The sequence below is a fragment of the Coprococcus eutactus genome, assembly GCF_001404675.1.
In the GTDB taxonomy this organism is placed as follows: domain Bacteria; phylum Bacillota; class Clostridia; order Lachnospirales; family Lachnospiraceae; genus Coprococcus; species Coprococcus aceti.
The window spans coordinates 1-52,387 of record NZ_CYXU01000006.1; the positions used below are offsets into that span (position 1 = coordinate 1).

Annotated in this window: 50 protein-coding genes, 2 tRNA genes and 1 riboswitch; of the genes, 6 read left to right on the top strand and 46 right to left on the bottom strand. The window is 44.1% G+C overall.

Features of this window, described 5'->3' with window-relative positions; all coding sequences use genetic code 11:
- Positions 1-197: 197 nt before the first annotated feature.
- From ARA78_RS10995 to ARA78_RS11080, 18 genes are all read right to left on the bottom strand, one after another.
- Positions 198-286: transfer RNA gene (locus tag ARA78_RS10995), tRNA-Ser, on the bottom strand.
- A 40-nt stretch (positions 287-326) separates the two neighbouring features.
- Positions 327-412, bottom strand: a tRNA-Ser gene (locus ARA78_RS11000).
- A gap of 46 nt (positions 413-458) precedes the next feature.
- Entirely contained in the window at positions 459-1,232 is a 774-nt protein-coding gene (gene ispD, locus ARA78_RS11005; protein WP_172674925.1) for a 2-C-methyl-D-erythritol 4-phosphate cytidylyltransferase, read from the bottom strand.
- Between the two features lie 54 nt (positions 1,233-1,286).
- Positions 1,287-2,309 carry a tRNA (adenosine(37)-N6)-threonylcarbamoyltransferase complex transferase subunit TsaD gene (gene tsaD, locus ARA78_RS11010; protein ID WP_022215803.1) on the bottom strand — a complete coding sequence of 341 codons (1,023 nt, stop codon included), beginning with the start codon at positions 2,307-2,309 and terminating at the stop codon, positions 1,287-1,289.
- A gap of 27 nt (positions 2,310-2,336) precedes the next feature.
- Positions 2,337-3,251: a ribonuclease Z gene (locus ARA78_RS11015; RefSeq protein WP_055146418.1), complete on the bottom strand. Its 915-nt coding sequence runs from the start codon at positions 3,249-3,251 to the stop codon at positions 2,337-2,339.
- A gap of 40 nt (positions 3,252-3,291) precedes the next feature.
- Positions 3,292-3,507, bottom strand: a complete 216-nt coding sequence (locus ARA78_RS11020) for a hypothetical protein (RefSeq protein ID WP_055273680.1) — start codon at positions 3,505-3,507, stop codon at positions 3,292-3,294.
- A 138-nt stretch (positions 3,508-3,645) separates the two neighbouring features.
- Positions 3,646-4,104, bottom strand: a complete 459-nt coding sequence (rimI, locus tag ARA78_RS11025) for a ribosomal protein S18-alanine N-acetyltransferase (protein ID WP_055273682.1) — start codon at positions 4,102-4,104, stop codon at positions 3,646-3,648.
- Complete coding sequence (gene tsaB / locus ARA78_RS11030; protein ID WP_022215805.1) at positions 4,097-4,822, bottom strand: tRNA (adenosine(37)-N6)-threonylcarbamoyltransferase complex dimerization subunit type 1 TsaB; 726 nt, start codon at positions 4,820-4,822, stop codon at positions 4,097-4,099. Before tsaB ends, rimI begins: the two co-directional genes overlap by 8 nt.
- Positions 4,819-5,256, bottom strand: coding sequence for a tRNA (adenosine(37)-N6)-threonylcarbamoyltransferase complex ATPase subunit type 1 TsaE (gene tsaE, locus ARA78_RS11035; protein WP_022215806.1), 438 nt, complete (start codon positions 5,254-5,256; stop codon positions 4,819-4,821). The genes tsaB and tsaE overlap by 4 nt, the downstream gene beginning before the upstream one ends.
- 62 nt (positions 5,257-5,318) lie before the next feature.
- The gene (locus ARA78_RS11040; RefSeq protein ID WP_015533858.1) at positions 5,319-5,798 is read right to left on the bottom strand and encodes a deoxycytidylate deaminase; all 480 of its coding nucleotides are present in this window, start codon (positions 5,796-5,798) and stop codon (positions 5,319-5,321) included.
- Positions 5,799-6,167: 369 nt separating this feature from the next.
- Positions 6,168-7,373, bottom strand: coding sequence for an aspartate kinase (locus ARA78_RS11045; protein ID WP_022215807.1), 1,206 nt, complete (start codon positions 7,371-7,373; stop codon positions 6,168-6,170).
- A gap of 133 nt (positions 7,374-7,506) precedes the next feature.
- Positions 7,507-8,706, bottom strand: coding sequence for a homoserine dehydrogenase (locus ARA78_RS11050; RefSeq protein WP_055273684.1), 1,200 nt, complete (start codon positions 8,704-8,706; stop codon positions 7,507-7,509).
- A gap of 126 nt (positions 8,707-8,832) precedes the next feature.
- Positions 8,833-9,945, bottom strand: coding sequence for a peptide chain release factor 2 (prfB, locus tag ARA78_RS11055; protein WP_022215809.1), 1,113 nt, complete (start codon positions 9,943-9,945; stop codon positions 8,833-8,835).
- A 23-nt stretch (positions 9,946-9,968) separates the two neighbouring features.
- The gene (gene secA / locus ARA78_RS11060) at positions 9,969-12,542 is read right to left on the bottom strand and encodes a preprotein translocase subunit SecA (RefSeq protein ID WP_015533855.1); all 2,574 of its coding nucleotides are present in this window, start codon (positions 12,540-12,542) and stop codon (positions 9,969-9,971) included.
- A gap of 166 nt (positions 12,543-12,708) precedes the next feature.
- Positions 12,709-13,236 (bottom strand): ribosome hibernation-promoting factor, HPF/YfiA family, encoded by a 528-nt coding sequence (gene hpf, locus ARA78_RS11065; RefSeq protein ID WP_022215810.1) that lies wholly within the window; start codon positions 13,234-13,236, stop codon positions 12,709-12,711.
- Between the two features lie 215 nt (positions 13,237-13,451).
- Entirely contained in the window at positions 13,452-14,813 is a 1,362-nt protein-coding gene (locus tag ARA78_RS11070) for a C40 family peptidase (RefSeq protein ID WP_055280545.1), read from the bottom strand.
- A 154-nt stretch (positions 14,814-14,967) separates the two neighbouring features.
- On the bottom strand, positions 14,968-16,713 hold the full coding sequence (gene pyk / locus ARA78_RS11075; RefSeq protein WP_022215812.1) for a pyruvate kinase: 1,746 nt from the start codon (positions 16,711-16,713) through the stop codon (positions 14,968-14,970).
- 57 nt (positions 16,714-16,770) lie between these two features.
- A complete protein-coding gene (locus ARA78_RS11080; protein ID WP_055280546.1) occupies positions 16,771-17,682 on the bottom strand; it encodes a DUF1189 family protein in 912 nt (303 codons plus the stop codon).
- 247 nt (positions 17,683-17,929) lie between these two features.
- On the opposite strand from ARA78_RS11080, the gene ARA78_RS11085 reads away from it, so the two are divergent.
- Positions 17,930-20,512, top strand: coding sequence for a fibronectin type III domain-containing protein (locus ARA78_RS11085; protein WP_055280547.1), 2,583 nt, complete (start codon positions 17,930-17,932; stop codon positions 20,510-20,512).
- A 172-nt stretch (positions 20,513-20,684) separates the two neighbouring features.
- Positions 20,685-22,757: a GH25 family lysozyme gene (locus ARA78_RS11090; protein ID WP_055280548.1), complete on the top strand. Its 2,073-nt coding sequence runs from the start codon at positions 20,685-20,687 to the stop codon at positions 22,755-22,757.
- An 89-nt stretch (positions 22,758-22,846) separates the two neighbouring features.
- On the opposite strand, the gene ARA78_RS11095 is transcribed toward ARA78_RS11090, so the two are convergent.
- The 12 genes from ARA78_RS11095 to ARA78_RS11150 all read right to left on the bottom strand — a co-directional run bounded on the left by ARA78_RS11095 (position 22,847) and on the right by ARA78_RS11150 (position 34,606).
- Positions 22,847-23,425: a hypothetical protein gene (locus ARA78_RS11095; protein ID WP_055280549.1), complete on the bottom strand. Its 579-nt coding sequence runs from the start codon at positions 23,423-23,425 to the stop codon at positions 22,847-22,849.
- Between the two features lie 103 nt (positions 23,426-23,528).
- The gene (gene bioB / locus ARA78_RS11100; RefSeq protein ID WP_055280550.1) at positions 23,529-24,509 is read right to left on the bottom strand and encodes a biotin synthase BioB; all 981 of its coding nucleotides are present in this window, start codon (positions 24,507-24,509) and stop codon (positions 23,529-23,531) included.
- Between the two features lie 251 nt (positions 24,510-24,760).
- Positions 24,761-25,699: a transketolase family protein gene (locus ARA78_RS11105; protein ID WP_055273692.1), complete on the bottom strand. Its 939-nt coding sequence runs from the start codon at positions 25,697-25,699 to the stop codon at positions 24,761-24,763.
- Positions 25,696-26,523 carry a transketolase gene (locus ARA78_RS11110; protein ID WP_004850272.1) on the bottom strand — a complete coding sequence of 276 codons (828 nt, stop codon included), beginning with the start codon at positions 26,521-26,523 and terminating at the stop codon, positions 25,696-25,698. Before ARA78_RS11110 ends, ARA78_RS11105 begins: the two co-directional genes overlap by 4 nt.
- Positions 26,524-26,739: 216 nt before the next feature.
- Positions 26,740-27,588, bottom strand: a complete 849-nt coding sequence (locus ARA78_RS11115) for a YdcF family protein (RefSeq protein WP_015533847.1) — start codon at positions 27,586-27,588, stop codon at positions 26,740-26,742.
- The gene (locus ARA78_RS11120) at positions 27,589-28,941 is read right to left on the bottom strand and encodes an MATE family efflux transporter (RefSeq protein ID WP_022215819.1); all 1,353 of its coding nucleotides are present in this window, start codon (positions 28,939-28,941) and stop codon (positions 27,589-27,591) included.
- Between the two features lie 222 nt (positions 28,942-29,163).
- A complete protein-coding gene (thiC, locus tag ARA78_RS11125) occupies positions 29,164-30,474 on the bottom strand; it encodes a phosphomethylpyrimidine synthase ThiC (RefSeq protein WP_055273694.1) in 1,311 nt (436 codons plus the stop codon).
- A 417-nt stretch (positions 30,475-30,891) separates the two neighbouring features.
- A riboswitch (TPP riboswitch) is annotated at positions 30,892-31,000 on the bottom strand.
- 83 nt (positions 31,001-31,083) lie between these two features.
- The gene (locus ARA78_RS11130) at positions 31,084-31,593 is read right to left on the bottom strand and encodes a GNAT family N-acetyltransferase (protein ID WP_055273696.1); all 510 of its coding nucleotides are present in this window, start codon (positions 31,591-31,593) and stop codon (positions 31,084-31,086) included.
- Positions 31,594-31,814: 221 nt separating this feature from the next.
- Entirely contained in the window at positions 31,815-32,504 is a 690-nt protein-coding gene (gene pnuC / locus ARA78_RS11135) for a nicotinamide riboside transporter PnuC (protein ID WP_055273698.1), read from the bottom strand.
- Positions 32,505-32,659: 155 nt separating this feature from the next.
- The gene (locus ARA78_RS11140) at positions 32,660-33,460 is read right to left on the bottom strand and encodes an MBL fold metallo-hydrolase (protein WP_055273701.1); all 801 of its coding nucleotides are present in this window, start codon (positions 33,458-33,460) and stop codon (positions 32,660-32,662) included.
- A gap of 79 nt (positions 33,461-33,539) precedes the next feature.
- The gene (locus tag ARA78_RS11145; protein ID WP_022216114.1) at positions 33,540-34,013 is read right to left on the bottom strand and encodes a YbaK/EbsC family protein; all 474 of its coding nucleotides are present in this window, start codon (positions 34,011-34,013) and stop codon (positions 33,540-33,542) included.
- Between the two features lie 134 nt (positions 34,014-34,147).
- Positions 34,148-34,606 carry a GNAT family N-acetyltransferase gene (locus ARA78_RS11150; RefSeq protein ID WP_055273703.1) on the bottom strand — a complete coding sequence of 153 codons (459 nt, stop codon included), beginning with the start codon at positions 34,604-34,606 and terminating at the stop codon, positions 34,148-34,150.
- 294 nt (positions 34,607-34,900) lie between these two features.
- Between ARA78_RS11150 and ARA78_RS11155 the strand changes: the two genes are divergently transcribed.
- The 4 genes from ARA78_RS11155 (at position 34,901) to ARA78_RS11170 (ending at position 37,651) form a co-directional block, all read left to right on the top strand.
- Entirely contained in the window at positions 34,901-36,223 is a 1,323-nt protein-coding gene (locus tag ARA78_RS11155; protein ID WP_055273705.1) for an MATE family efflux transporter, read from the top strand.
- Between the two features lie 138 nt (positions 36,224-36,361).
- A complete protein-coding gene (locus tag ARA78_RS11160) occupies positions 36,362-36,637 on the top strand; it encodes an ArsR/SmtB family transcription factor (protein ID WP_055273707.1) in 276 nt (91 codons plus the stop codon).
- Between the two features lie 50 nt (positions 36,638-36,687).
- Positions 36,688-37,242: a DUF5714 domain-containing protein gene (locus ARA78_RS11165; RefSeq protein WP_055273709.1), complete on the top strand. Its 555-nt coding sequence runs from the start codon at positions 36,688-36,690 to the stop codon at positions 37,240-37,242.
- Positions 37,235-37,651 (top strand): arsenate reductase ArsC, encoded by a 417-nt coding sequence (locus ARA78_RS11170; protein WP_055273711.1) that lies wholly within the window; start codon positions 37,235-37,237, stop codon positions 37,649-37,651. Before ARA78_RS11165 ends, ARA78_RS11170 begins: the two co-directional genes overlap by 8 nt.
- A 23-nt stretch (positions 37,652-37,674) precedes the next feature.
- On the opposite strand, the gene ARA78_RS14410 is transcribed toward ARA78_RS11170, so the two are convergent.
- The 16 genes from ARA78_RS14410 to ARA78_RS11250 all read right to left on the bottom strand — a co-directional run bounded on the left by ARA78_RS14410 (position 37,675) and on the right by ARA78_RS11250 (position 52,335).
- Positions 37,675-38,622, bottom strand: a complete 948-nt coding sequence (locus ARA78_RS14410) for a cysteine-rich small domain-containing protein (protein WP_070097490.1) — start codon at positions 38,620-38,622, stop codon at positions 37,675-37,677.
- Positions 38,623-38,634: 12 nt separating this feature from the next.
- Positions 38,635-41,223 carry a YfhO family protein gene (locus ARA78_RS11180; protein WP_082423631.1) on the bottom strand — a complete coding sequence of 863 codons (2,589 nt, stop codon included), beginning with the start codon at positions 41,221-41,223 and terminating at the stop codon, positions 38,635-38,637.
- A gap of 18 nt (positions 41,224-41,241) precedes the next feature.
- Entirely contained in the window at positions 41,242-41,574 is a 333-nt protein-coding gene (locus ARA78_RS11185) for an EamA family transporter (protein ID WP_022216683.1), read from the bottom strand.
- Positions 41,568-41,915, bottom strand: a complete 348-nt coding sequence (locus ARA78_RS11190; protein ID WP_055146450.1) for an EamA family transporter — start codon at positions 41,913-41,915, stop codon at positions 41,568-41,570. The genes ARA78_RS11185 and ARA78_RS11190 overlap by 7 nt, the downstream gene beginning before the upstream one ends.
- Positions 41,916-41,949: 34 nt before the next feature.
- On the bottom strand, positions 41,950-43,062 hold the full coding sequence (locus ARA78_RS11195; RefSeq protein ID WP_055273715.1) for an acyltransferase: 1,113 nt from the start codon (positions 43,060-43,062) through the stop codon (positions 41,950-41,952).
- A gap of 12 nt (positions 43,063-43,074) precedes the next feature.
- Positions 43,075-44,010 carry a glycosyltransferase family 2 protein gene (locus ARA78_RS11200; protein WP_022216680.1) on the bottom strand — a complete coding sequence of 312 codons (936 nt, stop codon included), beginning with the start codon at positions 44,008-44,010 and terminating at the stop codon, positions 43,075-43,077.
- Positions 44,011-44,037: 27 nt separating this feature from the next.
- Positions 44,038-44,424 (bottom strand): hypothetical protein, encoded by a 387-nt coding sequence (locus ARA78_RS11205; protein ID WP_022216679.1) that lies wholly within the window; start codon positions 44,422-44,424, stop codon positions 44,038-44,040.
- Positions 44,425-44,452: 28 nt separating this feature from the next.
- Positions 44,453-45,013 (bottom strand): NUDIX hydrolase, encoded by a 561-nt coding sequence (locus ARA78_RS11210; protein ID WP_055146459.1) that lies wholly within the window; start codon positions 45,011-45,013, stop codon positions 44,453-44,455.
- Positions 45,014-45,026: 13 nt separating this feature from the next.
- Positions 45,027-45,464 (bottom strand): GatB/YqeY domain-containing protein, encoded by a 438-nt coding sequence (locus tag ARA78_RS11215; RefSeq protein ID WP_015533834.1) that lies wholly within the window; start codon positions 45,462-45,464, stop codon positions 45,027-45,029.
- 27 nt (positions 45,465-45,491) lie between these two features.
- The gene (locus ARA78_RS11220; RefSeq protein WP_055280552.1) at positions 45,492-47,510 is read right to left on the bottom strand and encodes a glycosyltransferase; all 2,019 of its coding nucleotides are present in this window, start codon (positions 47,508-47,510) and stop codon (positions 45,492-45,494) included.
- 78 nt (positions 47,511-47,588) lie between these two features.
- On the bottom strand, positions 47,589-48,458 hold the full coding sequence (metF, locus tag ARA78_RS11225) for a methylenetetrahydrofolate reductase [NAD(P)H] (protein ID WP_055280553.1): 870 nt from the start codon (positions 48,456-48,458) through the stop codon (positions 47,589-47,591).
- Between the two features lie 104 nt (positions 48,459-48,562).
- A complete protein-coding gene (locus tag ARA78_RS11230; protein ID WP_055280554.1) occupies positions 48,563-49,246 on the bottom strand; it encodes a YjjG family noncanonical pyrimidine nucleotidase in 684 nt (227 codons plus the stop codon).
- 267 nt (positions 49,247-49,513) lie between these two features.
- Positions 49,514-50,173 carry a hypothetical protein gene (locus tag ARA78_RS11235; RefSeq protein ID WP_055280555.1) on the bottom strand — a complete coding sequence of 220 codons (660 nt, stop codon included), beginning with the start codon at positions 50,171-50,173 and terminating at the stop codon, positions 49,514-49,516.
- Between the two features lie 92 nt (positions 50,174-50,265).
- Positions 50,266-50,919: a hypothetical protein gene (locus ARA78_RS11240; RefSeq protein ID WP_055146468.1), complete on the bottom strand. Its 654-nt coding sequence runs from the start codon at positions 50,917-50,919 to the stop codon at positions 50,266-50,268.
- 41 nt (positions 50,920-50,960) lie between these two features.
- The gene (locus ARA78_RS11245) at positions 50,961-51,878 is read right to left on the bottom strand and encodes an ATP-binding cassette domain-containing protein (protein ID WP_238051478.1); all 918 of its coding nucleotides are present in this window, start codon (positions 51,876-51,878) and stop codon (positions 50,961-50,963) included.
- A gap of 82 nt (positions 51,879-51,960) precedes the next feature.
- Entirely contained in the window at positions 51,961-52,335 is a 375-nt protein-coding gene (locus ARA78_RS11250; RefSeq protein ID WP_015533828.1) for a GntR family transcriptional regulator, read from the bottom strand.
- Between the last annotated feature and the right edge of the window lie 52 nt (positions 52,336-52,387).

Here is a 52,387-nt window from a genome sequence, read left to right on the forward strand (position 1 = left end):
TAAAAAGTTTGTAAATCCTATGTCAGAAATCATACTAGCTTGTATTTTTCCTAACCATCTTTACTGTTATTGGTTTGTTAGATCTTTGATGTCATCTCTGATCCGACGTTCTTGAAATTCTTTTTTTGGAATTTCAGGGTTGTCATGTTGTTAATTTTTCAAGGTTCTTATATAGCTCTGATACTAAGTATGTCTAACGGAGAAGGAGGGATTTGAACCCTCGCGCCGCTATTAACGGCCTACTCCCTTTCCAGGGGAGCCCCTTCAACCGCTTGGGTACTTCTCCAGTATCAAGCGCTTGAACTTTCATTATGTATGAAAGTCAGCGGAGAGAGAGGGATTCGAACCCTCGCGCCCTTTCGGACAAACGGTTTTCAAGACCGCCTCGTTATGACCGCTTCGATATCTCTCCAAGTTATTTTTGTTCGTCGCCATCAACCGGCGACTTGTACATATTATCACTTTACCATCTTTGTGTCAACATCTTTTTTCAAAAAATTTGAAGCAATTTTTAAATCCTCAGGAGTGGTGATTTTCAGGTTCTCATACGCCCCCATTATCACCTTCGTTCTGACGCTGCTATAACGCTCCACTATCATTGTGTCATCCGTTATAACCTGACATTTGTCATGCGCCAGTCCATCATAACAGGTAAGCAGAAGTTCCCTGTTAAAACTCTGTGGAGTCTGAACCTGCCACAGCCTGGATCTATCAGGAGTATCCACTCCCATCTGATCCTCATCTACTATCTTGATGGTATCCTTCACAGGTACACCCACTGTACACGCAGAATATATCTTTACTGCATCTATGGAATCTGTGATGATTTTCTGGGTTATGCATGGTCTCGCACCATCATGGATGAGTACATACTTCGCACCATCCGCCGCAATAAGTCCATTATGTACGGAGTCATAGCGCTCTGCCCCACCGGTCACGATCTTCCTGACTTTGGTGATGTTGTACCTGTCTACTATGTCATTTCTGCAATATTCTACATAATCCTCACCTGTGACAAGGATTATGTCATCAACCGGACTGTCCTGAAAGGCCTTGAGCGAATAATACAGTACGGGATAATCCCCCAGCGTCATAAACTGCTTAGGTATATCGCTGTGCATCCTGCTGCCCTTTCCGGCTGCAAGGACTATTGCCGTGACCTTTACTTCATCCACTGTATCAAAGATTTCTATATTTGATTCCTTGTAATCAGCATTATCCGCATCGCCCATGTTCATCTTCTCCCTAGTAGTAGTCTGACACCATCACACGCTTGACCAGGCTGGTTATCTCTCACCCAGCTTGAGGTTTGGTATGGCATTCAGATCCCATCCATGTCTTGTTCCATTTATGTATTCGTAGTATCCCGCCGCACCTATCATGGCCGCATTGTCCGTGCACAGTATCGGCGATGGATGATACAATGTAAGCCCAGCCTTCTCACAGGCCGCCTTCATGCTGGCTCTGAGAGCAGAATTGGACGCAACTCCGCCAGCTATGGCTATCTTATCCATATGGTATTCCTTTGCCGCAGCAACCGCATGCTCTGTGAGCACTTCCGTTACTGCTTTCTGGAACGATGCTGCCACATCGGCCTCATTGATCTGCTCGTCTCTCATATGGGCCTGATTGATATAGTTGAGCACTGCGGACTTCAGGCCACTGAAGCTGAAGTCATAGGCTGATTCTGCCACCTTTGCCCTTGGAAATTCTATAGCGTCAGGGTTGCCCTCCTTCGCCTTACGATCTATCTTCGGTCCTCCCGGATAACCCAGTCCTATAGCCCTTGCTACCTTGTCAAACGCCTCTCCTGCCGCATCATCCCTGGTTATTCCCAGTATCTCAAACTTGCCGTAATCGACTACCTTTACAAGATGTGTGTGACCTCCTGACACAACAAGGCACATGAACGGAGGCTCAAGCTCCTTGTTCTCTATATAATTCGCTGCGATATGACCTTCTATATGATGCACACCAACAAGTGGTATATCTTTTGCAAATGCTATGGCCTTGGCTGCTCCCACACCAACGAGAAGAGCGCCAACAAGCCCCGGTCCATATGTGACTGCAACCGCATCTATGTCATCCAGTGTGCACTCTGCCTCTTTGAGCGCCTGTCTTATGACCTGTGTAATCTTCTCTATGTGCTTTCGCGAAGCTATCTCCGGCACAACGCCTCCATAAAGTGTATGGATATCTATCTGTGAATATATTATATTTGACAGTACGTTTCTTCCATTCACAACAACCGCTGCGGATGTCTCATCACATGAGGATTCTATAGCCAGTATCTTTACATCTTTCTCCATAATTCATCTCACCTTTGTCGATCTATTCTACTTCTCCGAAAACTTGAGCGTTGTTGTCGTCCTGTCCTTTGCTGCAATAGTTCTCGGGAATATCTCTCTTATCTCATCCATAAACACCGCCGGTTTTGCCATCGACGGACTGTAATGTGTAAGCCACATCTCCCCCACATCTGCCTTTGCCGCTATGGCCGCAGCCTCCTGCATCATCATATGCTTATGCTCTATGGCTTTTATCTCTTTCTCCTTTTCGCCGTACATGCCCTCACATATGAACAAATCTGATCCGGCTGCATACTTCTCTATAAGGGGGGTCGGTCTGGTATCTGTGCAGTATGTGAGCTTCAGACCCTTGCGGTCAGGACCAAGCACCATATCAGGAGTATATATGTGTCCATCCTCCTCGTATGTGTTGCCCTTCTGCAAGCCATTCCAGTATTTCATTGGAATCTCATTCTCTCTAGCTCTATCCACGCTGAATTTTCCTGTTCTTGGAAGCGAAAGGGAATATCCATAACATGTCACATTGTGATTCACCCTGAATGCATCCACCCTGAGATCCTCCCACATAAAGCTCTCCTCAGCCTCCGAGAGCTCCTGGAACCTGATCTCAAACGGAAGCTCAGGCGCTATAACCCTGAGGGAATTGACTACCTTCTCAAGTCTCTTTGGGCCAACCATAAGAAGTGGCTCCGTTCTCTCGGCATTGCCTATCGTGAGCAGCAGCCCCGGCAATCCGCTTATATGATCTGCATGAAAATGTGTGAAGCAGATCACATCTATCTGCTTAAAGCCTATCATGCCCTGCTGACGCATTGAGGTCTGGGTTCCCTCTCCGCAGTCTATCAGCATCTCGTGTCCGTTATATCTGACCACGAGAGATGTAAGTGCCCTGTATGGCAGCGGCATCATCCCTCCGGTCCCCAAAAGACATACGTCTATCATCTTCTATCTCCATTTCTAAGGCAGAGTCTATATGCATACTCTATGCATACTCTGTCACATCATCTATTTCTGGAGGTATGACACATTCATTTACAAGTCTGTCGTAACAGTCCTCACACATCCTGAGTGTGTATTTTCTGCCATCCTTGCGCGAAAAATATCCCCACTCCTTCTGAATAAGGACGTAATCCTCCTTGTTATGCATATCTCCAAATACAATTATCCTTCCACACCTATTACATCTGATCTCACTCATATTTATCTCCTGTCCGACTGTATGCAGCCCTGTTATGAGTCTGATTATAAGTTAGATCCTTCACAGAATATACCGACAATGTTTTCCAGCCGTGCAAATGTGGTCTCCACGCACTGTATATTCTGCATATATCTATTACTACAACTGTTTTTGCATAACCAGACCATCCTCCACCGGTGAGTCGTAGTATTTTTTTCTTGTAGAAATTTTTATAAATCCAAACTGCTCATACATAGCTATCGCAGCAGCGTTGGATTCCCTGACTTCCAGAAATATGCTCTGCACATTCCTATCCTTGCAGTCATCGATCATGGCTTCCATCAGCTTACAGCCGATGCCACGACGTCTTGATCCGGCATCCACTGCTACCCTGAGCAGATCTGCACTGTCACACACCGCCGAATATATGATATAGCCGGCGATTTCTCCTTCAGAAGTCTCAAGGATCTTGACATGATCGTATGTCCCCTGTATAGATGAGGACACCATCTCCTCATTCCACGGATGCGAAAACACCGTCATCTCAAGTGCTGCTATCCCGGCCAGGTCTTTCATATCTGCCAGTCTCGGGCGTACATGGGAAAAACAGCTATTCATGTCCATCATTCTCCAGTTTTGCCTTTTCAGCTCTCTCCCGCTCTGCCTGTGACTGTCTGAGATATTCAGGGGCAAATGTATCCCCCTCCTCATACTGTCCGGCTGCATATCTCACCTGGGCTGCGGCTGCCACCGAGCCAGCTCTCTGCTTATTCATGTGTGCCGGAGCAAATGCGTAGTCTGCCGTCATCTTCTCTTTTAAAACATCAGCATACACATCTATTCCATCTCCCACAAATATAACCTTTTCCCCTCTCTCATTGAGTTGGTCTATAAGGTCAGCAATATCCATAGGAGTCTGATCCATTATCGTCTCAAGCCTGTCATCACTGTTAAAACTATAAAGTCCCGTATACACCTGTTTTCTTCTCGCGTCCATGATAGGGCAGATAAGTCTGTCAGTTCCCCACACATTGTATGCAAGCCCCTCAAGTGTCGGCACCGCAATAACCGGTATATTCCATGCAAGTGCAAGTCCCTTGACCGTCGCTGAGCCTATTCTGAGTCCTGTAAATGATCCCGGTCCGGCAGCAACAGCCAGCGCATCAAAACTCTCTTTGTCCGTCTCTGTCATCTTCACGATCTCTTCCAGCATAGGAAGCAGTGTCTGGGAATGTGTCTTCTTGTAGTTGGTTGTATATTCAGCTATCAAATTATTGTTCTCGACTATGGCAACGCTCGCCACAAGTCCTGAGCTGTCAAATGCTAAGATCTTCATATCTGATCATGCCTCTCTTCTATCGTAATACGCCTGTAATCAAGGCCCTTTGAAAGGTCCTTCTCTATGTCGATTCTGGTATATGTGTCAGGTAATATCTCCTCGATGAGGTTAGCCCACTCTATAAGACATACTCCATCTCCATACACCATCTCATTGTAGCCTATCTCATCCATCTCGTCTACATCGCCGATCCTGTACACGTCAAAATGATACAGAGGCAATCTGCCCTCGTCATACTCCTTCACAATAGTGAAAGTAGGGCTGTTCACCACTTCAGTGATTCCAAGTCCAGCTGCCACCCCCTGGGATATTATCGTCTTGCCAACTCCCAGATCTCCATATATACAGTACACCTGGCCAGGAGCTGCATTCTGTCCAAGCCGCACTCCTGCATTGTAGGTTTCTTCCTTGCTATTACTCTCTATGACCATATTCTCTCCTGTCTGTCATACATATGTGTTCTCTCCGGTATTCCGGAACTATTCTGTTACCTCTAAAGATTGAGCGTGATCTTCCTGCCTTTTGCTTCAAATGGTCTGTATGCAACACCAGCCATGTCAAACATTTTCTTGGAGGCTATGGTGCTCTCTGTCATCGCATACTTGTCTGACATATACACTACTTCCTTTATACCGCACTGAATAATAGCTTTGGCACATTCATTGCACGGGAACAGAGTAGAATATATGATCGCATCCTTGAGATTGCCACCTCTGTAATTAAGAATAGAGTTCAGCTCCGCGTGGCATACATAGAAATATTTGTTGTCAAGCGGGGCTCCGGACTTTCCCCACGGCATTGTGTCATCGTCGCATCCTGCCGGCATACCATTATATCCCATGGACAGAATTCTGTTGTTCTTGTCCACTATACACGCACCAACCTGCGTTGACGGGTCTTTGCTTCTCTCTGCCGACATCATCGCAATGCCCATAAAATACTGATCCCACGATATGTAATCTGTTCTCTTCATACCCTGACTCCTTTCAAATTCTTTTATGTTCCATTACCCGGGTGCAGCCGCATGAAAAGCGCTTCGCGCGGCGTCTGCTTCATCATAAGGAATCCCCCGCCTTAACGGCGGTTCCCCCTTATACGGGTGCAGCCGCATGAAAGACGCTTCGCGCGGCGTCTGCTTCATCATAAGGAATCCCCCGCCTTAACGGCGGTTCCCCCTTATACGGGTGCAGCCGCATGAAAAGCGCTTCGCGCGGCGTCTGCTTCATCATAAGGAATCCCCCGCCTTAACGGCGGTTCCCCCTTATGATAATTTACGCCGGAGTTTCCCCCGGCGTATATTGTAAGGTCCTGCAGAACAGAACTTCATATGATTCTGTTAGAATTAACGATCGCCGAGTGCGAACTTGTCATGGATTGCGTTCATTGCGCGCTCTGTATACTGCTCGTCGATGAGGACTGTAACTCTGATCTCTGATGTTGAGATCATTCTGATGTTGATATTCTCATCATAAAGAGCCTCGAACATCTTGGCTGCAACACCTGCATTTGACTGCATTCCTGCACCAACGATAGAAACCTTTGCAACATTCTTGTTGACATCTATGCTCTCAAACTTGCCTATGTTGTTCTTGATGATCTCCTCTGCTTTGTCTGCATTCTCATCACTACATGTGAATGTAATATCCTTTGTTCCATGTCTTCCTACTGACTGCAGTATCATATCTATATTGATGTCATTCTTTGCAAGCAGGTTGAAAAGCTTGAATGCAACACCCGGTGTGTCCTCTAATCCTACAACTGCCACTCTCGCTGAATCTGCATCCGCTGCAACTCCACTAACTAACATCTTCTCCATTCCAGTATCCTCCTTAACTATTGTACCCTCTGAAAAATTGAGACTTGAACGAACAACCAGCTGAACGCCGAACTTCTTTGCAAGCTCAACTGAACGGTTGTGCAGAACGCCTGCTCCAAGTGTAGCAAGCTCAAGCATCTCATCGTATGTTATCGTATCCAGCTTACGTGCGGTCTTTACCTTACGTGGATCTGCTGTATATACTCCATCCACATCTGTGTATATCTCACACGCATCAGCGTTAAGTGCCGCTGCAAGTGCAACAGCTGTTGTATCTGAACCACCACGACCAAGAGTTGTGTAATCGTCATACTTGTTAATTCCCTGGAATCCTGTGACAATAACTATCTTTCTCTGCTCCAGCTCATGTCTTATTCTCTCAACATCGATTCTCTTCAGACGCGCATTGCCATACACTGAAGTTGTATGCATTGCCACCTGGAATGCGTTCAGAGAGATTGCAGGAACTTTAAGAGAATTCATAGCCATAGCCATAAGCGATACGGACATCTGTTCACCTATTGTAAAAAGCATATCCATCTCTCTCTTAGGTGGATTCTCATTTACCTGCTTAGCCATATCTATCAGCTCATCTGTGTATTTACCCATCGCAGACAGAACTACGACTACGTCGTTCCCCCTCTGCCAATCCTCAATACATCTTTTGGCCACGTTAAAGATTCTTTCGGTATTTCCAACAGAAGTACCACCAAACTTCTTTACTATTAACATATTATCCTCCTGATCGCTCATTTGAAAATTTGTATATTTAACTCTTCACCGGAGCGGTCCGGTAAAAAGAAATAAGCCTTTTGTAAAATACCGCAATTCGACTAGGATTGCAAGGTCATTGAATAATATTGTACTAATCCAGCACTCTAAGAGCACTCTTGACACCAATCTTATTGCAACATGCCTCAAATTCACCCTCTGTGATCACTGCTGTAACAAATGCCTTTTCATCGAGATCAGAATCGACATACTCAACATCACCAAATACCGCCTTGATGGCAGCCTCATCCTTCTCATCTGTTCTGACAAAGAATCTGCTCTCTGAGTCCGCAAATGTACCCATCTCAAGTTCTTCGTCCTCCCATATGATAGGAACATGTCTTCCCGCATTCTTCACTGCATCAATAACGTCTGATACAACCGCAGACGCTGTTGGAAGCTTTCCGGCGCCCTTGCCGTAGAACATTACGTCGTCAAGTGCATTACCATGTACAAGTATGCCATTGTATACATCATCTATCTTTGCCAGCGGATTGTCATGTGGAAGCATGACCGGGGCAACATATGAATATAGCTTGCCGTCTGTTTTTCTGGTTGTTCCGACAAGTTTTACAGAGTAACCCATCTTATCCGCATACTTGAAATCATCTGTTGTTATCCTGGTTATTCCCTCCATATGTATCCTGTTGTAATCCAGGTTCTTGCCATATACGAGAGATGTAAGTATAGCTATCTTTCTACACGCATCGCCACCCTCTACATCAGCCTCAGGATTGCGCTCCGCATATCCGAGCTCCTGTGCCTGCTTCAGCACTGTCGCATAGTCAGCCCCCTCTTTATCCATCTTGGTTAGGATGTAATTCGTTGTACCATTGAGTATTCCTGTGATCTCCGTAACATCATCCGCAGTTATGGATGTGTTAAGTGGTCTTATAACAGGAATTCCACCGCCTGCTGATGCTTCAAAGAAGAAATTGATATTGCTCTCTCTGGCAATCTTTATAAGCTCAGGTCCATGAACGGCCACAAGCTCCTTGTTGGAGGTTGCCACACTCTTGCCGGCAATCAGGCACTTCTTGACAAATGTATATGCAGGCTCAACACCTCCCATAACCTCCACAACGACGCTTATATCATCATCGTTAAGTATATCTTCAAAATCATGGGTGAGAATGTTCTCGACAGGATCCCCAGGAAACTCCCTGAGATCAAGCACTCTCTTAACGTTTATCTCCTGTCCAGCTCTCTTGTTAACAATATCATGGTTGGTGTTAATCACTTCCACAACTCCTGAACCCACTGTACCATAACCTAATACTGCTATATTCACCATGTTTTTATCTCCTTCTTATCTCCTTTTTCTGCATAATAATGCAAGTTTAGTACGTCATTACTTTATCAGTATAAAGCGTCATTGTCAAAGACTAATTTCTTATCATCAAATGACTCTCATGTGCTGCTACACCTCAACCTTATTCACCCATTTGAGATAGGCTGTCATAAATCCATCAAGATCTCCATCGAGAACCGCCGATACATTTGAATTCTCATAGGATGTACGTTTATCCTTGACCATGGTATACGGTTGGAGCACATACGATCTTATCTGACTTCCAAAACCATTGTCAGTTACCTCTCCGCGGATGTCCGAAATCTTCTCCAGATTCTCCTGTTTCTTCAAAAGATAAAGTTTGGACTTCAGCATCTGCATAGCCTTATTCTTGTTCATGAGCTGTGATCTCTCATTCTGGCACTGAACAACTATACCGGTAGGATAATGTGTGATTCTGATGGCCGATGATGTCTTATTGATATGCTGGCCACCTGCACCGCTCGATCTGTAGGTATCTATCCTTATATCTTCATCCCTGATCTCTATCTCCAAATCCTGCTCTATATCCGGTATGACATCACAGGATGCAAACGAAGTCATTCTCTTGCCGGCCGAATTGAATGGTGATATTCTTACCAGTCTGTGCACTCCCTTCTCTGACTTGAGATATCCGTACGCATGCTGCCCATTTATCTGAATGGTCACAGACTTTATACCAGCCTCATCGCCCTCAAGGAAATCGAGCACCTCAACACTCATGCCGTGCTTTTCTGCCCATCTGGTATACATTCTGTACAACATACTCGCCCAGTCGCAGGACTCCGTTCCGCCCTCTCCTGAATGGAGTGTGAGTACCGCATTACAGTCATCAAACTCGTCAGTGAAGAGAAGATTTATCCTATACTCCTCAAATTCCTTCGTAAATATATCTATCTGCTCCCCTATCTCAGGCACAAGACTCGGATCATTCTCCTCCTCCGCCATCAGGATCAGTGTATCTATATCCACATAGTCATTCTCAAGCTTCTTATAGTTGTCAACCAGATCCTGAAGTCCCTTCAGTTCCTTCGATACCTCACGGGATCTGTCGATATCATCCCAGAAATCCGGCTGTTCCATCTCATAATTAAGCTTTGCTATTCTGTCTGTCTTGTTTTCAATGTCAAGGGATGACTTGACCTCCCCCAAGGGATCCCTATAGGAGGCCATCGTCGCCCTGAACTCATCCAATTCTATCACTTGGTTTCTCCTGTATCACGTATTTATGCGTTCTTACCGCAGCAGTTCTTATACTTCAGACCGCTTCCGCATGGACAGAGATCATTTCTACCTATCTTCTTGGCTTTCTTTACAGGTCCCCTTGACACTGTGTCATCCTTATTGGTTCCTGTAACCTTATTCACCTCTTCACGCTCAATCTTCTGCTCAACCTTTATTCTGAGAAGAAGCTTTACAGTATCCTCACGGATCGCTGCTGTCATGTCATTGAACATGTCATATCCTGCGAATTTGTATTCTACAACAGGATCTCTCTGGCCAAGTGATCTAAGTCCGATTCCCTGTCTCAGATTATCCATGTCGTCGATATGATCTGTCCACTTTCTATCTATAGTCTTGAGGAGTATAACTCGCTCGATCTCTCTCATCTGATCAGGATCACCGATCTCTTCCTCCTTGGCAGCATAGAGCTCAAGAGCTTCATTGTACAGTCTGTCCTTCAGCTCGCTGATATCTGCCTTTTTGATCTCCTCTTCGGTAAGTGTAACCGGCTCAGCAAATGGAACTATGCCCCTTATCATGTCATCCAGCTCTACCTGATTCCAATCCTCAGGTGCTGTCTCTGATGAGCATACCTGATCTACTGCTGCATTTATATCATCCTTTATCATCTTGAGGATAACCTCGTGCATGTTCTCGCCGTCAAGAACTCGTCTACGCTCCTTGTAAATGATCTCTCTCTGCTCGTTGTTAACACGGTCATACTCAAGAAGATTCTTTCTTATGGCAAAGTTGTTACCCTCGATCTTCTTCTGTGCCTTCTCTACGAAGTTGGAAATAGTCTTATGCTCTATCTCCTCGCCCTCAGGTATCTTAAGGGTATCGTACACTGACATAACTCTCTCTGATCCGAAAAGTCTCATCAGATCATCTTCCAGTGACAGATAGAACTTTGACTCTCCCGGATCTCCCTGTCGTCCTGAACGTCCACGGAGCTGATTATCGATACGTCTGCTCTCGTGTCTCTCTGTACCGATGATCCTGAGTCCTCCGAGCTCTGCAACACCCTCGCCGAGCTTGATATCAGTACCACGTCCTGCCATGTTAGTCGCGATGGTTACCGCATTCTTCTGTCCAGCGTCTGCAACTATCTCAGCCTCAAGCTCGTGGAACTTGGCATTGAGCACCTTGTGAGGTATCTTTCTCTTGGACAGCATATGACTGAGTTCCTCTGATGCGTCGATATTGATCGTACCGACAAGCACCGGCTGTCCCTTTCTGTAACTTATATTAATCTGCTCAACGATCGCATTGAGCTTTTCTTTCTTAGTCTTAAATATAGAATCCGGCTGATCTATTCTCTGTATAGGTCTGTTCGTAGGAATGACAACAACGTCCATTCCATAGATCTCTCTGAACTCCTCTTCCTCTGTCTGGGCTGTACCTGTCATACCTGCCTTCTTGTCAAACATGTTGAAGAAGTTCTGGAATGTGATCGTTGCAAGAGTCTTGCTCTCTCTCTTGACCTTTACATTCTCCTTTGCCTCTATAGCCTGATGCAGACCATCTGAGAATCTACGTCCGGGCATGATACGTCCGGTAAACTCATCAACGATGAGTACCTCATCATCCTTCACCACATAATCTCTGTCTCTGAACATGAGGTTATGTGCACGGAGTGCCAGGATGATATTGTGCTGGATCTCCATGTTCTCAGGGTCTGAGAGGTTGTCAATATGGAAGAACTGCTCTACCATCTTCACACCATTTGCAGTGAGCATGACGTACTTGTCCTTCTCATTTACAAGGAAATCTCCATCCTCCTCTATCTCTGTCTTCATGAGCATATCCATCTTGGATATCTCTCCATCACCCTCACCTCGCTTCATCTGTCTCGCAAGGTAATCACACATCTTGTAGAGCTCTGTAGACTTGCCGCTCTGACCGGATATGATAAGAGGAGTACGTGCCTCATCGATAAGAACTGAATCCACCTCATCGATTACACAGTAGTGAAGATCTCTCAGAACAAGCTTCTCCTTGTAGATTACCATGTTATCTCTCAGGTAATCGAAACCGAGCTCGTTGTTGGTAACATATGTAATATCGCAGTTATACGCCTCACGTCTCTCGTCTGTTGTGGAACTGTTGAGTATGATTCCTACCTTAAGTCCGAGGAATTCATGCACCTGCCCCATCCATTCAGCATCTCGCTTTGCCAGGTAGTCGTTGACAGTTACAACATGGACACCCTTTCCTTCAAGGGCATTCAGATAAGCAGGAAGTGTTGATACAAGTGTCTTTCCTTCTCCCGTTCTCATCTCTGCGATTCTTCCCTGATGGAGAACTATTCCTCCTATGAGCTGTACCCTGTAATGCTTCATTCCAAGTACACGGTATGCAGCCTCTCTCACAACCGCAAATGCTTCTACCAATATATCGTCTAACGTCTCGCCGGCAGCAAGTCTGTCCTTAAACTCTTGTGTCTTGCCCCTCAGCTCTTCATCTGAAAGTGCCTGCATCTTCTCGTCGAGTGCCTCTATCGCATCAACTATAGGATTGATCTTTTTCAATTCCTTCTCGCTGTGCGTTCCAAATATTTTCTCAAACAAACCCATGTTGTTTTTGACCTCCTAGCTATCGTTATTCAGGGTACATTCTAACATCATATGACATTTATATCAAGCAAAAAGGAGACCTTCTATAACCGAAAGTCTCCTTTAAAATACTATATTCAATTATCATCGGCACTTATATTAACTGTGCCTTTGCCAATATCTGATCTTAATATTCAGGCTCGATGATTCCGTATGTGCCGCCCTTTCTCTTGTATACGACATTGACCTCATCTGACTCTGCATTCCTGAATACATAGAAATTATGTCCAAGCAGATCCATCTGGATACATGCATCCTCTGGATACATAGGTTTTACTTCGAACTTCTTAGTTCTCACGATCTTGATATCGTCATCATCCTCAACGTCCTCGTCGACAAATGCATCGTTCAGGTATGCTACATTCTGCTCCTTGTCAATGAGCTTCTTACGATGCTTGGTAACCTGTCTCTCAATAACCTCTACAACGAGATCGATCGAAACATACATGTCATCGCTCACCTGCTCGGCTCTGATGATATGTCCCTTCATAGGAATCGTTACCTCTATCTTCTGTCTATCTTTCTCAACGCTGAATGTGACCTGTGCGCCAGTATCAGCTGCAAAGTACTTCTCAAGCTTTGAGAGCTTGTCCTGTACTGCATTTCTAAGTCCTTCTGTAACTTCAATGTTCTTACCGCTGATTATGTAATTCATGATGCCCAACTCCTTCTTTTTTGGATATAATCCAAATTGATATGACTATTATACCACAACGAGTCTTTTTTTCAATATATTTGACGTATTTTTATGTGCATATTGACAACTTTATTTGTTTTCGCCGTCATGTTTTCGCCATTTTACACAAAAAGCACACATGTATACCATGTGTGCTTCAATGAATTCATTATACCCTATTATATACAGCTTGTCTACTGTCCTATAATTCTGACTGCGCAGAGCGGATCTCTGTAGAATGCAGAGGATATCTTGATACCGGTCTCCTCTGTGCTGGCATGTACTATCATTCCGTCTCCGATATATATAGCGCAGTGCTCTATAGAGCTGTCTCCATAGAAAAGTATGTCTCCAGGCTCAAGACTTGAAGTGTCTACTCTTGTTCCATACTGTGACTGTGCTCCCGCTGAGTGTGGAAGTGAATATCCAAACTGAGCGTATACAGCCATGACAAAACCTGAACAGTCAGCTCCATCCGTAAGGCTCGATCCGCCATATACATATGGATTACCCACAAACTGTGTTGCAAAGTTCGCAAGGTCTATTCCATTCTGGCCGCTCGGTGCCACTACATTGTTCTGTGAATCGTCTGAATCGCTGCTGTCAGATGATGTGTCGTCTGATGTATCCGATGACTGATCTGCAGAATCTGCATCCGGCTGATCTGCTGTGTCGGAATCATCCTCTGTGCTCTGGCTGTCATCTGATGTGTCCTCAGCTTCTGCCTCGTCTGCGCTCTCCTGTTCCTGTCTTGCCTGCTCCTCTGCCGCCTTTTCTTCCGCAGCCTTCGCATCAAGCTCTGCCTGGATCTGCTCCATGGACTTGGCAGTTGCAAATGCATATGTATCATCTACAAATTCAGCGCTGACATAACCATTCGTCTCGTCGTCAAGTGCTATCTGCACCCATTTGTCATCCTGTGATATGACACCAAAGCTCTGGCCTGATCCAACCTGTGTTATACAGTCGGAGTTCACATCAGCCTCTGTTCTTACGTTGAGTGTCTCTGTATTGACAGTTACCTGCTTCGGACAGTTCGCCTCGGCATAGGCTCCCGCATCATCTCCAAAAAGAAGCAGGTCATTCCTTATGTATCCTGTGCAGTCACCTGATGTGACCTTGGTCCACTCCTTGCCCTTCTTCTCTATGGTTGCTATTCCATTGTTTCCTATGATACCGACTACATCTGAATCAGTTCCGGCTCCCGATCTTATATTCACATAATCCTCGGTGGCAACAAGACACTTATCCTTGAAATCAGGATATTTCACCTTGTTCTCTTCGCTTGTCTTGTCCTTCTTAGCCTCCGCAGCATTCTTTCCTGCGGATGCTGTAGTCTTCTGTGCATCTGTGGACGTTGCCGCCTTTGCAGCATCGCCTGCGTTTTTATCATTGCCCGCAAGGGTGTTAGCATATCTGTCAAATGCAGATGAAATACCTACAGTTGAATCGCTGTATATCTGTCCCGCGCTCACCGTTCCTATGGAAGTGGTGATCATCATTCCTGCCGCTGCAGCAACAACTATAGTCTTCTTAAATGACTTTGCTTTAGACATTATAAAAAACCTCCTGTGCTGATCTTAACGCAACAATTATTACATCTTTGTTACAAATCTATTGTAGTATAGCAATAATGATTACATTTGTCAACACAGGAGGCGTTGTTTTATACGTTTGTATTTATTTTTTGTTACATATTTGTTACATATACTAGTTTGAAATTACAACTCCATCCTCGCCATTTACAGTAACTATAGCGCCAGACTTAAGTATCTTGGTCGCGTTCTGTGCACCCAGGATAACAGGTATGTCACGGCTGAGTCCGACTATGGCAGCATGTGAATTGCCACCGTTCTTCTCACACACGATCGCAGATGCAGTCTTGAGCTGATCCATGATCCTGTTGCTGGTCTCATTTATGACGATTATGTCTCCATCCTTATAGTTCTTGATGAGCTCATCCTCTGACTCGCATACACAGAGCGGTGCGGTTGCAGATCTCTCATTTATAGAGAAGCCCTTTACAAGGATATGTCCTACAACGTGTACCTTTATCAGGTTTGTCGTGCCGGTCACGCCAAGTGGGACTCCGGCGGTGATTACAGTCACCTCACCGTCTTTAACATAGCCGTGCTTCTTTGCCGCATCAACAGCATGCTCGAAGAGATCGTCAGTGTTGTTCTCCTCACCTATAAGAAGAGGCTGAACTCCCCATGAAAGATTGATCTGTCTGGCAACCTTCTTAACAGGGGTACATCCGATGATCGGACATTTTGGTCTGTACTTTGAGAGCATTCTCGCTGTCTTTCCTGACTTGGTAACAGTGATGATGGCTGCCGCTGCAAGGTCTATGGCCGTTGTACATGTCGCATGTGATATAGCACTCGTTATATCAGGATTCTGCACCGCATCCCTGTTGAAGAATCTCTTGTTGTAATCTATGTCTCGCTCTGCTCTCTCTGCGATGGTCTTCATGGTGTGAAGAGCCTCAACCGGATACTTGCCCGCTGCGGTCTCTCCTGAGAGCATGATTGCACTTGTTCCGTCATATATGGCATTTGCAACATCTGTCGCCTCTGCTCTGGTAGGTCTTGGATGTATCATCATGGAGTCAAGCATCTGTGTAGCTGTTATGACCTGCTTGTCCGCATTGTATACCTTCTTGATGATCATCTTCTGGATGATAGGCACATCCTCAAGAGGTATCTCAACACCCATATCTCCTCTTGCGACCATGATTCCATCGGACACTCTGATTATGTCGTCTATATTGTCAACGCCCTGCATATTCTCAATCTTGGCGATGATATTGATATTGTCACACTCATACTCGTCAAGGATCTTCCTGATCTCAAGTATATCGTCGGCTGATCTTACAAATGATGCAGCGATGAAATCGAAATCATTCTCAATACCAAAGATTATATCCGCCCTGTCTACATCGCTTATGTATGGCATGGTGAGGTTAACTCTTGGAACATTTACACCCTTGTGGTTTGATACAGGTCCGCCATTCTCCACGCGGCACACGATATCTTTATCAGTAACCTTCTCTATCTTCATATTTATAAGGCCGTCATCGATGAGTATGGTATCTCCCGGCTTGACATCGTTCACAAGATTCTTGTATGTAATGGATACCTTTGCCTGGTCGCCCACCACATCCTCTGTCGTCAGTGTAAATGTCTGTCCTTCTACGAGTTCAACCTTGCCCTCCTTGAAGTCCCCAACTCTTATCTCCGGGCCCTTAGTATCAAGCAGTGTTGCAACCGGAAGTCCAAGCTCCTCACGAAGCTTCTCCACTCTGTCCTTGTTCTTCCTGTGCTGGGCATGATCACCATGAGAAAAATTGAATCTGGCAACATCCATCCCCTCGATCATGAGCTTTCTGAGCACCTCATCATCGTCCGTCGCCGGTCCCAATGTACAAATTATCTTTGTCTTTCTCAAATTCATATGAATACTCCTCCTACTGTTTTATATATTGTATTTGAATGTGTCTTCTATAATTATTTACCTTTGCTCATACTGGGAAAATTCCTGCGCCAGATCATTCTGTTCTACCTGTGCCGGATCTTCCTGTGAATCGTCATCCGGGTTATTCTTATGATACTGTGATACAGCGGCAAATATGTATATCACAGATATGAAAAGCGCCAGCATCCCCATCGTTCTCTTCGCCGGCCATATGTATGTTGCAATGACCATCATGAGGAAATACCATAATAACCTTATATATATGGCAGATTTGTAAATAGTGCCAAATGATACCTCGATCTTCTTCATGGATGCCGCTATCAGTCCCGCTACCGTTATGAGCAGTGACCAGAACAACGTGAGCACAAATCCAACAATTATCTGCAATACCCATGCAAGCACAAGCACTGGTGTGTCGAGCTTATTTATGAGATCGATCACATCCTGCTTTGTAACAGCCTTGAATCCATATGTCTCATTCAGGGATTCATATATATCCTTACATCTTATGATCTGTGTTCTTCCTGAGTTATATGTGAGTATCTCATCCGCTGATATGATGAATACGGTACGATACCCGCCGTCTGCAGCAAGGTCTCTTGCAACAGCTTCATCCACTTTCGTCTTCGATGTGTCGATCTTTATGTAGGACATGTTCTCATCATCCGACCAGTCGAATGTCCCATCGTAGTAAAAGCCATCTCCGGTCAGTGAAAAATCCTCCATATTCCGGTCTATCCTGTCCGCAAACCTTCCGCCGCCAAACAACTGGTTATATGGAATAAAGAATATCACCAGATAAGTCAGTGTGCTCATGATAAATGTTATCAGCATCGCCGATGACATCCGTCCAAATCGTCCATTTCTGTAATAAGCTTCCGGTTTTGCGACACCTACGAACATGTTCTTCAACGCGCCTAAAAATCCAACTCTTTTTTTATCATCCAACAGTTATTGTCCTCCAAATTTCATATGCCTGCTAATTATAACATAGACTTTATGTATTTAATATGAAAAACATCAACCTTTACCGACTTTTTTCTTGTTTTTCATTCAGGCTTTATGTTTTAGCTGGATTTTAATAAGCATTTTGTAATATATTCGTAACAAATCAGTGCAGTTTTATTGACTTTTCATAGCGTACATTATATTATGTAAACTGTGCTCAAAACTTTTTACAAAACGGGAGGAATTCATGATTATCAGAAAATTTACCAGGATAATTCTGGGCGCTGCTCTGGGTATAAGTGTATTCGCATTTGCCGGCAACGTGCCCGAAACAGCCTATGCCGCAGACATGTCCGACATAAGCGTTACATCAACGAGGGAGGATGTACAGCAGGTGGTGGACGATGGAAACTTCGACTACACAGAGCTGGACGGTACAGAGATCGATCACATATACGAGTTGTATAATAACGATCCCGAAACCATCAAACAGCTCCAGCGTCAATCCGATTACAACGCCACCGGCGATATAGCTACGCTGAGTGCCAGATATACCCACTCTTCCATGTTCGATGGCTACAAAGTCATCAAGGGCATAGACGTATCCGAGTGGAACGGCGACAACATCAACTGGAAAAAGGTTAAAGCCGCAGGAATATCCTACGCATTCATACGTGTGGGCGGACGCTACTACGGTTCAGGAAAATATTTCATCGATTCTACATACAAGGATAATATCAAAAATGCACTGAATGCAGGTGTTGACGTGGGTGTGTACTTCTACTCACAGGCCATCAGCACATCGGAGGCCAAGACAGAAGCCAAATACACTACCGACCTGATCTCAGGCTACAACATAACTTATCCCGTTGTCATGGATTATGAATACGCATGGGAAGATGGAGGTCTGAGCGGTCGTCTGTACAACGCCCACCTTTCCAAGAGTGCAGCTACACATGTCATAAAAGCATTCTGTGCGGCAGTTGAATCAAAGGGCTACGTAGGCATGATCTACGCCAGCAAGACTGTCATCACAGACGACATGAACGCATCTTCGATCGCACAGTCATATCCTATATGGAATGCCCAGTACAACGACACGGACACTCTCACAGTGAAACATTCATACTGGCAGTACAGCGACGTCGGCAAGGTGTCAGGAATCAGCAATGCAACTGATATGAATTTCAGATATGTCAAATCTCCTGCCGCGCCTTCATCTCTGACACAGTCAGCGTGCACAGACTCCACTATCACACTGACATGGACGAAGATCCCTGAGGTCTATGCTTACCAGATAGTACGTTACGACAGCTCCGAAGATAAATACGTCTCCGTGGGAATTGCCAAGGGTGCCGGAACGACTACATTTACAGATAAGAATCTTCAGGACGGTAAAAAGTATACATACAAGGTACGCGGATATTACAAATTGAGCTCAGGAGCCATCTACGGAACCTACTCAGCAGAGTGTACCGGCATTACAATAGCTGATACCATAGAGAACTTTGCGGCTGCAGTTACAGCGCCTACATCTGTAAAACTTTCATGGTCACCTATCCCTGCAGCAACAGGATACAGAGTATACAGAAGCAACGGTTCATCAGGCAGCTACGAGACGATTGCCACGACCAATTCTCCTGACGACTGCGAGGTTACCGACAGCCAGCTCAATCCTGGCACAAAATATAACTACAAGGTACGCGCATACACAACAACTGATACCAACACCATCTGGCACGTTCTGTCAGATGCCAAGGCCATAACCACCGACCCAGGCGAGGTTACAGGGCTCAAGATCACTTCAGCCTACACAAGCTCACTTACACTGAAGTGGAATAAGCAGGAAAATGTTGACGGATACATCGTATATGTATGGGAGCCATCCAATGCTACTTGGACAAGGCTTGCAAAGATCTCTTCCAAGTCTACTGACACATACACACACAAGGGACTTCCTCATTCAACTGAGTACAGCTACACGGTATGTGCATATTACAAGAAAAATGGAACATACCACTACACAGAGACAGCCAGCGCAGTGAGCGGATTTACCGGACCTGCTGTTCCTTCCCAGATCGCAACCGCATCAAGGACAGCCAATTCCGTGACCATAAGATGGACACAGATATCTGATGCCACGGGCTACACGGTATACAAATATAATACGTCCAGCAAGTCATTTGAGCAGGTGGCACGTATCAGCGGAAGCAGCAACAGAACATACACATTTACAGGACTTAAAGCCGGAACAGAATACAAATTTGGAGTGAGAGCATACACAGAGCGGAATGGATTCACAGGCTTCAGTGACCGCAAGGATTTCAGCTCCTGCACTCTCCCGGCAACCTTTACGTCATCCTTCAAATACACACCACTTGGATCGCAGAGATTCCTCCAGTGGTCAAAGCTGTCATACGCTGACGGCTACATCGTATACAAGTATGATCAGAAGGCAAACAAATACACAAGAGTTAAGAAGATAACATCCAACAAGACAAATTTCTGTTTTGTTCCTAACCTCAGAAGAGGCTACGGTTACCGTGTTCTTGCTTACATGAAGTACAACGGCAAGATATACTACGGTGCAATTTCAAAAGCACCGATCAAGAATACATCTCTTACCGGAACGATCACTGACAGCAGCGTAAACCTCCGTGCAAAAGCCGGAACAAACAGCAGAGTAGTCAGAACGCTTGCAAGGGGTTCAAAGGTCAAGATCTCCGGCTACGCAAAGTCTGGAAGATATATCTGGTATAAGGTCACATACACCAGAGGCTCCAGAAAATATACGGGCTATATAAGATCTGATTTCATACGTGTCAAGTAATTCTGATTCTTATACAATTAAAATAGGGAAAAGCATACATACTATGTATCTCCTGCTTTTCCCTATTTTTTTTATATTTTTTCTCAATATTTTTCTCATGCAGGCCTTTTATTAATAATATTTTAATAATCTTTTTGTAATATAATCGTAACATTTGTATTAGGAGGCTTACATGAGAATAAAACGATTATCTAAACAACTTTTTATTATTTCCCTTGGAATATTTATACTGACTGCGGCAGATAATATCTTCGACTCTGCCACAGTATACGCGGCTGACACCTCCACCATCTCAACATCATCGACCAGATCTGAGGTCCAGGAGGTTGTGGATGAAGGTAACTTTGACTACACTCAGTTGAGCGATGCCGAGATCGACCACATATATAGTCTTTACGGCAACGATCCTGAGACGATAAGGCAGTTGCAAAAGCAGTCAGACAGCGCTAATCCTTATGGTGTTGCCACGCTCTCATCGACAACATATACACACGCATCCCAGTTCAAGAACTCCACTGTCATGAAGGGGATAGATGTATCGGAGTGGAACGGTTCCATCAACTGGAGAAAGGTAAAATCCAGCGGCGTTACATTTGCCTTTATCAGGGCTGGAGGAAGGTACTATGGCTCAGGTGCATATTTCGTCGACTCCAAATTTGCTGAGAATGTCAAGAATGCAACTGCGGCAGGGATTGATGTCGGAGCGTACTTCTACTCTCAGGCCATAAACGCCGCCGAGGCCAGGCAGGAGGCGGCATACACCTTGAACATCGTATCCTCTTACAACCTGACACTTCCCATCGTCATGGACTACGAATACGCATGGGAGGGTGGACTGACCGGCAGGCTCTACAATGCGCACCTGTCCAAAAGTGCTGCCACCACGGTCATCAACACTTTTTGCAGTACAGTGGAAGCAAGCGGCTACGTGGGCATGCTGTATGCGAGCAAAAGTGTTATAACCGATGACATGAAGATCACCAGTATAAACAACAAATACCCGATATGGAATGCGCAGTACAACGATTCAGACACGCTGACCGCCACTCATTCATATTGGCAGTACGATGACAACGGAACCGTCGCCGGAATAAGCTATCCGACGGATCTCGATTTCAAATATGTAAATACACCGGCAGCACCTACAGAACTCACATTTAAGTCATCGACCAACTCATCCATAACCCTCACATGGAATAAGGTTCCGGAGGTATATGGTTATCAAATAGTTCGTTACGATGAGGCCGAAGGAAAATATGTGTCGATCGGAACAACAAAGGGGGCTGGAACTCTGACCTACACTGATAACGGTCTCACCAGCGGTAAAAAATATACCTACATGGTGCGCGGATACCATAAATTAAATACCGGCACTGTATACGGAGCTTACTCGCAAGAATATAGCTGCACCGCCACCTATGCAGAGGCTGTAACTGCATCGACAGATCCTGAACCTCCAATCTTCGATACCGCCCCGGACATGCCTACCCAGGCCGCAATAGCAGACAGGACTTCAAGTTCCATTAATGTCCGCTGGAGCAAGATTTCCGGAGTCACAGGCTATTTCGTGTACAAATACAACACGTCCACTGGTAAATATGACAGAATTGCAAGATGCATAGGCGATAAATCCAGAAGTTATAACTTTACCGGACTTTCTCCCGCCACAACATACAAATTCGGCGTGAGGGCGTATTATGAATACAACGGTGTGATTATGTACAGCAACCGCCTGGAGTTCAGCAAATGTACAAAGCCACGAACCTTTACATCTTCATTTAAGTATACTCCTCTCGGTTCGTATCGCTGTCTGCACTGGCAGAAGCTTTCAAATGTATCCGGCTACATTATATACAAATATGATATTGCCCATAACAAATACACAAGAGTAAAGAAAATATCCTCTTACAAAACAACCAGTTGTATACTTCCTGCTTTGAAGAGTGGCTTCGGCTACAGGATTCTTGCATATAAGAATGTCAATGGTTCGATAGTATATGGCGACATTTCAAAAGCTCCCGCAAAAGCCAGCTCATTGAGCGGAACAGTCATTGACAGCCAGGTCCGTCTCAGGGCAGGGGCAGGAACCAACAAACGTATCATCCGGGAACTTGCCAGAGGATCAAAGGTCAAGATCAGCGGCTGCAAATATTCCGGCAAGAATGCGTGGTATAAGATCACTTACACCAAGGGCTCAAAGAAATACACCGGATATGTAAGATCCGATTTCATAAGAATAAACTAGTCTGAATTCAAACAACAAAATAGGCATCATACCTGATCAGGTATGACGCCTATTTTGTATCTATCATAATGATCGTCTGTTAGCGGAAACTATTTCACAACCTTGAATGAAGCCTTTACATAGCCATCTGCATAAAGCACAAGCTCTCTGCCATTGCTGCCCCACATGAGCTCTTCCTCTGCGTATGAAGGCTCTACAAACTTAACATCAAGTCTCTTCAGGTCCTCGTGTGCACATGCTGCTGTGCGGAGGAGCAACATTCCCTGAACTACAGGATGGTCTGTGAGGTGGATCTTATTCTCGTCTCCTGTCTCCTTGCTGAATGCATATACCTCTTCCTTTGTAAATGTGTGGAACGGCTTCTCATCCTCATACTCAGCCTTCTCCACTCTCTTGATATCCTTCTCCTTGTCAGACGCCTTTACGAGTGTGATGGTCATCTTCTCAACAGGAGACTCCTCTCCATCTACTTTACCAAGTATTGATAGTATGTACATGAAAGCATTCTCCTTCACATCGCCATACTCATATGTGATGCTGTCAGCAGCTTCCGCCTTCTCTCTGTCCACCGTGTAGGATATCTTGCCTATGAACGCGCCCTGATATGTGGATGCATCCATGTCTGTCATCTTTGTTCCAAGTCCCATGATCCTGTCATAAATCTTCATATAATTCTCCTTCTAAAACTTATTCTGCCTGTTATATTCTCTTATTTGCGTGCAGTTAATCCTTCTCATCCAATTGCTTTGCGCACGGAGCGCCCACTAATGTCTATGAATGTTTTCTGTCCGTGACAAATCCTTTTCTTCTTATCATGTCAAAGTCAAGGTCAAATGATGTGCCATCGGTGGTCAGGAAGTCACCGCTTATGACCGCATTTGCCCCGGCTGCAAGTGCAGCCTCGCCGTTGTCCTCATATCTTCCTCTTCCAGCCGCAAGCCTTATCATGACTTGGGGCATGACAAATCTGTATACTGCTATCGTTCTGACGTACTCCTCCTCAGTGAGAGGTGTCTTGTCATAGAACGGCGTTCCCTCCCTCGGATTGAGGAGGTTCATCGGAACCGAATCCACGCCAAGCTCTCTGAGTTCAAATGCAAGTGCCACCCTGTCCTCAAGTGTCTCGCCCATACCGAACAGACTGCCACTGCACACCCTGAGTCCCGCAGCCTTTGCAGCGCGTATTGTCGCCTTCTTCTGTTCCTGGGTGTGACTGGTGCACACCTCCGGAAAATATGCAGGTGATGTCTCAAGGTTATTGTGTATCATTGTAAGTCCCGCACCCTTAAGCTTCGTAAAGTCCTCCTGATCCAGCAATCCAAATGACGCGCATATGTTGATATCCACATTGTCGTGTATATCCTTGACCGTTTCCTCAGCAAGCTCAACCTCCCGCTTTGAAAGTCTCCTGCCCTCAGCCACAAGGCAGTACCTGAAGCTTCCCTTGTCATAGTCAATCGATGCACCCTCAGTAACCGCTTCATTACCAAGCAGATTTATCTCTGGTATATCCTTCTTCGCTATCCTGGACTGTGCACAGTATCTACAGTTCTCTGTGCATCTGCCCTCCTTCACGCTTATGACCGAACACACATCGCACCGGTCTCCGCAGAAATGCTCTCTTATCTCATTTGCTGAAGCCGCCAGTATATCCAGATCCTCATGTGCCAGCTTTAGAGCCTCATCATATGTGATCTCCGCTCCACCATTCAGCACGCGGTTCTTAAGCTCCTCTACATACTCTCTGCCCATATGATTCCTACCTCTTTTCTGTAAAGTTCCCAGTTTCATCTGGTCTTCAGCCCTTGTGTATGTAAATCACAGAATCTGCCGGATGTCTGCAGTGTCTACCGCCCATCTGACAGTTCATATGTATATATGGAAAGAGCCTGCCACCGGCAGGCTCCCCCATCTGTATATAACTCTCTATATCTTTCACAGATATTTAGTATCAGCTATTTATCTTGTGTTCTCTGTTATGTCTCCAAATGATCACATTAGGATTACAGTGCAGCCTTGATCTGCTTGTAGATACCCTCGGCATCAAGCTCATACTTGTGAAGCAGTTCCTTTGCAGGGCCTGACTCACCGAATGTATCTCTCACACCGATCCTTGTCAGCTTTGTAGGACACTTCTCAGCAAGCACCTCTGCAACAGCACTTCCGAGACCGCCTATAATGGAGTGCTCCTCAACTGTGAACACTCTTCCTGTCTTCTGAGCTGTCTCAGCGATGATATCCTCATCGATAGGCTTGATAGTGTGGATGTTGATGAGTTCAGCATCTATACCGTCAGCAGCGAGCATATCCACAGCCTTCACAGCCTCAGATACACAAAGTCCTGTAGCTATGATAGATATGTCCTTGCCGTCCTTGAGCTTAACCCCTTTGCCAATCTCAAACTTATATGTGCTCTCATCATTGAGTACTGGAACTGCCAGTCTTCCAAATCTGAGATATACAGGTCCAACATACTCATATGCAGCCTTGACTGCTGCTCTGGCCTCTACATCGTCACATGGGTTAATGACAACCATGCCCGGGATCTCTCTCATGAGTGCGATATCCTCACAGCACTGATGTGTTGCTCCATCCTCACCTACTGAGATTCCTGCGTGGGTTGCACCGATCTTCACATTCAGATGTGGATATCCGATAGTATTTCTCACCTGCTCAAATGCACGTCCTGCAGCGAACATTGCAAATGAACTCATAAATGGAACGTATCCGCATGTTGACATTCCGGCAGCTATTCCTGCCATGTTCGCCTCCGCGATGCCACAGTCAACGTGTCGCTCAGGATAAGCTTTCTTAAAAATAACTGTCTTGGTTGCCTCTGCAAGGTCTGCATCTAAAACAACAAGATCATCATGCTCATTTGCGATCTCTACTAAGGCATTGCCATAGCTCTCTCTGGTTGCGATTGCTTTATTCTCTATCATAATGCTGCAGCCTCCTTCTCAAGTTCTTCCATGGCGATCTTATACTCTTCTTCATTTGGAGCCTTTCCATGCCAGCCGGCCTTGTCCTCCATGAATGATACACCCTTGCCCTTGATCGTGTGGGCGATGATCGCTGTAGGCTCACCCTTGTGGGACTTTGCCTCAGCAAATGCCCTGTCAATCTCGTCAAAGTCATTGCCATTGATATTGATTACATGGAAGTTGAATGCCTTGAACTTCTCATCTATAGGATATGGTGAACATACATCCTCAACCGTTCCGTCAATCTGAAGATTGTTGTTATCTACTATAACGCACAGATTGTCAAGCTTTCTATGTCCTGCGAACATAGCTGCCTCCCATATCTGTCCCTCCTGGATCTCTCCATCACCGCAGAGACAGTATGTTCTGTAATCCTTGCCCTGCATCTTGGCTGCAAGTGCCATACCTACTGCAACTGAAAGTCCCTGTCCCAGTGATCCTGATGACATATCCACTCCTGGAGTGTGCTTCTTGTCAGGATGTCCCTGAAGGTAAGATCCAACATGTCTGAGTGTCTTTAAGTCTTCTATTGGGAAAAAGCCTTTTAACGCAAGTGCTGCGTAGTAGCCCGGAGCTGTGTGTCCCTTTGAGAGCACGAATCTGTCACGATTCTCGTCCTCAGGATTCTTAGGATCCACATTCATCTCCTCGAAATAAAGATAAGTAAACAGGTCTGCTGCTGATAATGAGCCGCCTGGATGTCCGCTCTTTGCATTGTATACACCTGTAACAATGCCCTTGCGAACTTCTACAGCTTTTTTCTGAAGTTCTAATTTGTTCATCTCATTCTCCTTTTAACTGGATACTGTATTTGTATCATACAGAGCCATTATAACATAATTTCTTCTATTTAGAAGTACGTTTTTACATGCATTTTTCAAGAAATATTACAAGGTTTTTTCAAGGTTATCTGTGCATTTCGACCAAATATACCTGCATGGGTGTCCGGCGGATCATTGTATTCACTTTGTCCGCCTCGCAGCGCACCTGTCCACGTATCAGCCACTGATCCACTCATACAGTATGCCTGCCATCTCCCTGACATAGTATGTCGGAAGCAGCCACCATGCAGTGCTTCCGGCTATGGAGCCCGTTTCTATGCCCTGTTTGTCCGCTATACGCTTTGCCCTGTACTCGTGGAATTCATTTGTCACTATATTCATCTTGTCCGGCAGTCCGTTCTGTCTGATGATCTCAGCCGAAAACTTTATGTTCTCCCTTGTGGACGTGGACTTGTCTTCCATATATATTCTCTCCGGAGCAATTCCGTGCTCTGTAAGGTATTCATACATGCACTGAGCTTCCGACATGCTCTCATCTGCGCCCTGTCCACCGGACACAACACATACAGCCTCCGGGGTCTCATCAAGATAATCCTGTGCTGCTATAAGTCTCTCCCTCAGCATAAGGCTTGGTCCACCGCCTCTAACTGCGCATCCGAGCACTACGACTGTGGCATCCTGTTTAGGCTTTACATGAGCCGCATAGACCATGTGATAAGTGATGACCACAACAAGGGCAAGCGCAGCAGTGACAAGTGCAAGCACGAAACTTAAGCATATCTTTCCTGCTTTTTTATTCCAAAGCTTTCTGACAGATTTGTCTATCTTTGCCCTGAATACTCCATACAATGTGAGAAGTGCAAACACGCCTGTTCCCAGCAGGGTTCCTATATTCACACGGCAACCTCTGAACACCGGATATATGAACATCAGCATTCCCAGCACGCCTATTATACAGAATATAACTCTCCATATATGATATCCCCGTGTACGCACCGCCACACCATCTTTGTTTATTTCTTTACTCATATCTTCATGGCTCTTCTGAGTCATTTTATCTGTCATCTATTCTATCCTCCCTGTTTTTTCTCTTTTCAGCTTCTTAATACCATTCACACAGAATAACAGTGACATGACTGTTGCTATAGTCCAGCCTATCGGCCAGGCCAGCCATATTCCTGTGGCGGAGCCTATAACTCTTGACAGCACTATCGCCAGCACCACTCTGAGTATCAGATCCGTAAACGTAGATGTCATGAACCTGCCCATCATGCCTGTTCCCCTTAGTATTCCATCAGCTACAAGTTTTGCCGATACTACAAAGTAGAACGGCGCCAGTATCCTGAGATACGTGACTCCCGTGTCAAGGGCAAGTCCTGTCCTGTTCTCCATAAATGGATACATGCCATAACGGCCAAAGAAGAAGTACAAAACCGCAAATGGTATGCATAGTCCCCATATGAGTTTTATTCCAGCTTTAAGTCCCTGTCCTATCCTGTCGATCTTACCCGCGCCAAGATTCTGTGCGGTATAGTTGGATATTCCATTTCCAAGTGTTGTAAATGACGTTATGACGAGATTGTTGAGCTTTACAGCCGCCGCATAGCCCGCTATGACAGAGGCTCCAAATCCATTGATGACGCTCTGAATAATTATATTTCCAACTGAGATAAAGCTCTGCTGAAGTATGCTCGGTATGGCTATGACTGCTATCTTGCCCAGCATGCTTCCCGAAAATACACGGACCTTCCCCTCAGTGCGAACTGCTGTCAGGCGTCTGAACACAACTATTATCGCAAGTACAGCGCTCACGCCCTGACAGATGAATGTAGCCCACGCAACTCCATTTACCCCCATCTCAAATGTCTTTACAAACAGTATATCAACGGCTATATTGGACACCGATGAGATGGCAAGGAATATGAACGGTGTTCTCGAGTCGCCCAGCGCAGAGAATATTCCTGTCGCTATGTTGTAGAAGAACAAAAATGGCACGCCCAATATGTATATGTTCAGATAAGTAAGCGAATCTCTCATCAGCTCATCCGGGGTATCAATAAGTGCCAGCAGTCTCTCTCCAAGCAGGAATCCAACCAGCATGAGAACCGCCACAAGTACCGCGCTTGCTATGAGAGTAGTCCAGACCGCAGTCTTCATCTCGCTGTATTTCTTTGCCCCGAACAGCTGGGATACTATGACCGAACAGCCTATATTGCATCCAAATGCAAATGCTATGAAAATAAGTGTTATCTCATAGCTGTTGCCGACCGCCGCCAGAGCATTTTCTCCTATGAACTGCCCCGCCACAAAGCTGTCCGCTATGTTATAGAGCTGCTGAAATATCACACTTCCGAAAAGTGGCAGGCAGAATCTCCATAACACTGATTCTGGCCTTCCCACAGTAAGATCTTTGTTCACTTTTTTCCCTTCTTTTCTATAATTTACTCCTGTTTTCGGTTTTATTCTAAACTCGTTCACCCGGCATTACAATAGGCAAAATAGTAAACATTTTCGGCTGAACACCCGTTTTTTGTACTTATTCCCATATATTTTCTATCATGTTATGCATATAAAAACGACAGTACATGCCGAGATGGACATATACTGCCGAATCTTTTTATATTTTAAGTTTCTTGGTAATTACAGTATATCTATGTATTCCCCTGACAACGCCTTGTTCATTGATCTGACAGCACAGAACTTGCCGCACATACTGCACGTGTCGCTGTACTCGTCATCAGGCTTTCTGCTGTCCCTGATCTCCTTTGCGGTCTCAGGATCTATGGCACATGCAAACTGTGTATCCCAGTCGAGGACACGTCTCGCATCCGCCATCTTGTCATCTATATCCCTCGCTCCAGGTATCCCCTTTGCTATATCTGCCGCATGGGCTGCTATCTTGGAGGCTACGATTCCCTGCTTAACATCGTCTACATTTGGCAGGGCAAGGTGCTCTGCTGGTGTTACGTAACAGAGGAATGCTGCGCCGTTCATGGCTGCGACCGCTCCGCCTATGGCACTTGTGATGTGATCGTATCCCGGTGCTATATCTGTGACAAGAGGTCCAAGTACGTAGAATGGTGCGCCCATACAGAGTGTCTTCTGAACTTCCATGTTGGCTGCAATCTGATTGAGTGGCACATGACCAGGGCCCTCAACCATAACCTGTACATTATGATCCCACGCGCGCTTTGTCAGCTCTCCAAGTCTGACAAGCTCCTCTATCTGACATACATCCGTTGCGTCCGCAAGACATCCCGGACGACATGCATCTCCAAGTGATACCGTCACATCGTATTCCTCGCATATATCAAGGATCTGGTCAAAATACTCGTAGAACGGATTCTCATTGCCTGTCATGGTCATCCATGCAAATACAAGACTGCCGCCACGGCTGACTATATTCATCTTTCTCTTATGTTTCTTGATCTGTTCGATTGTCTTTCTTGTTATTCCGCAGTGGAGAGTCACAAAATCAACTCCATCCTCCGCATGAAGACGTACCACATCGATGAAATCCTGTGCTGTCAGTGTCGCAAGGTCTCTCTGATAGTGTATAACGCTGTCATATACCGGCACAGTTCCTATCATAGCCGGACACTCTGAAGTGAGCTTCTGTCTGAACGGCTGTGTATTGCCGTGGCTTGACAGATCCATGATCGCCTCTGCTCCCATCTCGACAGCACTCATAACCTTCTGCATCTCGATACCATAATCCTTGCAGTCTCTTGACACGCCAAGATTGACATTGATCTTGGTCCTCAGCATGCTTCCAACTCCCTCTGGGTTTAAGCATGTGTGCTTCTTGTTGGCAGGTATCGCTACCTTGCCCTCTCCTACCAGTTTCATCAGCGCCTCAGTGGACATATGCTCTTTCTCGGCAACTTTCTCGATCTCAGGAGTTACTATGCCTTTTCTTGCTGCGTCCATCTGTGTTGTGTAATTTCTCATCTGTTCCTCCAATCTGATCCGGCTTTATAAATCTGTTCCAGATCTAATATTTGTTTCTCTTACACTTTTATAGTGGCGGAAGGTGGTGCCCCCAATCAGCCACTTAAGGAATATCCCACTCATGTAGATTATTCCTTATAAAGGAGCAGACGCATGAAAGGCGCTTCGCGCGGCGTCTGCGTAATATGTCGTCAAGCACCGCTTGATGACCTGCGCGCACATCAGTGCGCTTCCACTCTTCACAAGGAATCCTCCCACTTACGTGGGTCCCTCCTTATAAAGGAGCAGACGCATGAAAGGCGCTTACGCGCGGCGTCTGCGTACTTCACAAGGAATCCTCCCACTTACGTGGGCCCCTCCTTATGAAAATAAAAAGAGACACAGGAATGCGTCTCTTCTTTATTACTTACATCATTATGTATGTATCAAACGTATCCCTACGGCGGCATTATCCGCATCAGGTTGTGGGTCGAAGCGTTCAGCCTCCTCTCAGCCGGCTAACTCGCCAGCTCCCCATATACTATCCAATTCTCTGACAACAAGTATACCGCTGTCAGATCGTAACATCAACATATTTTTCTGTGATGTTACACCATATGCTACAACTCATTACTGATCTGCATCTTTTCTAAGGTCATAATAGTGCGGAATGATATCCTCGTAATGTCCATCCGGCATTCTGAAGCCTCCCGGGATAACGCCCAGCGGAGTAAAACCAATCCTTTTATACAGATGGAGTGCATGTACATTTGATGCTACTACGGCATTGAACTGGAGCACTCCAAAACCTTTCTTCTTTGCCATGGAGATACAGTCAAGCACAAGCTTTTCTCCTATATGCTCACCGCGGATATCGCGTCTCACGGCATAGCTGGCGTTACATATATGTCCGCATCTTCCCACGTTGTTCGGATGAAGTATGTAGAGTCCTACCACCTCACCACTCTCTGCGTTCTCGGCGATACCGGTATATGTCTGCTCTTTGAAAAATGCATCGCCCTCTTCCGGAGACAGGCCTTCTTCCTGTGGAAATGCCACGCCATCATCCACAACCTGGTTCCATATCTCTGATGCTGCAGCTGCATCCGCTGTCATGTACTCCCTTATGTTTATATTCATCTATGCGTCCTCCTATTATGATAAGATTTCACTTATGTTCTATTTATTATTATATCGTTCTGTCTGGCAGCGCACTATGTATACATCAAAACAGTGTATATTGCCGATATTCAGCAATAATAATCAGATTATGGTGCTGACAGTTATGGGCATATAGCTGTCAGCACTTTAAACATTGTACTACTGTCTATTTATGTTGCAAATTGCACCTCCTTTATCTGCTACATATCCACAACCTGCCTCACTTCTCTCTTTTTCCAGCTCACAAATCCATACATGTCGTTCACAAAGAATATGACGAAGTTTACAACTACAGGAATATATGCCGGATTCTCAAAAGATGCGAGAACCCATAATACTATGAGTACTACATCATTTGCTGCATATCCCACCGCATAGTATGACGATCTCAGCATGGTGAGCGCAGCCGCCAGGAAACTTGTGACTATGGATATTGTGCTGAACACTATATTCGGCGTGTCAAGTATCATGAGTATATAGTAGAATACAACCGTTACAAGCACTGTGCTGACAGTGAGCCATATCACATGTCTTCTTGTCAGTTTCTGTATGGCAACCTCACTGCTGTTGCCCTCCGACGGATTCTTGAACCACGTTATGGCGGACCACACCGCCATCGGCATCGTCATCCCGAGATAGGTTATCATCTCACCCCAATAACGGGACCTGAAGGATATGATACCGTATAATATGCTGAATACGACCATCAATATCTGCGCCCACACATTTCCCTTTGCCGCAAATACAAGCGATGTCACGCCTATGAGTGCCGCCGCAAGTGTGAGTATGTCCAGATCTGCAGTAAGAAGATTCGACACCAGCACTATAGCCAGGGAACTCAGCCAGATAAGCCATTCCCGCTTAGTCAGTTCTTTTATTGGATTGTACATTTCGATCTCTCCTTTTTATCGCCTATCTTTAGCAAACTCTTTTCTAGTTGCCTGAATTTTCAAACAATTCTATTGTTCAAGAAAGTCATTCATCTTCTAATTTCTCTCAGATTTTGACTATATTCCTTTTTGACTATATTCTTTCCTCCACATCTCTAAAATCTTATTTTCTCCAAATCATCTGGCACATGCAGGTTGCCACTATAATACCTTTTGCCCTCTGCCACGTACAATTCTTTTCTATGTGTTATATTTTTATCCTCTGTATGATATAGCAACAGATTCTGAACTTCAATCTTTTCTGCAAGTTCACAGGCATCCTTGACTGTTGAGTGATGTTTCTCGTATGGATCAAATATATCCGCCTCGGAATACAGGCAGAATGCCTCATGGAGCAGCCATTTGCTGCCTCTCGCATACTTCTCCTCACAATCATTGTAAGGCTCGTCTCCGCAGCACGTAATTTTCGCGCCATCACCCATATCCATACAGAATCCAAATTGCTTTGTCTTAGTTGAACCAGTATCAAAAAATGTGACCTTTTTGCCCATTATCTCTTTCGTATCGCCGTCATTCACCTCAACCAGATGAAGTCTGTCACCAATATATACTGTCTCCTTCTTATTAAGAAGTTGCATTGCCATCTCCCTAAGTAAAGCGATGACCTCGTCATGTCCGTATATAACGGCTTCGCCTTCATACGAACCTTTTTTCATATGCTGGCATATCATGCGGATCATCCACACCGCGCCGAGTATATGATCCACATGTTTATGCGTCACAAATATTGTCCTCATGTCCTGCCAGTTAAAACCCGCTTTCTTAAGCTGTGACAGTATGCCGTTACCACCGCCGCCATCCACTAGAAAATGTTCGTCTCCATCTGACAGCACAAAGCATGTATTATAACACTCTGTCACAAGTGCACTTCCTGTTCCAAGCATCGTTATGTCCATACACCCATTCTTCCTTTCCCCAATACTTAATTCGTATAATAAGCACCATCCGCAGACTCATATTAACCTGATTAACAGCTTACTTCTCCGGCTCCTTGCACACATCAACCCAGCCGGCAGCCCCAGATGCATCCTCAAGCTCAGAGATGGTGAGATTCACTGCACTGTGGTCATTGCCCGCCGCAGGAAAAACCCTCTCGTATCTCTTGAGGCTCTCATCAAGGTATACATCTATCCCCGGATTTATGCCAAATGGACACACTCCGCCCGGTGCATGTCCGACAAGCTCCTCCACGCTATCAAATGGTACCATCTTCGCCTTGACGTGGAATCTGTCTCTATATTTCCTATTGTCAACTCTGGCTGTGCCCTCGGTGAGTATGAGTACTATCTTGTCATCCTGTATGAACGCCATGGTCTTAGCGATCATGCCCGGCTCAACTCCAAGCGCCTCCGCCGCCATGGCAACAGTTGCCGTCGGAGCGTCTATAAGTATGATCCTGTCTCCATATCCTTTATCTTCAAGAAACTTTTCTGCCTTTTCCAGTGACACGGCTGTACGTCCTCCTTGTTGTAATTATCTGTATTCCAGCACTTCATCCATTTTCTTTCCAGGCCGCATCTCCGGATTCTCTGCAACAGGTTCTGGATCGCCGCGCCACGATAAGCTGTCTATTATCAAAAGCATCATAATTGCTGTATATCTATAACCATGCACTCCTCAGATGCCTTAAATCCCACTGATTCATACAGCGGTCTGCCGCTTTCTGTGGCATCAAGGCTTATCTCCGTGGCGCCATGTGCACGCGCATCCCCTATAAGCATATTCACAAGATGCTTGGCGATTCCTCTTCTCCGATAGTGCTCTTCTGTATATACATTCATGAGATGTGCTCTCTTTCCTGATGAGTGAGAAAATGTTGGCATTATTTCAATATAAGACATACTGGCACACGCCACACATCTTCCGTCATTGACAGCTACAACTGTTGTCTGATCACCCTCAAGAAAATACCTTCTGCTGCTCACCACCAATTCATCATCAAATATGTAATCAGCAGGAAGATCATTGACTATCCTAAGCATGGACAATCTGACATCCATCAGCATATCTATATCATTTGCATCTGTCACTCTATACTCCATAATACCCCCTTATTAATCCTTGACATTTTCATGCCTCCTGTTATAATAACACAAGTCGGACGGTATGTTGAATATTAATATACCTTGCAAGGTGTTCTGCAGATGCAGGATTCCCGGATGGAACATGAATCGCGATAAAAACATATCAGAATTTTCATGAGCCAGATAAGATACTTTATCTTATCTGGCTCTTTTTTTATGCGGCTGGCAGGTTAATGTGTCCCCGCGATCATGTGCCTTTCCGATTTTCAATGATTTTCAATTATAAACTTTTTTTGTTAAGGAGATTTACAAATGGACCTGTTAAGAGACAATCTGAAAAAGCTTTACTTCAAATTCCTCATTCCTTCCCTTGGAAGTGCCATGGTCATGTCCATATACACCCTGACTGATGCCATCGTCATCGGCAAAGGTGTTGGAACTGATGCCCTGGCCGCTCTGAGCATCACAACGCCTCTGCTGTGCATACTTATGTCAACCGGAATTCTCTTTGGCGTAGGTGGATCAGTACAGATGAGCGTGCACAGAGGAAGTGGCAACACAGTGAAATCTAACCGCTACTTCACCGTGTCATTCATGATGATCGCAGCAGTCACCGCACTGCTGTGGATACTGTACGTAACATGCATGCCATCACTGCTGAGGCTCATGGGTGCAAATGCCACTCTATACCCATATGCCATGTCATACATGCACTATATAAATATATTCCTGCCGGTTGCAGTATTTTCCAACTTCGTAGCTATATTTGTGAGGGCTGACAATGATCCGAACCGCGCCATGGCAGGCGTCCTGCTGGGTGGAGTGTTCAATATCGTGATGGACATTGTACTGGTATTCCCACTGAAGCAGGGAATCAGCGGAGCCGCACTTGCCTCCGTAATCGGTATGCTGATCCAGATACTTGTCGCCTCATCACATTTTCTCAGCAAGAAGAATGAGCTGCGTTTCATAATGCCACACAGGCTCCTGAACAGCATGAAGAATATCGTGACAGCCGGTATCCCGAGCTTTTTCAATGAATTTGCAAATGGATTTATAGTACTGCTGTTTAACATACAGATATTGAAGTACTGCGGCGAGAATGCCCTGTCCATATACAGCGTCATCTCCAACTGCGTCATCCTGTTCAATTCTCTGTTCACAGGAGTTGGTCAGTCTGTGCAGCCTGTGATCTCGACCAACTACGGAGCAAATAACATAGGCAGAATAAACGCCATAAAAAGAATGGCTTACACAACCATCCTGATCATGGGTGCGCTGTTCTCACTTCTTGGAATACTTTTTCCAAGGGTGCTCTGCGGTGTGTTTATAGATATGAATGAAGGTCTTGGTGTCATTGCCGATCTTGGTGTCAGAGCGTACTTCTTTGCATTTGTGCCATTTGGAATCAACCTGATGACCTCCTACTATCTCCAGGCCATACTGAAATCCGGGCAATCTCTGTGTATATCACTGCTCCGAAACATCATACTCAGCAGCGTGTGTATACTGACGTTCCCTGTTTTGACCGGTGGCAACAGCTTGTGGTTTGCTGCACCTGTGACCGAGGCTATGACTCTTACTGTCAGTCTGGTATTTCTGGCGCAAGAATCTAAAAGGCAGGGTGTCCATTAATAATATATGGCACATGATATTTGGGGCTTATGCTGAGCCTATAAGTACAAATGTTAGGATATTTGCAAAATGCATTGACGTTCATCTATATATGTGCTAATTCTATATATAGATGATTATCAATGTGAGGTGAATGAAATGAAGTTAACAGATGTTGCTTTAATATGCAAAGCACTTGGAGATTCAAACAGACTGAAAATAGCGCAGATGTTGTCAGATGGAGAGAAATGCGGATGCAGGATTTTAGAGAGATTTAGCATTACCCAGCCTACATTATCTCATCATATGAAAATACTGGTGGAATGTGGGTTGGTTAATGACCGGAAAGAAGGCAAATGGCATCATTATTCATTGAATTGTGAAGCTTTAATAGAATTCAAAAATTATATTGGCAGTTTGACATGTGAGTTATGATTTATCCAACGCTGATTAAGAATAGCTAATAAGACGAAAGGAAGATTTCCATGACAGTAAGAGAAAAAGCAGAACTGATTGTAAAAGATATAAAGAAAGAACAGGAAACAAATCCGGTTATCATTTTTAAGAATATTGCAGAGAAGGAATATGTCAGTATTCATGGACCGGAACACCATATATTAGATGGCGCAAGTTTGCTTGTGGCCTACAAAAACGCAGGTGGAGAGATAGACTTAGATCAGGCATTGGACAGGCTGATGGCAGAAGGACTTAGGATGCCGGGAGCAATGTGCGGTTTATGGGGAATATGCGGAGCAGTCACTTCTATTGGTGCTGCACTTGCAATCATCGATGGAACAGGTCCGCTTTCAACAGATGGAACATGGGGAAATCATATGCAGTTTACCTCGAAAGCAATAGGAGAATTAGGAACCATAAACGGACCAAGATGCTGCAAGAGAGATGCAATGGTAGCGTTTAAGAATGGTATCGATTATGTGAATGCTCATTATGGTGTAACATTGCATTATGAACAAATGCCATGCGGATTCACAGAACTTAATGAGCAATGTATAAAGGAGAGGTGTCCATTTCATGAGTAAGAAAAAAGTAGCTTTTATTTGTGTCCATAATTCCTGCCGAAGTCAGATTGCTGAGGCTTTGGGAAGGCATCTGGCATCAGATGTATTTCAAAGTTATTCGGCGGGTACAGAAACAAAACCTCAGATTAACCAGGATGCTGTTCGTATTATGAAGGAATTATATAATATAGATATGGAAGCAGAGGGACAGTACAGTAAGCTGGTTAGTGATATTCCAGATCCAGATATTACAATATCAATGGGATGCAATGTAGGATGTCCCTTTATAGGCAGGCCATTTGATGATAATTGGGGACTTGAAGATCCAACCGGGAAAAGTGATGAAGAATTTAAAGTAGTCATTGAACAAATAAGGCATGATATTTTAGGGTTAAAAGGCAGATTGAATCAAGTAGCAGGAGCAGAATAACTCTGCTCCTACTTGGTATAAATTCAGTGCTTTATACAGAATTCACAGCCACCGCTCTGTCCAATACAGTCTCTGCAATCAGAATCCATCGCAAACACATCTTCACCCGCGATCAGATATGTTCCAACAAGACTCATCTTCGGTGACATACGTTCTCCGTTCCATGACACGCCTACCTGTGATGCATCCATAAGTCCAAGCAACTCAGGTATGGTATCCATACCCATTCCGTAATATCCGGGACCGAATGATGGGCTGCAATACCGATTCTCATATACACTGTTCTTTCTCTCAAGATATCCCTGTAGCCACCCTCTTATGACATCCATGCATGCCACCTGAAATGCCTCCATGTAATACTGTTCAAGAACCGAACCCGCACTTTCTATGTCGATCTCCGGCGCATGGAATGCATACAGATATCCATTTTCAACGCTGCTCAGATCAAGCTGTTCAAGGACATTGCATTTTATCCTCTTCCTGCCAAATTCAAAATAGCCCTCATGAACGCACTCCACCGCAAATGGCTGCAGCAATACTGACACCTGGCATTCTACTGAGGTTTCCGAAGCATTTTTCGTCATGATCCGGTCAAGCACTATTTCTGCCTCCCGCTGATGTTCCACACACATGTCAGGCTCCATGTCATTTATATGCGTGATCTGTATCAACCTGTCCTTTATTTGCTGTCTCAGCTTTCTCAAATCTACATGCAGTATCTCTTCCTGCCTCTGCAAATGAGCAATGACTTTGTCGTACATCTCCGGTCTGTGAACCACCAGACATGAGCTGCAATCCTTTATCTTCTGTCCCCTTCCATTCACTATATACTCAGGACTGCCTATGCAGCTCTCATCAAAATAAAGTGGGCAGTAACAGAACAGGCAGTTAAATTTATCTTCATCTTTTACCTTATGGCACGGGAAGAATTCGCAATCCCGGTTCTGGAAAAATTTGTAGTTGTTATTCATTGTTCAATTATTTTATGCAATTTCTTTCTTCTTTTTATACTTTCTCTTCCTTATAACTTCCATACATGCATAGAGAACAAAACCAACTACAGATGCGACCGCACCAGATCTCAGCCCCGGCGTATGATATACCATTTTTATGGTATGCTGTCCTTTACTCAGTTTAATCCCCATAAATGTATCCGCAAGCTCTTCTATATCAGCACGCTTTCCATCAACTGTCAACGACCATGTCTTTTCGTATGGTATTGAAAGGAATATCTCTGAATCACTGTCCAGCGCCACTTCTCCTGATATTTTATTTCCTGATATATTCAGATTGCTTGTATACCCTGATTTCAGCTGCTGAACGGCATTATCAAATTCTGCCATATCCAACTGCGCTGCATAAATCGTATGTCTCTTATCCTTATTGGTATCTCTCTTTATCTTCAGCTCTATTTCATCACCAGCCTTATAATCTCCAAGGTACATACTGTTAATTTCAAATCTATGACATGCATTCTGAACAAATTCGCCATTCGCATATATCCTGCAATTGTGGTCATATAAACTGTTGTGTATATCACTTCCATCAACAAATACATACACAGGACCATCGTTCGCTACACTAAGTTTCCACACCTCATTATTTTTTTTGTCTTTACGAACATATTCAGTCTGAACATCATTATATACTCTGGTATTCTTACCCGTCATTGCAGATATCAGATTTTCCTGATTCTTAAACGGATCACTTCCGAATGACAGATTTCCCATATCCTCACTAACAGGATATCCAAGCGGCAATGCATATTCATTTTTGTAAACCTCTGCATTTTTAGTCTTTATTCCTGTATCCTCATAACCTGTTGCCGCATCCTTAAGCTGGACATACTTTATAGACAGCAATGAATCAGCAAGCAGCATTGGACTATTCCAGTATGTTTCACACAAGAAATATTTTTCGCCAGGGATGTCCGAATATCCCATATTTGCAAGGAACCTGTCAACATTAAAGTCATATGCCGAACTATAATGCTCTATACTGTTATATCCATACAGTAATGATTCTCCAGTTGCTATCTCTCTTCCCAGGCCATACAGATAATTATAATTGTTTTCGTATCTGTAAAAAGTATCTCCAGAATCAGCATTCAATTGATCCACAACATTTTCTGCATCCAGAGAATACTCCGTAAATGCATTTACATCATTATTATATTCCGAAAAAGCAAGGTATACATTATACCCCGACTCCAAAACAGTTAATCCTATTGCAATCCAGCAAACAGTATTTATCAACAATCTACTGTTCCTAATACACCTTATCACCAATGCTCCAATGCAAAGTATAAATAAATACAATACCACAAGACGCAATGGGGAATTTATCTTTTTTATGTAATATAAAAACGCTAAACCTGCTGCTACAGTCATCATGGCTCCGGCTATTTCCTTATTCTCGACTTCGCCGCGCTCATATAACTGAATTTCCCGTGCTGCAATCATTATCATTACAAAAGAGAAAACAAAACTAAACCTGAAAAAATATGATGTACTCCTGACAAATACGGTCCATACAAGTTCCATATCTCTAAGGCAATAACTTCCACATAGCAAGGCCAGAAGACAGAACATACATATTTTTTCTGATCTTTTTACTTTTTTATTGACAAAAAATGCGATTACCGCAACTAAAACTATCGTTCCCGTGAATATCAATGGGGCATCCTGCGCATTTACTTTTGCACTCACATCAAATCCACTCAGGAACTGTGTTATGTCCATGTTTACAATTCTGCTGAGACCAACCGTATTATTTGTTGCTTTTCCACCTATTAATGATACACATGCCGGAAGTAATATACACATACTCGCCAATACTCCGCATATCATCGTTGCCACATATCTGCCTATACTTCTCAGATCATTTTTCAATGCAACTTTTATTTTGTAATCATATGCATTAAGATATTCGACAATAAACAATATTCCCGACATGAGGCATACCATATATCCGGTATACCAGTTACACAGAATTGCCATAAACACAGATCCAAACAGCAAACCTGTTCTTTTCTCATTGATACATTTCCACACACCAAGTGCAATCAGCGGAAGAATTATAACCCCATCAAGCCACATAACATTCCTACAATTATACACATTGTATTCCATAAGTGCATAAAGCGTGGATAAAACCAAAGAAGACTTTGCCGATATACGGAATCTGTTATGAATATATATATATCCTGTTATGCCGCATAATCCAATTCGTAAAATTATCATAAACACCATAAAATATGGAATATGCGCCTTAGAAAAGAAAACCAGGAAAATATTTAACGGACTAGAAATATAGAAACCAATCAGACCAATCATCCTACCACCAAGGGATTTCCCCGCAGAATATTCTATACTTGCCTTACCATGAAACACATCCCACAAATATCCATAATAATCTTTGTGTTGCAATAATGAATCCCACACCAAAGTTGACTTACTACCAAACGGGATCACCCCGCATATAGCCATAACAGCCAGCAGCACCAGAATCGGCAAGACAAAAGCCAGTATTATAATAACCGCAATTCTTTTTTTAGATCTCTGTTCACTCATCAATAACCTCCATACCTATTATGACACCGAGACGAGCACGGCTCCAACCAATATCAAAATAACTCCACCTATCTTTTTTTTCGATATTTTCTCTTTCAAAATAAAATAGGATATAACCATAGTCCAGATATATGTAACTGATGTCAAAGGCAAAACGACTGAATAATCAAGATATCTCAGAACATATATGTTTAACAGCGCTGATACAAGATACAACGCACCACCTATGTATAAATTAATATTTTTTATTGTAGCTATTATGCTCTCAGAAGCGGACGCCTTTTTCAAAAATAATGATGCCACCGCACCACTTAATGTCATAATCACAAGTACAATATAATATATCAGCATTCTTCCGTATCTCCTCCTGCTATCATTATCACTCCTGCAATTATAACAAGAACACCTATACATTTCACAAAGCCAACTTTTTCACCAAGTACTATAGCTGCAAGCACTATACTTAACACATAATTCAAACTCAGCATCGGTTGTAAAACTGATAATTTACCATACCTGTATGCAATTATCATCACAAGAGCTCCAACGCCATAAAATCCAAAACCGACTATCATGTATATAAGGCCTTTATCAGCCGACATTTTCCAGAGCATCTGCCCTATACAGGCACATATCGAGGAAATTATCATCAATATGATTCCCTTTTTATTTTTCTTTATTGACTCAAGCATAATTTTGTCTCCTGTAAAAATTTGATTTTTCTATCTACGAAACTATTTTCCGTAAAAGTGGTATTTTTTTCATGATCAGAGTAACAACATATCCACACATGAAAAGCACAACACAATAAATCAACGATGCTAACACTGGTGTTGAATGTAATTTATCCTGAAGAAAACTCATCAAATTCTTGAATGTGTCTGTATAGTTTTTAAAATATACATGAATTAGATAAATGCCAAAAGTACATCCGCCAACCGAGACTATCGGTTTTTTCAATCTAAACAGTATGTTTGTATTCGAATTCAGATATTGACATGTTGCAAATATTGCCACGCAGTTTACCAGAACAAATGTACCAAAAAACATTTGAGAATCCTTTTCGTTACAAATTCCTGTAATTCGAGCTCTGTAATATGTCATATAACAAGAGATCACAATAGCAACTATGTTTATCCCCCACAAAACTAACAACCTTTTCTTAGTCCAAAAGTTTTTAAGTCTGCAATTAAGGAAATATCCTGCCAGAGGAAAAACAACAACGTTTGTTGCCAGCCACTCAATAGAAACATTTACATTCAATGGATGTCTATCCTGAAATACACGATACTGCAAGCATGGAACCAGCATACAAAAAGCAATATATAAAACCAGTGCATACTTATAATCATTATCAGAAAGCCCCTGTGCAAATCGCTGCAATAATGGAAGTACTATCAGCATTGAAAGATAAGCATATAAATACCAGTATGAAAAATTCCACCCGTTAGAATATAATTTTGTAAAGAAGTGAAATATATTAAATTTTTCATTTCCTTCGCCAACTTCTAACAGATAATAAAATACGGACCAGACAAGCAGAATACTGAATATATGCAGGACCCTATGCCGCCATAAATATTTTACCGGTTCCGGTTCTCGTCCCAACATAAGTGCACCTGCTATCACCAAAAACAACGGCACGGACACCTTACAGGAAATAGACAAAAACAAATATAACCAATAATGGAACGTATGAGTATCATAAGACAAAAACTTTGAAAATCCATTCGCCCCTGTATGATTATATAGCACAAAAAAAGCTGCTATTATACGCATAAGTTCAATATCCAACCTCTTTTTTGCAACCAAATTCAATTTTCCCCCCTCAGGTATCATACCTTTTCTTTTTCATTTTGAAGTTTTCTTCATATGATCAACTTGAATAAGCTTATACTCAAAGTCTCTCTTATCCTGACTTCTAAGTGTGCTGAGAAGTACTCCCACCGCAAAGAACAGAATTGCCATCACCATCACAAATCCGCAAACGATCAGAGTTGGGAACCTGTCTACAACACCAGTTTTAAAATATGCAGAAAGTACCGGGATGAAGAATAATATGCTACACAGCGCAAGTACAAGTGATATGGCTGTAAAAAATCCAAATGGCTTGTAGTTCTTATATAACTTAACTATCGTAAGCAATACCTTTATACCATCTGAGTATGTATTTAACTTAGATTCACTTCCATCAGGTCTATCTCTATATTCAATAATTACATTCTCAACCTGCATATTTCTATCTACAGCATGGATACTCATCTCTGTTTCAATCTCAAATCCTTTTGACATAACCGGATATGTCTTAACAAATTCATAGCTGAATGCTCTGTATCCCGTCATTATATCTTTTATAGATGTCTTAAAAAGATTATTTATAGACCACCTTACTATACTATTTCCAAAATTATGAAATGGTCTTTTATTCTCCTGGAAATATGTACTGGATAATCTGTCTCCAACAACCATATCAGCATTTTTGTTTATCACAGCGTCAACCATTTCAGGTGCACATTCAGCAGGATATGTATCATCACCATCAACCATTATATACACTTCTGCATCAATCTCCCTGAACATTCTTCTGATGACATTTCCTTTGCCCTGCTTGTACTCTTTTCTTACAACTGCTCCAGCTTTTTCTGCAAGTTCAGATGTCTTATCACTGGAATTATTATCATACACATATATTGTGGAGTCTGGCAAAACTGCCTTAAAATCTGTGACAACCTTATAAATTGTCTTTTCCTCATTGTAACATGGAATCAGTACTGCTATTTTATCCATTCTATGTTCTCCTCATTCGATTATTTTCTACGCTCTATTCTTAGCGGCCCCCATAAACATGACAACCGGAACAACTATTCCAACGATCATCATGACAACGGCTATAAGCTTGCTGTCACCGGACACCAGTGTCACTATACCGCTTATTATCGCAAGTATCGCCAGAAATGCTGCCCATACAACTATGGCAGACGCCTTTGCAACCTTGTTGCTTCCGGCTATTCCAAATATACCGCCTATTATGGCTGCAAGCGATGCTATTCCGGCCACAACGCCACATACGACAGCCTTTGTCGATGGCTCATCTGCAAGCACAAGTTTTGCAATGTCATAATATCCGGCATTTACAAGCCCCCATATGAGCATGATGAGCGACGATGCCGTCACCATTCCCTTTCCAGGTAATTTTTCCATAGATTATTTCTCCTTTTTCATTCTCATATCACTGTCTGCTCCACACATAACAGAAGGCCTGTGTTCTGGCTGCAAACTTCTCAGTCTTGAGCAGTTCTCTTACCTCTGCCTTTGTGTACCATCCTGGAGTGATCTCCTCCAGAGTTGAAGTGCTCGGCTTGAACTCGCCTCTCGCCTTGCCTACAACACACATATTTGTCTCATTTGAAAATCCTACAGCACTGTAGCTTGTCCCTATTGTGTCACTGATCTCGTACAGCTCAAGTCCCGTTTCCTCCATAAGCTCACGTCTAGCACTGACCTCAGGAGTCTCCCCCGGATCTATGAGTCCGGCAGGGAAATTATATACCCATTCACCCGGAGCAAGTCTGAACTCCTTATCTATAAGGATCCTCTCATCTGCCTCGTCTGTGGCGATGATGACCACCGCATCTGCTGCCTTGCCATGAAGTCCCTCGAAATCGGTGATTTCTCCATTCCTGCTTATCATCTCATAGTTCTTAACTATTCCGTCTACAGTCTCGTACTGAACATCGTATCGTGTGATGAACTTTCCCTGTTCTTTCTTTTCAATTCCTACAAATTTCAAAACACTTTCTCCTCTACTTGCAAAGCTCTGCCACAACCTGATTGATGACCTTGCCGTCTGCCTTGCCCTTGAGTTCAGCCATGACAGCCTTCATGATCTGGCCTTTATTCTTTGTTGCTATCACATCTGCAAATTTTGTTGTGAGGATATCTCTCACCTCATCCTCTGACAGAAGCTTTGGCGCATACTCGTTGAACACATCATATCTTGCCTTGTACTGCTCCAGAAGATCTGTTCTGTCTGCAGGGCAGGTATCGATCTGCTCTTTTACAGACTTGATCTCCTTGAGGATAACACTATCAACTATATCCTCAGGAATGTTGTCTCTGCAGCCGTTATCGATTCCGACCTTCTTAACTGCTGATACGAGGGATGAGATGCTGTCCTTTCTCTCCTTATCCCTTGCCTTCATTGCTGCTATCATATCCTTCTGTAACTTCTCAAGTGTCATTTTTATTTCCTTCTTTCTTTATTTTTATCACTTTTTTATTTTATACCATATTGAACGCTGCTTTTGCAAAACAACATTCTCTGCCTGAAGCTGTTCCAATTTCTTCTGAATATCTGCTTTTTCTGTCTGAAGTTCTCCAAGTTTTGCCTGAAGATCAGATTTCTCCTTCTCAAGTTCTTTTATCCGGATACCCCTGTCAGCCTTTTCCTTATATGTCTGCTGTAGTTTTGCATTTATCTCCGACTTTTCCTTGTATGTTCTTTGAAGCTTGGCATTTATCTCTGACTTTTCCCTGTAGGCACGCTCATTTTCTTCAATGCGTTTCTTTAATTGTCTGGAATTTCTACCAATCTCATCCCTCAATTCTCTGCGTTCTTTTTCATGACATTCACATACCCTAATCAGTGCATCCTCTACCGGCTCTCCATCATATTCAAGAATCTTCTTCGCAAGTGCATTATCTCCATATTCAGGTTTAAGCCATTTCTCTATCTTCTGTAACTGAACGTCATTCTGGTCGGCGTCCACATTCTTATGGTAAAGGCCTATTTCCTGTGAGCCCGGTAAGTACCGAAGATCCTCACATGGCATAGCCGCCACAACCGGAACTCCTGACATGATCTCTATTAGCTTAAGCCAGATGTCATCCGCCCACAGGCACATCTCCACCATCTTGTCTTTGTCGAACCACTTATCATCATAAATTCCTGGTGGATATAAAGTTCCTGCGCCCCCGGTTGCAAATAACTGCATCTTTGGTCTGTACAGACAGGCAACCGTCTCCTTCATCCAATACCTGTACGGAATAAGCTGCCCTTTATCCGAAATGACCATCCAGTGTGTCCTCACAGCGGATACCGCCTCTGGATACTGTAAATATGACATATACAGATTCTCAAGCATGTATGGAGGATATTGCAGATCGTCATCTATCGTCACGACCACGTCGTCCGTGAACTCCTGCAGCGCATAGAAATACTTCTTGTGCGGCTTCAGATCATCACACCATCTGACCTCCAGCTTATCCTCAAACTGCAGCTTTCTGAGATCATCCGGGAGATCGTCATCCTTATTAGGGAACTGCTCCTCCGCCAGCCACAGAACGATCTTATCTGCCTTTCTGGTCTGTGAATATATCGACTCAAGCATCTGTGCTATGCCCGCAATTCTGGCGGGATAGGATGTGAGCGACACTATTATCCTTCTCGTCTTGAGCTTTTTCAGCTCCGATGAATCATGTTTCTTTATGATGGAATATTTGCGGAATAACTTGTCATCATTGAGTCCCTTCTCTGTCAATCCGTTAAATATCTCACTGTTAAATACGCTGTGCGCTTTCTCGTAAAACTCTATTCTCTCTGCAGAATCCAGTTCTCTGCAATACTTCTCATAATTGTCCACATACTGACGTATGGCAAAGTACATAACAGCATTCCACAGATCAGTCCTGTCTGCCATGCCCTTCACACAGTCAACGGTCTTCGGAACATCCGGCAGCTTCTCAGCCTCACTCTCAGGAACAACATTCCTTGAAAATGTCAGATTGCTTATATATGCTATCTTCTCCGCCGCTACAGCTCCAATTGCCGAATATATAGCTTCGCTGTCACAACCGGCAATGCCCAGTCCTGCATCTATTATGAACTGCTTTCTGTAGAGTTTATTGCCAACTAATGGTCGTACCACATTCATGATCCTGCCACGGCAGTCCTTCCAGTTAAACACCTGCTTTCCGCCGTGAACCCACTCAAAATGTACACCTCTTCCGAAGGTCTTCCCACCGTCACTGTCTATAAGCTCGCAGTTCGAAATCACCATGTCCGCCCCGCTCTGCTCTGCGGCGTCATGCAGCTTCTCCAGCATGTTCTCCGGATAAACCTCCGAGCCATCCACGAACAGTATATATTCTCCATGCGCGCGCTCAATCCCCGCGAATCTGTCCGCTTCTATTATCTCGTACTCCTTAAATGTCTGGCCAGCCAGCTTTGTCCGGCATGTCTCCACACCGCTTCCGGCTGTAAAAATCACTGATATAACCGGTTTCATAACCCGATACTCCTTTCATTGAACACCATCCTATTGCTGTCCCTCATGATGTCCCGACTCTAGGTCTGTCAATAAATTTTATATCTTAAGTATTTCCGATAGATTCTTCTGTATTCCTGCCGCAACCTCAGGCTTATTCATGGAATACACATGTATATGCTTCACTCCATTTGCCATGAGATCTATGATCTGGTCTGTGGCATATGCAATTCCCGCCTGCCTCATCGCAGACTCAGTATCGCCAAATGCATCGACTATGCTCTTGAATCTCTCCGGCACGTTACAACCTGAGAGCTTGACAGCATTCTTGACCTGTACTCTTCTTGTTATAGGCATAATACCCGGTATGATCGGCACTGATATTCCCGCCTCTCTGATTCTGTACATGAAATTAAAGAATATGTTGTTGTCGAAGAACATCTGGGTCGTGAGATAATCACATCCAGCATCGACCTTTTTCTTAAGCCCAATTATGTCTTCGTGCTTATTTGCCGAGTCTGGGTGTACCTCAGGGTAACATGCTCCGCCCACGCAGAAATCTCCTGTCTCCTTGATGAGCTCCACCAGCTCTGATGCATGTGAGAACTCTGCAAATACCTGTCCATCATAGTTCTTCGGTATATCGCCGCGGAGAGCAAGTATATTCTCTATACCGGCATTCTTCATGTCAGCAAGCGCAGTCTTTATTCCGTCTCTGCTGGCACACACGCATGTGAGATGTGCTATAGTCGGAACATCGTACTTCTCCTGTATCTCCCGTGCAAGCTGTATGGTATGTCCCTTTGTACTTCCGCCGGCACCATATGTAACGCTCATGTAATCCGGCTTAAATGCCGCTATACCAAGCGCCGCTGCCTCAACATCCGCAAAGTCTGTATCCTTCTTTGGCGGGAACACCTCAAATGAGAGTGTCGCCTTGTCCTGTGTTATCAAATCTCTTATCTTCATGTACTACCTCTGTATATTTGTCTATTACTGTTTATTTCAATCTGGACTCATTTATATCCGGACTCATTTGTATCCGGTTCCGATAAATAATTTTGTTTTTTTGCTTACAGCTCTTCAAGCAGCGCCGGAATATCCATAAGTTTTTTCACCTCATAGTCCGGATGTATATCCGCCGCCTGCTGACCATCAAGGTTGAACCATATCGTCCTTATCCCAGCATTTATTCCGCCCTGTATATCTGATGTCAGACTGTCTCCTATGATCACAGTCTCATCTGCCTTTATCTCTGGTCTCCTACCAAAGCAATAGTCAAAGAATTCTCTGGACGGTTTCTCCGCTCCGGCATCCTCAGATATGAATATATCCTCAAAATACTTGCCTATACCGCTGTCCGCAAGTCGTCCGCTCTGTACATTTGAGCCGCCATTTGACACAATGTACATTCTGTATCTTCCGTGCAAGGTTTCAAGCAGCTTTATCGTATCAGGGAACATAAATCCCTTCTGGCTGAGCTGATCCTCATAGTAGGCTGTCGCCTCCGCAGCAGAGTAGTCAACTCCCAACTCTGCAAATAGTATCTCGTATCTGCTTTCCTTCACCTGCTGCCTTGTGAGCAGCCCCTGTTCAAGTAGCTTCCATCTTGATTTGTTGATTTCGCTGTATCTGGATATGACCTTTTCTGTAGGCTCCACCCCTATATGCCTGAGCATATTGGAGAGCGCTCTGCTCTCGCTGCGCTTGAAGTCCAGCAGTGTCTCATCCAGATCAAACAATATGTTCTGTACCATATAAATTCCTTATATCTTTCTTTTCAAATTCATATGCTGACTTATCAGTGTCTGTCGTTATGATTCTGCATTTTATACATTACTCTTATGCGCAGTTGCCGGATTTTTCCAGTGCGCACATTCTTAAATATTATATTCCACTCACCTGATAATAGCAATAGAGCCGGTTACAAATCTTCTGCTGTGACCGCCCTCTCTTCGGCAATCCTGCACAATCCGCAACCGGCTCTGTTCCGTCTATTTTATTAAGTTTAGTTGTATTTTCATTTACTTCATGCTCTTGCTGAGTCCGCTCATTGCATACTCTGACAACTGTTTTCTGTAGAGAAGTGAACTGATCAAATACTCTATAACACCACCCAAAAGGATGGCCGCATATCCAAGGACAGCAAGTTTTACAAGCCCAAGGCTTATAACCTCTGATATATGATGGTGACACAGCCAGGAACTGATTGTCGACATGCAGGTTATTATCACCAACATAAACACAATAAAGCTTGCCACAAAATATTTGTAACATACACCGCAGAATATCATAGCTCCGAACAATATAAATATGATCATAAACAATGTATCCTGATAGTTTTCTGTATTCTCCGGATACATTCTGATAAGTATATATTTCTCCGCAACAAGTATTGTGAAAAGTACAAGATACACAACTGTGCTGACGATCACTGGCATTCCCACCTCCAGTTTTCTCTTCATCACGCTTGACTGCACATAGTCCGATGCATTCATGTATATTATCATCTGGTAGGCAAACATTCCAGTCAGCATAAAATAGAAACCGCCCAGAATATTCGTTCCGTGTGATGACAGTTCGATCACAAACCCTATTGCAGTGAACAAAATAAGCATCATCACATTTGTCTTTAACTTATATCCATATCTGAGAAGTTTAAAACCAAGTATCAAATCTTTCATCCCTTAATCCTCCTTGTCTAATATATATCATTCCTCCCGCCGGCAGGCGGGGCGGATAGTCTAAGCCGTTTCCAGCCTTGAACAACAATCTGTTAATCCATATCCAGATAAGACGCCTCAACCTTGCGGTACATATGTCTGCGCGTCACATATATTCCAACCGGCAGCAATACCGCCAGTGCTGCAACTATGAGCCATGTAAACTTCTGCAATCCCGAAGATATCGTTATATATATAACCGCAGCTCCCGATGCTCCTGATGACAGCATGGACAGCAGACTCATGACCTGAACATTCTGGACATATCTCGTAATGTTCAGCGCCCACACCGACAGATTTGCTGTGAGCAGTATCGACAGGCAAAGCAGTCTTACCGGGTTACCCACCATAATTTCATATGGTACGGCCACTATCACCATGCATATCGCGATCCTCGCCGGTCGGACAAGCAGATCCGCCGTAAGCGCATTCCGTAACATGGCTTTCCCCTTTGTTGACGTCTTCAGATAATCCATTCCAAGGCAGCCCTTCACACATATTGCACCGAATCCCCAATAATCAGCCATAACCTCGATCGCAGTCATGAGCGCCGCTCCCACACCGAGCATGACCGCTGTTACATAATATTTTCTCACTCCTATATCGATCAATGCCAGTATCACCCCCAGTATGATCGGTATCAACACATTACACACTAGCCGGTATTTTCCATTCGTAATGGCTCTGTAATCCTTTATCATCCTCATAATTACGCTCCTATAAATACGTGAAACACTCTAAGCAGTTTTTACTTTAATACCATTTTTGTATTATTCTTCATGACCGCCACACTTATCTGAAACAGCGATGGTATCTCCTTGCTCACATTCATGCCTGCAAGCTTGTCCAGATTCTCTGCAAGACAGATTCCCTCAAAGCCATAAGGATTCTTAGTCATGGTATAAAGGATCTTTGATGCCGCCTCCGCATCCTGGGCATCTCCCTTTATCAGTATGTATTTCTCCTTCAGGTCCTCCACAAATCCGCACTCGACCACATTTCCATGTTCCATGATGATCGCATAATCAGTGATACTCTCCATATCGGATATATTGTGTGTTGAGAACAATACACTCTTCTCCCCCGCTCCGTCGCTTATATAATCGCCGATCATCTGACACAGCTTGTCTCGCATAAGAGGATCAAGAGGCGATGCTGGCTCATCGAGCAGCAGCAGGTCTGTATCCCTCGCCATAACCCCGGCAAGCATCAGCTTAGTTCTGGTTCCATCAGAGAGTGCTGAACACTTTTTCTTCAGAGCAACACCGTCCGGGGAATCAGGAAATATCGCAAGTTCTCGGCAATATCTTTCGAACTCGTCCCTGTCAAAATTGTCAAAGAGCAGACTGCTTATCTCCTCCACATCAGATACAGTCCACTGTGGAAGGTAATATCTGCCTGTTCCCGTATAGCCTATCCTGTTCTTTACATCCGCCCTTCTCTCCTTTTCCTCCGATGAATACTTGTCAAAGAAAGTCAGCTCACCTTTGTAATCAAGCCTTATTCCTGAAAGCATATTGAGAAGTGTCGTCTTTCCCGCTCCATTTTCTCCGATGAGTGCTGTCGCAAATCCCTTTGGCACCCTCAAATCCGGTATATCCAATGTAAATGTCTTAAACTTTTTGGAAATATTCTCCCCTTTTACAGCGCAGTCATAATTCATCATCCAATCCTCCATTAAACCTTAAACTCTCTTCATGTCTTTCTTTTTCCCTATTCTCTGTCCACTTTGTTCTCTGCCTGTCAAATCATCGGTCCTCCACCATCAGCAGAGCATCAAGCATGTTCTTGAGTTCATCGTCCGACAACCCCGCAATACGTGCCGCAGCTATGGCCTCCGTCAAAGATGCCTCTACCTTTCGAAGATGCTGCTCTATCAGCATCTCACTGTCCTGTGCATTCACATAAAAGCCCTTGCCCTGTTCAGCCGTGACCAGACCTTCCTGCTCCAGCAGCTCATAAGCTTTCATGGTGGTGATAACACTTATCTTCAGATCCCGTGCCAGCCCCCTGATAGACGGCAGATATTCGCCCTGGGCATATTTGCCCGCCAGAATGTCCGACTTGAAGCTGTCTGCTATCTGCTGATATATAGGCACTCCTGAGTTCTGAGAAAGTCTCATATGTACACCTCCTTAAACTGCTCTCAACTGTTTATATGTTATATATACACTA

Coding starts and splice junctions, on each gene's coding strand:
- ARA78_RS11015 (WP_055146418.1), bottom strand. CDS start 3,251: ATGATAGACGTATGTCTTTTGGGGACCGGAGGGATGATGCCGCTGCCA.
- pyk (WP_022215812.1), bottom strand. CDS start 16,713: ATGAATTTGAGAAAGACAAAGATAATTTGTACATTGGGACCGGCGACG.
- ARA78_RS11160 (WP_055273707.1), top strand. CDS start 36,362: ATGAAGTTAACAGATGTTGCTTTAATATGCAAAGCACTTGGAGATTCA.
- secA (WP_015533855.1), bottom strand. CDS start 12,542: ATGGGTTTGTTTGAGAAAATATTTGGAACGCACAGCGAGAAGGAATTG.
- ARA78_RS11045 (WP_022215807.1), bottom strand. CDS start 7,373: ATGTTAATAGTAAAGAAGTTTGGTGGTACTTCTGTTGGAAATACCGAA.
- ARA78_RS11195 (WP_055273715.1), bottom strand. CDS start 43,062: ATGATACCTGAGGGGGGAAAATTGAATTTGGTTGCAAAAAAGAGGTTG.
- tsaB (WP_022215805.1), bottom strand. CDS start 4,822: ATGAAGATCTTAGCATTTGACAGCTCAGGACTTGTGGCGAGCGTTGCC.
- ARA78_RS11215 (WP_015533834.1), bottom strand. CDS start 45,464: ATGACACTTGAGAAGTTACAGAAGGATATGATAGCAGCAATGAAGGCA.
- ispD (WP_172674925.1), bottom strand. CDS start 1,232: ATGGGCGATGCGGATAATGCTGATTACAAGGAATCAAATATAGAAATC.
- ARA78_RS11190 (WP_055146450.1), bottom strand. CDS start 41,915: ATGCTTGAGTCAATAAAGAAAAATAAAAAGGGAATCATATTGATGATA.
- ARA78_RS11240 (WP_055146468.1), bottom strand. CDS start 50,919: ATGAGGATGATAAAGGATTACAGAGCCATTACGAATGGAAAATACCGG.
- hpf (WP_022215810.1), bottom strand. CDS start 13,236: ATGAATTACATAATCAGCGGTAAGAACATTGAAGTTACAGAAGGACTT.
- ARA78_RS11115 (WP_015533847.1), bottom strand. CDS start 27,588: ATGACAGATAAAATGACTCAGAAGAGCCATGAAGATATGAGTAAAGAA.
- ARA78_RS14410 (WP_070097490.1), bottom strand. CDS start 38,622: ATGAATAACAACTACAAATTTTTCCAGAACCGGGATTGCGAATTCTTC.
- ARA78_RS11185 (WP_022216683.1), bottom strand. CDS start 41,574: ATGCTGATATATTATATTGTACTTGTGATTATGACATTAAGTGGTGCG.
- ARA78_RS11155 (WP_055273705.1), top strand. CDS start 34,901: ATGGACCTGTTAAGAGACAATCTGAAAAAGCTTTACTTCAAATTCCTC.
- ARA78_RS11250 (WP_015533828.1), bottom strand. CDS start 52,335: ATGAGACTTTCTCAGAACTCAGGAGTGCCTATATATCAGCAGATAGCA.
- ARA78_RS11230 (WP_055280554.1), bottom strand. CDS start 49,246: ATGGTACAGAACATATTGTTTGATCTGGATGAGACACTGCTGGACTTC.
- ARA78_RS11040 (WP_015533858.1), bottom strand. CDS start 5,798: ATGAAGAGAACAGATTACATATCGTGGGATCAGTATTTTATGGGCATT.
- ARA78_RS11165 (WP_055273709.1), top strand. CDS start 36,688: ATGACAGTAAGAGAAAAAGCAGAACTGATTGTAAAAGATATAAAGAAA.
- tsaD (WP_022215803.1), bottom strand. CDS start 2,309: ATGGAGAAAGATGTAAAGATACTGGCTATAGAATCCTCATGTGATGAG.
- ARA78_RS11180 (WP_082423631.1), bottom strand. CDS start 41,223: ATGAGTGAACAGAGATCTAAAAAAAGAATTGCGGTTATTATAATACTG.
- ARA78_RS11170 (WP_055273711.1), top strand. CDS start 37,235: ATGAGTAAGAAAAAAGTAGCTTTTATTTGTGTCCATAATTCCTGCCGA.
- ARA78_RS11050 (WP_055273684.1), bottom strand. CDS start 8,706: ATGGTGAATATAGCAGTATTAGGTTATGGTACAGTGGGTTCAGGAGTT.
- ARA78_RS11150 (WP_055273703.1), bottom strand. CDS start 34,606: ATGGAGTATAGAGTGACAGATGCAAATGATATAGATATGCTGATGGAT.
- metF (WP_055280553.1), bottom strand. CDS start 48,458: ATGAAGATAAGAGATTTGATAACACAGGACAAGGCGACACTCTCATTT.
- tsaE (WP_022215806.1), bottom strand. CDS start 5,256: ATGGTCATAGAGAGTAATAGCAAGGAAGAAACCTACAATGCAGGAGTG.
- ARA78_RS11090 (WP_055280548.1), top strand. CDS start 20,685: ATGAGAATAAAACGATTATCTAAACAACTTTTTATTATTTCCCTTGGA.
- ARA78_RS11140 (WP_055273701.1), bottom strand. CDS start 33,460: ATGGACATAACGATGCTTGGAACAGGAAGTGCACTTGTGACAGAGTGT.
- ARA78_RS11085 (WP_055280547.1), top strand. CDS start 17,930: ATGATTATCAGAAAATTTACCAGGATAATTCTGGGCGCTGCTCTGGGT.
- ARA78_RS11205 (WP_022216679.1), bottom strand. CDS start 44,424: ATGGAAAAATTACCTGGAAAGGGAATGGTGACGGCATCGTCGCTCATC.
- thiC (WP_055273694.1), bottom strand. CDS start 30,474: ATGAGAAATTACACAACACAGATGGACGCAGCAAGAAAAGGCATAGTA.
- ARA78_RS11200 (WP_022216680.1), bottom strand. CDS start 44,010: ATGGATAAAATAGCAGTACTGATTCCATGTTACAATGAGGAAAAGACA.
- ARA78_RS11105 (WP_055273692.1), bottom strand. CDS start 25,699: ATGATAGAGAATAAAGCAATCGCAACCAGAGAGAGCTATGGCAATGCC.
- ARA78_RS11220 (WP_055280552.1), bottom strand. CDS start 47,510: ATGAAACCGGTTATATCAGTGATTTTTACAGCCGGAAGCGGTGTGGAG.
- ARA78_RS11130 (WP_055273696.1), bottom strand. CDS start 31,593: ATGAATATAAACATAAGGGAGTACATGACAGCGGATGCAGCTGCAGCA.
- pnuC (WP_055273698.1), bottom strand. CDS start 32,504: ATGTACAATCCAATAAAAGAACTGACTAAGCGGGAATGGCTTATCTGG.
- ARA78_RS11020 (WP_055273680.1), bottom strand. CDS start 3,507: ATGAGTGAGATCAGATGTAATAGGTGTGGAAGGATAATTGTATTTGGA.
- ARA78_RS11095 (WP_055280549.1), bottom strand. CDS start 23,425: ATGAAGATTTATGACAGGATCATGGGACTTGGAACAAAGATGACAGAC.
- ARA78_RS11070 (WP_055280545.1), bottom strand. CDS start 14,813: ATGTCTAAAGCAAAGTCATTTAAGAAGACTATAGTTGTTGCTGCAGCG.
- ARA78_RS11235 (WP_055280555.1), bottom strand. CDS start 50,173: ATGAAAGATTTGATACTTGGTTTTAAACTTCTCAGATATGGATATAAG.
- ARA78_RS11110 (WP_004850272.1), bottom strand. CDS start 26,523: ATGAACAAATTAGAACTTCAGAAAAAAGCTGTAGAAGTTCGCAAGGGC.
- ARA78_RS11245 (WP_238051478.1), bottom strand. CDS start 51,878: ATGATGAATTATGACTGCGCTGTAAAAGGGGAGAATATTTCCAAAAAG.
- bioB (WP_055280550.1), bottom strand. CDS start 24,509: ATGGGCAGAGAGTATGTAGAGGAGCTTAAGAACCGCGTGCTGAATGGT.
- rimI (WP_055273682.1), bottom strand. CDS start 4,104: ATGAATAGCTGTTTTTCCCATGTACGCCCGAGACTGGCAGATATGAAA.